General features: G+C 60.9%; 55 protein-coding genes (2 of these 55 running past the window's edge). 32 read left to right on the top strand and 23 right to left on the bottom strand.

Going from position 1 to position 55,714, the window contains the following annotated elements:
• Positions 1 to 87, bottom strand: partial view of an HAD family phosphatase gene (locus ACIP6G_RS03325; protein ID WP_105656956.1) — the 5' portion only. It extends 720 nt beyond the left edge of the window; the window shows 87 of its 807 coding nt (coding positions 1–87); the start codon lies at positions 85 to 87; its stop codon lies off the left edge, out of view.
• Between the two features lie 62 nt (positions 88 to 149).
• On the opposite strand from ACIP6G_RS03325, the gene ACIP6G_RS03320 reads away from it, so the two are divergent.
• Together ACIP6G_RS03320 and ACIP6G_RS03315 are read left to right on the top strand one after the other, a co-directional pair.
• Positions 150 to 395 carry a glutaredoxin family protein gene (locus ACIP6G_RS03320; protein WP_332485935.1) on the top strand — a complete coding sequence of 82 codons (246 nt, stop codon included), beginning with the start codon at positions 150 to 152 and terminating at the stop codon, positions 393 to 395.
• A 27-nt stretch (positions 396 to 422) separates the two neighbouring features.
• Positions 423 to 1,097, top strand: a complete 675-nt coding sequence (locus ACIP6G_RS03315) for a redox-sensing transcriptional repressor Rex (RefSeq protein ID WP_332502783.1) — start codon at positions 423 to 425, stop codon at positions 1,095 to 1,097.
• A gap of 106 nt (positions 1,098 to 1,203) precedes the next feature.
• On the opposite strand, the gene ACIP6G_RS03310 is transcribed toward ACIP6G_RS03315, so the two are convergent.
• Positions 1,204 to 1,980, bottom strand: a complete 777-nt coding sequence (locus ACIP6G_RS03310) for a hypothetical protein (protein WP_400288625.1) — start codon at positions 1,978 to 1,980, stop codon at positions 1,204 to 1,206.
• A 174-nt stretch (positions 1,981 to 2,154) separates the two neighbouring features.
• Here ACIP6G_RS03310 and ACIP6G_RS03305 point away from each other — a divergent pair, with 174 nt between their 5' ends.
• The 5 genes from ACIP6G_RS03305 to ccsB are packed head-to-tail and all read left to right on the top strand — an operon-like array spanning position 2,155 to position 6,896.
• Positions 2,155 to 2,817: a histidine phosphatase family protein gene (locus tag ACIP6G_RS03305; RefSeq protein WP_332485936.1), complete on the top strand. Its 663-nt coding sequence runs from the start codon at positions 2,155 to 2,157 to the stop codon at positions 2,815 to 2,817.
• A gap of 6 nt (positions 2,818 to 2,823) precedes the next feature.
• Positions 2,824 to 3,447, top strand: coding sequence for a TlpA disulfide reductase family protein (locus ACIP6G_RS03300; RefSeq protein WP_105656952.1), 624 nt, complete (start codon positions 2,824 to 2,826; stop codon positions 3,445 to 3,447).
• 8 nt (positions 3,448 to 3,455) lie between these two features.
• Positions 3,456 to 4,211, top strand: coding sequence for a cytochrome c biogenesis CcdA family protein (locus tag ACIP6G_RS03295; RefSeq protein WP_332485938.1), 756 nt, complete (start codon positions 3,456 to 3,458; stop codon positions 4,209 to 4,211).
• On the top strand, positions 4,211 to 5,839 hold the full coding sequence (locus ACIP6G_RS03290; RefSeq protein WP_400288623.1) for a cytochrome c biogenesis protein ResB: 1,629 nt from the start codon (positions 4,211 to 4,213) through the stop codon (positions 5,837 to 5,839). The genes ACIP6G_RS03295 and ACIP6G_RS03290 overlap by 1 nt, the downstream gene beginning before the upstream one ends.
• Positions 5,832 to 6,896 carry a c-type cytochrome biogenesis protein CcsB gene (gene ccsB / locus ACIP6G_RS03285; RefSeq protein ID WP_105656949.1) on the top strand — a complete coding sequence of 355 codons (1,065 nt, stop codon included), beginning with the start codon at positions 5,832 to 5,834 and terminating at the stop codon, positions 6,894 to 6,896. Before ACIP6G_RS03290 ends, ccsB begins: the two co-directional genes overlap by 8 nt.
• 266 nt (positions 6,897 to 7,162) lie before the next feature.
• Here ccsB and ACIP6G_RS03280 read toward each other — a convergent pair whose 3' ends face one another.
• Positions 7,163 to 7,606, bottom strand: a complete 444-nt coding sequence (locus ACIP6G_RS03280) for a PLD nuclease N-terminal domain-containing protein (RefSeq protein WP_332502784.1) — start codon at positions 7,604 to 7,606, stop codon at positions 7,163 to 7,165.
• On the opposite strand from ACIP6G_RS03280, the gene ACIP6G_RS03275 reads away from it, so the two are divergent.
• Positions 7,507 to 7,950: a DUF4229 domain-containing protein gene (locus ACIP6G_RS03275; RefSeq protein ID WP_400288619.1), complete on the top strand. Its 444-nt coding sequence runs from the start codon at positions 7,507 to 7,509 to the stop codon at positions 7,948 to 7,950. The two genes, ACIP6G_RS03280 and ACIP6G_RS03275, sit on opposite strands and share 100 nt — an antisense overlap.
• A gap of 134 nt (positions 7,951 to 8,084) precedes the next feature.
• On the opposite strand, the gene ACIP6G_RS03270 is transcribed toward ACIP6G_RS03275, so the two are convergent.
• The 3 genes from ACIP6G_RS03270 to ACIP6G_RS03260 all read right to left on the bottom strand — a co-directional run bounded on the left by ACIP6G_RS03270 (position 8,085) and on the right by ACIP6G_RS03260 (position 11,162).
• Positions 8,085 to 8,969, bottom strand: a complete 885-nt coding sequence (locus ACIP6G_RS03270) for a 1,4-dihydroxy-2-naphthoate polyprenyltransferase (RefSeq protein ID WP_400288618.1) — start codon at positions 8,967 to 8,969, stop codon at positions 8,085 to 8,087.
• A 75-nt stretch (positions 8,970 to 9,044) separates the two neighbouring features.
• A complete protein-coding gene (locus ACIP6G_RS03265) occupies positions 9,045 to 10,172 on the bottom strand; it encodes an AMP-binding protein (protein WP_332728230.1) in 1,128 nt (375 codons plus the stop codon).
• Positions 10,173 to 10,199: 27 nt separating this feature from the next.
• Positions 10,200 to 11,162, bottom strand: coding sequence for a 1,4-dihydroxy-2-naphthoyl-CoA synthase (locus tag ACIP6G_RS03260; protein WP_400288615.1), 963 nt, complete (start codon positions 11,160 to 11,162; stop codon positions 10,200 to 10,202).
• Between the two features lie 185 nt (positions 11,163 to 11,347).
• Here ACIP6G_RS03260 and ACIP6G_RS03255 point away from each other — a divergent pair, with 185 nt between their 5' ends.
• The gene (locus ACIP6G_RS03255; RefSeq protein WP_400288613.1) at positions 11,348 to 12,787 is read left to right on the top strand and encodes an amino acid permease; all 1,440 of its coding nucleotides are present in this window, start codon (positions 11,348 to 11,350) and stop codon (positions 12,785 to 12,787) included.
• 72 nt (positions 12,788 to 12,859) lie between these two features.
• Here ACIP6G_RS03255 and ACIP6G_RS03250 read toward each other — a convergent pair whose 3' ends face one another.
• Positions 12,860 to 14,287, bottom strand: coding sequence for an MFS transporter (locus ACIP6G_RS03250; RefSeq protein ID WP_400288611.1), 1,428 nt, complete (start codon positions 14,285 to 14,287; stop codon positions 12,860 to 12,862).
• A 336-nt stretch (positions 14,288 to 14,623) separates the two neighbouring features.
• Here ACIP6G_RS03250 and ACIP6G_RS03245 point away from each other — a divergent pair, with 336 nt between their 5' ends.
• The 3 genes from ACIP6G_RS03245 to ACIP6G_RS03235 are packed head-to-tail and all read left to right on the top strand — an operon-like array spanning position 14,624 to position 17,519.
• On the top strand, positions 14,624 to 15,847 hold the full coding sequence (locus ACIP6G_RS03245; protein ID WP_105656942.1) for an acetyl-CoA C-acyltransferase: 1,224 nt from the start codon (positions 14,624 to 14,626) through the stop codon (positions 15,845 to 15,847).
• Between the two features lie 2 nt (positions 15,848 to 15,849).
• Positions 15,850 to 16,644: an enoyl-CoA hydratase/isomerase family protein gene (locus ACIP6G_RS03240; RefSeq protein WP_400288609.1), complete on the top strand. Its 795-nt coding sequence runs from the start codon at positions 15,850 to 15,852 to the stop codon at positions 16,642 to 16,644.
• Between the two features lie 2 nt (positions 16,645 to 16,646).
• Complete coding sequence (locus tag ACIP6G_RS03235) at positions 16,647 to 17,519, top strand: 3-hydroxyacyl-CoA dehydrogenase family protein (protein WP_400288607.1); 873 nt, start codon at positions 16,647 to 16,649, stop codon at positions 17,517 to 17,519.
• A gap of 54 nt (positions 17,520 to 17,573) precedes the next feature.
• Here the strand turns inward: ACIP6G_RS03235 and ACIP6G_RS03230 are convergent, their stop codons facing one another.
• Complete coding sequence (locus tag ACIP6G_RS03230; protein WP_400288605.1) at positions 17,574 to 18,431, bottom strand: LuxR C-terminal-related transcriptional regulator; 858 nt, start codon at positions 18,429 to 18,431, stop codon at positions 17,574 to 17,576.
• 122 nt (positions 18,432 to 18,553) lie between these two features.
• On the opposite strand from ACIP6G_RS03230, the gene ACIP6G_RS03225 reads away from it, so the two are divergent.
• Positions 18,554 to 19,168, top strand: coding sequence for an acetate uptake transporter (locus tag ACIP6G_RS03225; protein WP_400288603.1), 615 nt, complete (start codon positions 18,554 to 18,556; stop codon positions 19,166 to 19,168).
• Positions 19,169 to 19,211: 43 nt separating this feature from the next.
• On the opposite strand, the gene ACIP6G_RS03220 is transcribed toward ACIP6G_RS03225, so the two are convergent.
• On the bottom strand, positions 19,212 to 20,114 hold the full coding sequence (locus ACIP6G_RS03220) for a serine protein kinase RIO (RefSeq protein WP_400288601.1): 903 nt from the start codon (positions 20,112 to 20,114) through the stop codon (positions 19,212 to 19,214).
• Positions 20,115 to 20,254: 140 nt separating this feature from the next.
• Here ACIP6G_RS03220 and ACIP6G_RS03215 point away from each other — a divergent pair, with 140 nt between their 5' ends.
• Positions 20,255 to 20,971 carry a tyrosine-protein phosphatase gene (locus tag ACIP6G_RS03215; RefSeq protein WP_332594622.1) on the top strand — a complete coding sequence of 239 codons (717 nt, stop codon included), beginning with the start codon at positions 20,255 to 20,257 and terminating at the stop codon, positions 20,969 to 20,971.
• Positions 20,972 to 21,080: 109 nt separating this feature from the next.
• Positions 21,081 to 23,204: a phenylacetic acid degradation bifunctional protein PaaZ gene (gene paaZ, locus ACIP6G_RS03210; RefSeq protein ID WP_332485950.1), complete on the top strand. Its 2,124-nt coding sequence runs from the start codon at positions 21,081 to 21,083 to the stop codon at positions 23,202 to 23,204.
• Positions 23,205 to 23,287: 83 nt separating this feature from the next.
• Here the strand turns inward: paaZ and ACIP6G_RS03205 are convergent, their stop codons facing one another.
• The 6 genes from ACIP6G_RS03205 to ACIP6G_RS03180 all read right to left on the bottom strand — a co-directional run bounded on the left by ACIP6G_RS03205 (position 23,288) and on the right by ACIP6G_RS03180 (position 29,984).
• Entirely contained in the window at positions 23,288 to 24,016 is a 729-nt protein-coding gene (locus ACIP6G_RS03205) for a nicotinamide mononucleotide transporter (protein WP_400288599.1), read from the bottom strand.
• A 215-nt stretch (positions 24,017 to 24,231) separates the two neighbouring features.
• The gene (locus tag ACIP6G_RS03200) at positions 24,232 to 24,849 is read right to left on the bottom strand and encodes a TetR/AcrR family transcriptional regulator (RefSeq protein WP_400288598.1); all 618 of its coding nucleotides are present in this window, start codon (positions 24,847 to 24,849) and stop codon (positions 24,232 to 24,234) included.
• A 32-nt stretch (positions 24,850 to 24,881) separates the two neighbouring features.
• A complete protein-coding gene (locus tag ACIP6G_RS03195) occupies positions 24,882 to 26,201 on the bottom strand; it encodes a phenylacetate--CoA ligase family protein (protein ID WP_400288597.1) in 1,320 nt (439 codons plus the stop codon).
• Positions 26,202 to 26,233: 32 nt separating this feature from the next.
• Positions 26,234 to 26,680, bottom strand: a complete 447-nt coding sequence (paaI, locus tag ACIP6G_RS03190; RefSeq protein WP_332728237.1) for a hydroxyphenylacetyl-CoA thioesterase PaaI — start codon at positions 26,678 to 26,680, stop codon at positions 26,234 to 26,236.
• Between the two features lie 116 nt (positions 26,681 to 26,796).
• Positions 26,797 to 27,810 carry a GNAT family N-acetyltransferase gene (locus ACIP6G_RS03185; RefSeq protein ID WP_332489443.1) on the bottom strand — a complete coding sequence of 338 codons (1,014 nt, stop codon included), beginning with the start codon at positions 27,808 to 27,810 and terminating at the stop codon, positions 26,797 to 26,799.
• A gap of 20 nt (positions 27,811 to 27,830) precedes the next feature.
• A complete protein-coding gene (locus tag ACIP6G_RS03180; protein ID WP_400288595.1) occupies positions 27,831 to 29,984 on the bottom strand; it encodes a S9 family peptidase in 2,154 nt (717 codons plus the stop codon).
• A gap of 202 nt (positions 29,985 to 30,186) precedes the next feature.
• Here ACIP6G_RS03180 and ACIP6G_RS03175 point away from each other — a divergent pair, with 202 nt between their 5' ends.
• From ACIP6G_RS03175 to ACIP6G_RS03135, 9 genes are all read left to right on the top strand, one after another.
• Positions 30,187 to 31,653, top strand: coding sequence for an amino acid ABC transporter substrate-binding protein/permease (locus ACIP6G_RS03175; RefSeq protein ID WP_400288594.1), 1,467 nt, complete (start codon positions 30,187 to 30,189; stop codon positions 31,651 to 31,653).
• Positions 31,650 to 32,405 (top strand): amino acid ABC transporter ATP-binding protein, encoded by a 756-nt coding sequence (locus ACIP6G_RS03170; RefSeq protein ID WP_105656927.1) that lies wholly within the window; start codon positions 31,650 to 31,652, stop codon positions 32,403 to 32,405. Before ACIP6G_RS03175 ends, ACIP6G_RS03170 begins: the two co-directional genes overlap by 4 nt.
• 195 nt (positions 32,406 to 32,600) lie before the next feature.
• Positions 32,601 to 33,050 (top strand): DoxX family protein, encoded by a 450-nt coding sequence (locus ACIP6G_RS03165; protein WP_332489071.1) that lies wholly within the window; start codon positions 32,601 to 32,603, stop codon positions 33,048 to 33,050.
• Positions 33,051 to 33,191: 141 nt separating this feature from the next.
• On the top strand, positions 33,192 to 34,178 hold the full coding sequence (gene paaA, locus ACIP6G_RS03160) for a 1,2-phenylacetyl-CoA epoxidase subunit PaaA (protein WP_105656925.1): 987 nt from the start codon (positions 33,192 to 33,194) through the stop codon (positions 34,176 to 34,178).
• A 1-nt stretch (position 34,179) separates the two neighbouring features.
• Positions 34,180 to 34,470 carry a 1,2-phenylacetyl-CoA epoxidase subunit PaaB gene (gene paaB / locus ACIP6G_RS03155; RefSeq protein ID WP_105656924.1) on the top strand — a complete coding sequence of 97 codons (291 nt, stop codon included), beginning with the start codon at positions 34,180 to 34,182 and terminating at the stop codon, positions 34,468 to 34,470.
• A complete protein-coding gene (gene paaC / locus ACIP6G_RS03150) occupies positions 34,467 to 35,327 on the top strand; it encodes a 1,2-phenylacetyl-CoA epoxidase subunit PaaC (RefSeq protein WP_332489070.1) in 861 nt (286 codons plus the stop codon). Before paaB ends, paaC begins: the two co-directional genes overlap by 4 nt.
• Before the next feature lie 37 nt (positions 35,328 to 35,364).
• A complete protein-coding gene (gene paaD, locus ACIP6G_RS03145) occupies positions 35,365 to 35,862 on the top strand; it encodes a 1,2-phenylacetyl-CoA epoxidase subunit PaaD (RefSeq protein WP_332489069.1) in 498 nt (165 codons plus the stop codon).
• Positions 35,859 to 37,019, top strand: a complete 1,161-nt coding sequence (gene paaE / locus ACIP6G_RS03140; protein ID WP_332498867.1) for a 1,2-phenylacetyl-CoA epoxidase subunit PaaE — start codon at positions 35,859 to 35,861, stop codon at positions 37,017 to 37,019. Before paaD ends, paaE begins: the two co-directional genes overlap by 4 nt.
• An 18-nt stretch (positions 37,020 to 37,037) precedes the next feature.
• Positions 37,038 to 37,823 carry an enoyl-CoA hydratase/isomerase family protein gene (locus ACIP6G_RS03135; RefSeq protein WP_332728442.1) on the top strand — a complete coding sequence of 262 codons (786 nt, stop codon included), beginning with the start codon at positions 37,038 to 37,040 and terminating at the stop codon, positions 37,821 to 37,823.
• A gap of 76 nt (positions 37,824 to 37,899) precedes the next feature.
• On the opposite strand, the gene ACIP6G_RS03130 is transcribed toward ACIP6G_RS03135, so the two are convergent.
• Complete coding sequence (locus ACIP6G_RS03130; protein WP_013349765.1) at positions 37,900 to 38,352, bottom strand: Lrp/AsnC family transcriptional regulator; 453 nt, start codon at positions 38,350 to 38,352, stop codon at positions 37,900 to 37,902.
• Between the two features lie 226 nt (positions 38,353 to 38,578).
• Between ACIP6G_RS03130 and pdhA the strand changes: the two genes are divergently transcribed.
• The 4 genes from pdhA to ACIP6G_RS03110 all read left to right on the top strand — a co-directional run bounded on the left by pdhA (position 38,579) and on the right by ACIP6G_RS03110 (position 43,496).
• Complete coding sequence (gene pdhA, locus ACIP6G_RS03125; RefSeq protein ID WP_105656919.1) at positions 38,579 to 39,742, top strand: pyruvate dehydrogenase (acetyl-transferring) E1 component subunit alpha; 1,164 nt, start codon at positions 38,579 to 38,581, stop codon at positions 39,740 to 39,742.
• Position 39,743: 1 nt separating this feature from the next.
• The gene (locus ACIP6G_RS03120; RefSeq protein WP_105656918.1) at positions 39,744 to 40,826 is read left to right on the top strand and encodes an alpha-ketoacid dehydrogenase subunit beta; all 1,083 of its coding nucleotides are present in this window, start codon (positions 39,744 to 39,746) and stop codon (positions 40,824 to 40,826) included.
• Complete coding sequence (locus tag ACIP6G_RS03115; protein ID WP_400288590.1) at positions 40,827 to 42,236, top strand: dihydrolipoamide acetyltransferase family protein; 1,410 nt, start codon at positions 40,827 to 40,829, stop codon at positions 42,234 to 42,236.
• 234 nt (positions 42,237 to 42,470) lie between these two features.
• Complete coding sequence (locus ACIP6G_RS03110) at positions 42,471 to 43,496, top strand: hypothetical protein (protein WP_400288589.1); 1,026 nt, start codon at positions 42,471 to 42,473, stop codon at positions 43,494 to 43,496.
• 25 nt (positions 43,497 to 43,521) lie between these two features.
• Here ACIP6G_RS03110 and ACIP6G_RS03105 read toward each other — a convergent pair whose 3' ends face one another.
• Positions 43,522 to 44,385 (bottom strand): phosphatase PAP2 family protein, encoded by an 864-nt coding sequence (locus ACIP6G_RS03105; protein ID WP_400288587.1) that lies wholly within the window; start codon positions 44,383 to 44,385, stop codon positions 43,522 to 43,524.
• 80 nt (positions 44,386 to 44,465) lie between these two features.
• Here ACIP6G_RS03105 and ACIP6G_RS03100 point away from each other — a divergent pair, with 80 nt between their 5' ends.
• The 3 genes from ACIP6G_RS03100 (at position 44,466) to menD (ending at position 49,557) form a co-directional block, all read left to right on the top strand.
• The gene (locus ACIP6G_RS03100; RefSeq protein ID WP_400288586.1) at positions 44,466 to 45,461 is read left to right on the top strand and encodes an o-succinylbenzoate synthase; all 996 of its coding nucleotides are present in this window, start codon (positions 44,466 to 44,468) and stop codon (positions 45,459 to 45,461) included.
• A 125-nt stretch (positions 45,462 to 45,586) separates the two neighbouring features.
• Positions 45,587 to 47,710: a PhoX family protein gene (locus ACIP6G_RS03095; RefSeq protein WP_400288584.1), complete on the top strand. Its 2,124-nt coding sequence runs from the start codon at positions 45,587 to 45,589 to the stop codon at positions 47,708 to 47,710.
• 155 nt (positions 47,711 to 47,865) lie between these two features.
• On the top strand, positions 47,866 to 49,557 hold the full coding sequence (gene menD / locus ACIP6G_RS03090; RefSeq protein WP_400288763.1) for a 2-succinyl-5-enolpyruvyl-6-hydroxy-3-cyclohexene-1-carboxylic-acid synthase: 1,692 nt from the start codon (positions 47,866 to 47,868) through the stop codon (positions 49,555 to 49,557).
• Positions 49,558 to 49,628: 71 nt separating this feature from the next.
• Here menD and ACIP6G_RS03085 read toward each other — a convergent pair whose 3' ends face one another.
• The 4 genes from ACIP6G_RS03085 to ACIP6G_RS03070 form a co-directional block, all read right to left on the bottom strand.
• Entirely contained in the window at positions 49,629 to 50,411 is a 783-nt protein-coding gene (locus ACIP6G_RS03085) for an amino acid ABC transporter ATP-binding protein (RefSeq protein ID WP_105656911.1), read from the bottom strand.
• A gap of 13 nt (positions 50,412 to 50,424) precedes the next feature.
• Positions 50,425 to 51,216 carry an amino acid ABC transporter permease gene (locus ACIP6G_RS03080; protein ID WP_400288583.1) on the bottom strand — a complete coding sequence of 264 codons (792 nt, stop codon included), beginning with the start codon at positions 51,214 to 51,216 and terminating at the stop codon, positions 50,425 to 50,427.
• 98 nt (positions 51,217 to 51,314) lie between these two features.
• Positions 51,315 to 52,103 (bottom strand): transporter substrate-binding domain-containing protein, encoded by a 789-nt coding sequence (locus ACIP6G_RS03075; protein WP_400288581.1) that lies wholly within the window; start codon positions 52,101 to 52,103, stop codon positions 51,315 to 51,317.
• Positions 52,104 to 52,269: 166 nt separating this feature from the next.
• Positions 52,270 to 53,607: an isochorismate synthase gene (locus ACIP6G_RS03070; protein ID WP_332727361.1), complete on the bottom strand. Its 1,338-nt coding sequence runs from the start codon at positions 53,605 to 53,607 to the stop codon at positions 52,270 to 52,272.
• A 290-nt stretch (positions 53,608 to 53,897) separates the two neighbouring features.
• Between ACIP6G_RS03070 and ACIP6G_RS03065 the strand changes: the two genes are divergently transcribed.
• Positions 53,898 to 54,995, top strand: coding sequence for a polyprenyl synthetase family protein (locus ACIP6G_RS03065; RefSeq protein WP_332489060.1), 1,098 nt, complete (start codon positions 53,898 to 53,900; stop codon positions 54,993 to 54,995).
• Between the two features lie 83 nt (positions 54,996 to 55,078).
• Here ACIP6G_RS03065 and ACIP6G_RS03060 read toward each other — a convergent pair whose 3' ends face one another.
• Both ACIP6G_RS03060 and ACIP6G_RS03055 read right to left on the bottom strand, forming a co-directional pair.
• A complete protein-coding gene (locus ACIP6G_RS03060; RefSeq protein WP_332728445.1) occupies positions 55,079 to 55,249 on the bottom strand; it encodes a hypothetical protein in 171 nt (56 codons plus the stop codon).
• A gap of 183 nt (positions 55,250 to 55,432) precedes the next feature.
• A protein-coding gene (locus ACIP6G_RS03055; RefSeq protein WP_332730741.1) for an HIT family protein crosses the window boundary here: on the bottom strand, positions 55,433 to 55,714 show its 3' portion. Its footprint extends 231 nt past the window's final position; 282 of the gene's 513 nt are visible here — the last part of the coding sequence; its start codon lies beyond the right edge, outside the window; it ends in the stop codon at positions 55,433 to 55,435.

Raw genomic sequence — 55,714 nt, 5'->3', positions numbered from 1 at the left:
AAGGGTGTTATCTACATCGAAGAAAGCGGCGACCGTGTCCGGAGCCAGGGCGGAATTCGGGCTGGGGTGATGATCGATGGAAGACATTTGATCCAGTTTATTTCATTGCCAAGTTTAAGGGCGGTTACGGCTCGTGAGATTATAGGCAGGTGAGTACTTTGAATCAGATCCAGCTGTTGGTTCGAGAAGGCTGCCACCTGTGCCAGGCCGCACGCGCAACCGTGGCCGAGGTGACTGGCCGGTTGAATATGGAGTTTTCCGAACTGGATATTGACCAGCACCCTGAATTGCTGGCCAAGCACCACGAGGAAGTGCCGGTTCTGCTGATCAACGGAGAAGTCCGCGACTTCTGGCACATCGACGCACAGCGTCTGGAACGACTACTGAGCAGCTAGCCGCTGCCGAATAAATGAAAATGCGTTGTGCTCTTCAAGAGCACCGAAAAGTGCGGGAGAACGAAGATGTCAGAGCTTGAAGCCCGGGTCCTGCCTGAGGCCACGCTGGCTCGACTGACCCAGTACTTGCGCGCGCTGAACGCCTTGGAAGCCCAGGGCCTGGAACGCACCAGTTCCGGGGTGCTGGCCAAGGAAGCTGGAGTGAACCCCTCCATCCTGCGCAAAGACCTTTCCTGGTTGGGTTCTTACGGAACCCGCGGGGTGGGCTACGTGGTCCGCGAACTGGCAGAACATATCAGCCGCACCCTCGGCCTGAACCAGGACTGGCGTGTGGCCATCCTCGGCGCCGGTAACCTGGGGCGCGCGCTCAGCGGATATGCAGGCTTCAGGACTCGTGGCTTCAACGTCAAGGCGATCCTGGATATCGACCCCGCACTGGTCGGCAGGCCGGTCGGCGAGCTGCACGTGGAAGCGATCGCGGACTTGGCCGCAGTGGTTGAACGCGAAGAAATCAACATCGCTGTTCTGGCAATTCCGGGCGATGCTGCGCAGGACCTGGTCTACGAACTGGCCGCGCTTTCGGTCCGCTCGGTGCTCTCGTTCGCACCGATGCCGCTTCGCGTACCCGCGGGCATGAACCTGCGGCGCGTTGATCTTTCCACTGAATTGCAGATCCTGGCATACCTCGCCGTTCAAGGCTGAAGCCGCGCAGACGAGAAAAGGCGTAGCCGCGTTATCCTTTGGGTGGATGGAGCGGCTACGCCTTTATTGTCCCTGCAGGGCCTCGCGAAGAGGCTCGGCCATGCGTTTAGCGGAAGCCGGCCAGGCGAGCCTGGCGGCGCTGCGCAATGTATTGCGAAGAAGGGCGCAACCAGGCGAAGACCACGCCTGCAATGCCCAACAAGATGCCCACAACGTAGACAGCGTTGATAATTCCGGCTTGAGTGTCAGCGAACATGCTGATCATTGGAACGATAGTCACCAGATTCAGCAGTGAAAGCGCACCGAGGATCGTGGCGATAATTCGCATGGCGCCCACGCCGCGGCCAACGAAGAAGCCCACCAGGAAATACAGGGCCAAGGTGATGATCATGGAGATAATCACGAAGGTCGACATCATGGAATTGATCTGGGCCATGAAGGCCTCAGGGCTTGCCATCATCTGTTCAACCAGTGGATCCTGCTCCATGCCCGGGGTGCTTTGCATCTGGTTCTGGAACTCTTCTTGCACCAGCGACCACTGCTGGCCAATCATGTTGGCCATCATGTTGGAGTTGGTCATCAGCCAGCTGGCGAGGGCACTGAAGATGCCCGCGAGCATGATCAAGCCAAAGGCGATAGCCAAGGTCCGTGGCCGCTCGGTCGGCGGCTGCACGCCGGCGTAACCTCCCTGCTGGGCATACTGGTCGTAGCCCGGTGCCTGCGGTTGCCCGTAAGGATTCGGATTCTGACCGTACGGGTTCTGGCCGTACGGCGAGGGCTGCTGGCCGTAGGGGTTTTCGCCGTACGGGTTCTGCGATGAACCCTGGCCGGAAGGGCCCGGGTTGTTGGGCTGGCCCGGCTGGTTAGGATCGTTGTCGCTCATGATGCGTCCTTCTGGGTCGAACTGTCTTATTAACTAAGCGTAGTGGCAGTCGGTTGTGAGCAACCCCTCCGAAAGGATGGTTTTTCCATATGGGATTCCAATGCGTGTCCTGTGAATAGTTGACGGTGGCCACAATATGGCTAATTTGCACCGAATATTTGAGACACTGGAGGCATGCCTTTATCGACCGTCCATTTGTTGCGCCACGGGGAAGTTTTCAACCCTGACCGTATGCTCTACGGCAGGATCCCCGGCTTCGGGCTCTCGGAACTCGGATTCCAGATGGCCGATGGGGCAGGAGAATATTTTGCCAAGCGCCAAGCAGAAGGCGGCAACGTAGTGCGCCTGGTGGCCTCACCGCTCCTGCGAGCCCAGCAGACAGCCGCGCCGACCTCCAGTGCTCTGGATCTGCAGGTCCACACCGACGAGCGGGTTATCGAAGCCGGCAACAAGCTGGAAGGGCTGTCCAAGGTTGCGGAGCACCTGCGTCAGCCGAAGTACTGGCCGCTGCTGGTCAACCCGCTGAAGCCTTCATGGGGCGAACCATATGCCCAGCAGGTTGCTCGCATGCGCCTGGCCATGGATGAGCACCGCAAGGCCGCCCTCGCCGAGCACGGCGAAGGAGCGGAAGTCATTATCGTCAGCCACCAGCTGCCGATCTGGGTTACGCGCCGCGCCGCCGAGAAGAAGCCGCTGTGGCACGATCCGCGCCAGCGCGAGTGCACTCTGGCTTCCATCACCAGCTTTGATTTTGAGGGAGACGAATTGGTCTCCGTGCGTTACACCGAGCCGTGCCCCGAGCTGCTTGCCGGCGCGGCGAATATCCCTGGAGCCTAAAGCAAAATGACAGATCCTGTGCCTAATCCTCGCCACTTGAGCCGCCGCACCATGTTGCGTTCGCTCATGGTTGCCGCCGCCGTGGTGCCCTTGGCTGCCTGCAGCGGCAAGGAAGATGCGCTGACCGCGCAAGCAAACAGCGGCGACGGCAAGAACTACATCGCTGGCGACGGCGCCGTGGAAGAGTACGAAGTTTCCAAGCGCAGCGAACCGGTTGCCCTCAAGGCCACCACCTACCATGGCACCGATATCGACTTCACGCAGTGGCAGGGCAAGCCCGTAGTCATGAACTTCTGGTATGCCGCCTGCGCTCCGTGCCGCATCGAGGCACCGGATCTGAAGGAAATCGCTGAAGGCTTCGGCGAGAAAGTCGAATTCATTGGCGTCAACGTACGCGATGAAGCCGAAGCGGCGAAGGCCTTCGAGCGCACTTTCGAGATCCCCTATGAGTCGGTACAGGATACCTCCGGGGACATCCAGCTGGCGATGACCAAGTACGTCCCGTTGCAAGCGGTTCCATCCACCTTGGTGCTGGACCGCCAGGGCCGTGTCCGTGCCCGCGTGATCGGTGCCGTAGAGCCTGGCACCCTGAAGTCATTGATCGACTCCGCTCTGACCGAAGAGTTGTGAGCTGATCAGTGACCACTAATCCCTTTGCCGACATCGTCCTGGACGGGTCGTTGCTGCTGGCTGCCCCAGTAGCACTGCTGGCCGGGCTGGTCTCCTTCCTTTCGCCTTGCGTCCTGCCGCTGGTGCCGGGCTACCTCGGTTACGTCACCGGGTTGACTGGTGCGGATCTGAAGGAGCACCGGCGCGGCCGCGTGGTCTCCGGCGTACTGCTCTTTGTCCTGGGATTCTCCGTGGTCTTCATCGCAGCGGGCGTGCTTTTCAGCCAGGCCTCCGCGTGGCTCAGGTTCAACGGCTCCTGGGTCACCCAGGCGTTGGGCCTGGTCGTGGTCTTCATGGGCATCGTGTTCATGGGCGGCTTCTCCTGGATGCAGCGTGACCGCAAGATCCACAGGAAACCGCCTGCAGGCCTGTGGGGTGCCCCGGTTCTGGGGCTGACCTTCGGCCTGGGGTGGGCACCGTGCATCGGCCCCACCTTGAGTGCGGTACTGATCATGTCCACCGGTGTGGACGCGAACGTAGGGCGTGGAACGCTGCTGACTGTGTTCTATTGCCTCGGATTGGGTTTGCCCTTCATCCTGATTGCGATGGGGTTGCAGCGCGGCATGCAGGCGCTGGCGTTCTTCCGCAAGCACCAGGTTTTCATCATGCGTTTGGGCGGGGGACTACTCATTGCCTTGGGACTGGTCATGGTGACCGGTCTGTGGGGAACATGGGTAGCAGAACTGCAAAACTGGTTTGCCAATGAAGTGAGGTTGCCAATTTAATGGCGAAACAACAACGGAATTCCAAGGGAACTGGCGACGCGCCTGCCCTGGGATTCATGGGTTCCATGCGTTGGATCTGGACCCAGCTGACATCGATGCCGACAGCTTTGTTCTTGCTGTTGCTGCTCGCCGTTGCTGCGGTACCGGGATCGATCTTCCCGCAGCGCGACGCCAACCCCGAATCTGTAGCCCAGTACCTGGAACAGCACACCACCGCTGGTCCATGGCTGGATCGCTTCCAGATGTTCGAAGTGTATTCATCGGTGTGGTTCTCCGCGATCTACATCTTGCTGTTCGTCTCGCTGATTGGCTGCATCATCCCGCGTGTGAAGAAGCACGCCAAAGCCTTGCGCACCCCGCCGCCGAGGACCCCGGTGCGCCTGGAACGACTTCCCCAGTACAGCTCGCATGAAATTCTGGAAGGCGAGACGGATACGCCCGATGACCAGCAGGTCATCGAGGATTCGTTCAGGATCCTGAAGAAGCGCGGCTACCGTGTCGAACGCCGCGAGGATGCCACCGGGGCCTCGGTTGCCGCAGAGCGCGGGTATACCCGCGAAATCGGCAACCTGCTCTTCCACATCTCGCTGATGGGCGTACTGGCTTCGGCCGCGATCGGCGGAGCCCTGGGCTACACCGGGCAGCGCGTGGTTGTCGAGGGGGAGACCTTCGTGAATTCGCTGGTGGCCTACGACTCCTTCACCCCGGGCACCGGCTTCAATGCCGATAATTTGCCGCCCTTTGCTGTGACTCTGGACAAATTCGACATCATCTTCGACCGCGAATCCGAATCGCATTTCGGACAGCCGCTGGACTTCACCGCCCACGTCAAGGTGCGCGAATCGGCAGATGCCGAGCCAGTGAAGCAGGAACTGAAGGTCAACCATCCGCTGCGGATCAGCGGCGGTGACGTGTACCTGGTCGGCAATGGCTACGCCCCGGTGATCACCGTCAAGGATGGCAACGGCAACGTCTCCTATTCCGGCCCGGCGGTTTCCATTCCGCAGGATTCGGTCTACACCTCGATGTTCGTGCTGAAGGTTCCGGACGCCGAGCCATCGCAGCTCGGCTTCCAGGGCTTCTTGCTGCCAACCGCACTAGTGGATGAGAACGGCTTCGGCATCTCGGGCGACCCCAACGCCATCAACCCCCAGCTGCACCTGAACTCGTACTCCGGGAATCTGGGCCTTGACGACGGCAACCCGCAAAACGTGTTCGTGCTGGACACGGAGAAGATGGAACCGCTGAACAGCCGTGATTTGGATGCCGGCGGCATCATCCTCGAAGCGGGGCAGACCTACGAACTGCCCGACGGCAAGGGCTCGATTACCTTTGAAGACCTCAAGCGCTTCGTCGCATTGGACATCAATCATGACCCGGGCAAGCTGCCAATCGGCATTTTCTCAGGTCTGGCGCTAATCGGCCTTGCGGTCTCGCTGTTCACCCCGCGACGCCGCGTCTGGGTGAAGCTGAAACAAGAAAACGGCAAGCGTAGTATCGAGTACGCACTGCTGGCACGTGGCGAGGATCCGCGTCTGGAACGCGAAGCTGCAGAACTACAGAAGATCTTTGACAAGGCTTGGCCATTGGCAAGCCAGGAGCAGAACCAAGGAGCAGTAAATGGATAACGCTGGGGCATTAGCGCCAATCAATGAAACGCTGGGTGAATACAGCCAGTTGTTCATGCTGCTGGCCGCCATGGTCTACGGAGTGGTCTTCATCATTTTCGCCTTGGACCTGGCAAAGACCAACAAGTCCATCAGCGAAATGGATTCCGAAGCGCTCAAGCGCGACGAGGAACTGCTGGTTAGCGCCGGCGGCGCCGTGGGCACCAAGCCCCGTTCGCGCCGGGGTGCCGCTGTGCGTGCCGACAACGTCGGCGAGCATATCGTGACCGACAAGATGGAGTACACGCAGTTGTCGGCCAAGCGCCCCACGGCTCGCATTGCCGTGGTGCTGATGTGGCTGGCCGCTGCCCTGCACGGCGGTGCCGTGGTTTCCCGTGCGATAGCCGCGCACCGAGTGCCCTGGGGCAACATGTACGAGTTCCTGTCCACCGGTGCATTCCTGGTGGCTCTGGTCTTCTTGCTGGTGCTGATCTTCAAGGACCTGCGCTTCATGGGATCCTTCATCTCCGGCCTGGTCACCTTGATGCTGTGCGGTGCCACCATCGGCTTCCCGACACCGGTTGGCCACCTCGTTCCTGCCCTGCAGTCGCCATGGATCGTCATTCACGTCTCCATCGCCGTCCTGGCGTCGGCACTGTTCGCCATCAGCTTCGCCATGAATGTGCTGCAGCTGGTACAGCATGCTCGCATGAACCGGCTGGCCGCTGGCCAGGACGACAAGCTGCCCTTCATGCGCGTGGTGCCAGGTGCCGGCGCATTGGAGAACTTCGCCTACCGCATCAACACCATCGGCTTCGTGATGTGGACCTTCACTGTCATCGCTGGTGCGATCTGGGCTGAGGCCGCTTGGAGCCGCTACTGGGGCTGGGATCCAAAGGAAGTCTGGTCCTTTGTGATCTGGGTTGTCTACGCAGGCTACCTGCACGCCCGTGCCACCGGTGGCTGGACGGGCCCACGCTCGGCCTGGTTGTCGATCATCGGCTTCCTGTGCGTGGTCTTCAACTTCACCATCGTGAATATCTTCTTCGACGGTCTGCACTCCTACGCCGGAGTCTAGTTCCTAAGAATCCAGCACTGCGAGCGGTTTCCCTTTAGCGGGGAGGCCGCTCGCAGTACTTTAAGCGTTCGTTGCAGGCCCTGGTACTTAAGTGCGGGGCACTGACGGGCGCCTGCCCCCGTCCGTCCCTCCAGCGCCCGTAGAGGAAGCCCCGCGCCCCGGGCCGCCTGCAAGAATGCCCGACGCTCCCACGAGGCATGAAAAAAGCCCAGCGGCGCTGGCACGCGTGCTGGGCTGGTTGCCGGAATCCCGGCAGAACTAGGTGGTTATTCGGTTTCAGACGAAGAGCTGTCGGTGCCTTCTGGCTTGTTCTTGCGTTCTGCACCTGGCTTCGGTTCCTTGGCCTCAGGCTTGGCTGGTTTCTCGCCATCGGCCTTCTGCACGTCTTCACGTTTAGTGAGGTCTTGCTCACGCGCCTTCGAGTCGGCTTCACGCTGCTGCTGGCGGCGCCAGACCTCCAGCTGGCGCAGGAAATCCTCATCGTCGTCCGGAGCCATGGACTTCTGCGCAGGGGCTCCATTTGACGCAACAGGGCGACCTAGGAGGAACCACAAACCGGCTCCGATTAGCGGAAGGAGGATGACGACCGCAATCCACGCAGGCTTAGGCAATGAACGAATGCTGCGGCGCTCTGCACGAGCGCATTCGATCAGGGTATAAATCGTCAAAGCAACCGAAACCACTGCGGCGAAAATCAATAAGCGGACCATGCTTCCATTCTAGTGATAATCCTGTTCACAGGTTCACCGGTAGAATTGAGACTATGCAGTTTGTGAAATATAGCGTTATCCGCCTAGGCATATTCCTAGCCGTTTTCTTGGGCCTCTGGTTAGGTATGAAGTGGCCAATCTTCGTTTCCGGAATTATTGGCCTGGTCGTGGCCTTCGCGGTGGCCTACCTTTTCTTCAATAAACTTCGGCTAAAGGCGAACGAAGATATCCGCAACGCTTTCAGCAAGACCTCGGCAAACAAGACCAGGATGCAGCTAGCTGATGAAGCCGTTGAGGATGAATTCGACGAATCACAGCGCAAGCAGACCCCTGGCGCCGAGTAAATTTCCCCACGCAGGTTCACCTCGAACTGCATAGCCCAGCCATTAGCGCATGGCCGGCATGACAATTAACGAGATGGGCTGGCCGGATCAATTGATCCGGCCAGCCCATCTCGTTTTTCCTTCTGCAGCGGTGGCTAGGCCAAAACCTCGATGGCGATAGCCAAGGAGAAGAGCACCGCATATACGACATTGACCATGCCGGTCTGCTTAAGCACCAGCACCAGCTTTGGCAGCTGCTGCTCGCGAAGCATCAGCAGCGATGGAGCCACTGCAGGAACGAAGGTGAGCAGGACCAGCCACATCCATGGGAAGGCGCTGGTGGCCAGCAAAGGGAGGAGGATGGCTACCGCCAGCATCAGCACGTAGCTCAAGCGGGCATTGTGTTCGCCAAGGCGCACCGCCAAGGTAACCTTTCCCACCTCTTTATCGGTAGGAATGTCTCGCACATTATTGGCCATCAGCAGAGCGCAGCCAATCAGGCCGGTGCCGATGGCACCCCACAGCGAAGCCATGGTCAGCTGGTTGATCTGGGTGAAGGTGGTACCCAAGGTGGCGACCAAGCCGAAGAAGATGAAAACGTAAATATCGCCCAAGCCGCGGTAGCCGTAGGGGTTCTTGCCGCCGGTGTAGCCCCAAGCGGCGAAGATCGCGGCGACGCCTACCAGCAGCAGCGGCCACGAGGAAGAAATGATGACCAGCACGAGGCCGAAGATGGCGGCTAGCCCGAAGCAGCCGAAAGCGGCATTGCGCACGTTCTTCGGCTCGGTGAGCTTGGAACCGGTCAGGCGCAGCGGGCCGACGCGTTCGTCATCGGTGCCTCGGATGCCGTCCGAGTAGTCGTTGGAGTAGTTCACTCCGACCTGGAGCAGCAGGCCCACCAGCAGAGCCAAGACGAAACGGAACCAATGAACGGTTCCAGTTTCGCCCAGCGCGGCTGCGGTACCGATGACAACCGGGGCAATGACGATAGGCAAGGTGCGCAAACGCGCCCCAGAAACCCACTGGGAAAGTGTGGCCACTTTCTGTCCTTTCAGGGCAAGCGGAAACTCGTACCCTCTAGTTTCCCGCGATTAGGCGTGCAAGGCGAATCGAGACTAGTCGCGAACGCCTAGTTCTTCGATGACCAGCTGTCGATTGAACTTGCCATTAGGCAGCTGCGGCAAGCCAAGAGGGTAGTGGCGCACGTGCTTGGGCACCGCTTCCTTGCCCAAGGTCCGGCGCACCGCTTCGAAGGCATCGGCGGTATTGGTCGGGCCCGCATAGGCCAGGCCAACGCTGTGGCCCCATTGCGGATCGGGCACCGGGACCACGATTGCCTGCGTGAAGAATTCTTCCAGCAGCCCTTCAATCTTCGATGCCGAAAGCTTGATGCCCCCGGTATTGATCACATCATCGATGCGTCCAATGATCTTCAACCGCTGTTTTTCAACGGTGCCCAGGTCATCGGTGACGTACCAGCGGACACCATCGCGTTCAATGAAGTGCTCGGCGGTGGCTTCGGGGGAGTTGGCGTATCCGTCGGCGAGCATGGGGCCGGCGACCCAGATGCGCCCCTCATGCGCTGCCAGCTGCACGCCGGGAAGGGCCGTGCCGTTGTAGACCAGGCCGCCGGAAGTTTCCGAGGACCCATAGGTCTGGAAAATCTTCAGCCCATGATGGCGGGCGCTGACCAGCAGGTCCTTGCTGGCTCGCGCGCCGCCCAAGAGGATGGCGTCGAAACGCTTCAGCGCCTGCAAGGTTTCCGGCGCCGGGTTATCCAGCAGCCGGGCAAGCTGGGTTGGAACCAGCGAGGTGATCCGGCGGGAGTCGATCATTTGATTGGCGGCTTCGGTGAATGCCGTGGCCGAGAAACTGCCCTCGGTGTCCATCACCACGGGCTTGGTGCCGGCGAACAATGAACGCGTCAGCACGCTCAGTCCCGCGACATAGTGCACCGGCAAGGCCAGCAGCCATTGGCCTTCGAAGCCGAGGAACTCGGCCGTGGCCTGCGCACTGGATGCCAACGCCGAAACGCTGAGCACCGTGCGCTTGGCCCGGCCGGTGGAACCGGAAGTCCGCACCACTGCCATGGGCTGCTCGAAACCTGGCAGGTCCTGTGGCGCCAAGTACTCGATGCGCCAGCCGTTGGGGTTGGCCTCATCGAGCAATACCTCAACGGCCGGCCCCCCGTCGTTGGCCGCCGTGGCCAACGCTGCGAGCAGTTCAGAGAGTTGTTCGTGCATATCCGGTCCTCGTTCCGTCGCGGAAGATTAGAAGTAGTAAGGGTAGTTGGACCAATCCGGGTCGCGCTTGCCCAGGAACGCGTCGCGTCCTTCTACTGCCTCATCAGTCATGTACGCCATGCGGGTGGCTTCGCCAGCGAAGACCTGCTGGCCGGCCAAGCCGTCATCGGCCAAGTTGAAAGCGAACTTCAGCATGCGGATGGCCTGCGGGGACTGGCGGGCGATGTCGGCTGCGTACTCCAGGGCCACCTCTTCGAGGCGTTCGTGCTCTACCGACTCGTTGACGGCGCCCATGCGGACCATGTCATCGGCCGAGTACTCGCGGGCAAGGAAGAAGATTTCGCGGGCGGTCTTCTGCCCGACCTGGCGGGCGAGCAATGCCGAACCGTATCCGGCATCGAAGGAACCGACGGTAGCGTCGGTCTGCTTGAACTTGCCTTTCTGCTTCGAGGCAATGGTCAGATCCGAGACCACGTGCAGCGAATGGCCGCCACCGGCAGCCCAGCCGTTGACGACGCAGAGGACAACCTTGGGCATGGTGCGCATCAGGCGCTGGACTTCCAGGATGTGCAGGCGCCCGGCACGCGCCGGGTCGATGGATTCGCGGGTCTCGCCTTCGGCATAGCGGTAGCCGTCACGGCCGCGGATGCGCTGGTCGCCGCCGGAGCAGAATGCGTGTCCGCCGTCCTTTTCGGAGGGGCCATTGCCGGTCAGCAGGACGGTGGCTACGTCGCTGGTCATGCGGGCATGGTCCATGGCGCGGAACAGCTCGTCCACGGTGTGCGGGCGGAAGGCGTTGCGCACCTCGGGGCGGTCGAAAGCGATGCGCACGGTCGGAAGGTCGCGCACGATGCTTCCATCCGCCGCTCGCTGGACTTGGCGATGGTAAGTGATGTCGGTGAAGTCGAATCCCTCGACCACGCGCCAGCGCGTTGGGTCGAAGACATCGGAGACCTTCTCGGGCAATGCGGAATTATTCAGGCTACTCACCCTATGAATGCTAGTCGGTTTCGTCCGGAACTCTAAGAAAGGAGTAGTAGACTTTTCACGGCCCGACTCGCGGTTGCGCGTGGAATCCCCGCCCGTACGACTTGGACCATCCAGTGAATCACCGGATTCATTTCACGATTTTTGCACGGATCCATTGAACGCGTCCGTAGGTCAGGAGTTCATCTATGCCATCTGGTCAGCATCGCCCGGCAACCCCGGAAATCAGTGCCGAGGGCTACAAGAAATCCCTGAGCCGCCGCCACGTCCAGATGATCGCGATCGGCGGAGCCATCGGTGTGGGCCTGTTCATGGGCTCCGGCGGGCGCCTGGCCTCGACCGGTCCGGCGCTGGTGCTGTCCTATCTGGTAGCTGGCGCCTTGGCTTACCTGCTGATGCGGGCACTGGGCGAACTGATCATGTACCGCCAGACTTCCGGTTCCTTCGTCTCGTACGCGGCTGAGCTCTTCGGTCCCAAGGGCGCCTTCATCTCCGGATGGATGTACGTGCTGAATTGGATCATGACCGGCATTGCCGAGCTGATCGCCATCGGCCTGTACTTCCAGTATTTCTTCCCGAATGTTCCGGTAACCGTTTCCGCGTTCTGCGCGTTGCTGCTGCTGGTGGCCATCAACCTCTTCAGCGCCAAGGCTTTCGCAGAATTCGAGTTCTGGGCAGCTTGCATCAAGGTGGCCGCGATCGTCCTGTTCCTGGCCGTGGGTACATACATGGTGGTGACCAACGCACAGGTGGGAGACCACACCGCGTCGGTGGCCAACCTCTTCATCGGCGATGAGAACGGCGAGGGCGGTATGTTCCCCCGTGGTTTCTTCGTCAGCATCCTGGTCCTGAACTCGGTGATCTTCGCCTATAACGCCATTGAACTGGTGGGCATTGCCGCCGGCGAGATGGAGAACCCGGAAAAGGAAGTTCCATCGGCAATCCGTGCGGTGGTCGTTCGCATCCTGGTCTTCTACGTAGGCAGCGTCTCCCTGCTGGCCATGGTGCTGCCATGGAACGAATACGAATCCGGGGTCAGCCCGTTTGTCACGGTCTTCGAGAAGATGGGCCTGGGCTGGGTTGGCAGCGCGATGAACCTGGTGGTGATTACCGCTGCGCTGTCCTCGTGCAACTCGGGCCTGTATTCCATCGGCCGCATCCTGCGCACCATGAGCGGCAATGGGCATGCTCCGCAGTGGCTCGCGAAGATGAACAAGCATTTTGTTCCCTCCACCGGCATTATCACCGTGGGCGTGGTCTATCTTGCCGGCGTTATCCTGAACATCTGGCTCGGTGATTCCTTCGCCTTCGACCTTGCCTTGAATACCGCATCCATCGGCGTGCTGTTCACCTGGGCCTCGATTTTCGGATGCCAGCTCATGCTGCGCAAGAAAAAGGGCTCTGTTTCCTCGCTGCCCATGCCCGGGTCGCCCATTACCGGTTGGGTCGGATTGATTTCCTTGCTGGTTATCACCGTCCTGATTTCTTTCGATACCTTGACCGGGGAAAATGGCGAGGTCTTCCCGGTGGGGCTGTACACGATCGCCACAATTCCGGTGTTCGCCATGCTGTTGTGGGGCGGATGGCATTTTGCTCGCAAGCACGCTCGGGTGGGCATCGATTTCTAGGCCGCCAGCGATTATGCGCCAGCCGCCAAAGGGAGCAGTGCAACTGATGCGCCCCCTTGGCGGCTGGATGGCTCAGGACGTTGGGTTTTCATCCCGCTGCACCGTGGCGAGGATGCCGGTGTCCAAGGCATCGGGAATCGCGGTGCCGCGCAGCGACGCGCCGGCGGTCTCCGGCATGAACTTGATGGCGATCGCACCAATCACGCACGCTGCCATCATGTAGATGGCCGGGAAGAGCAGGAAACCGGTGGCATTGATGGCCGCTTCATTGACCATCGCGGCGGTGCCGCCGAAGACCGCCGTAGCGATGTTGTAGGTAATCGCGAATCCTGCGAAGCGCACCTGCGAAGGGAACATCGCCGGGAACGTCGCGGTAATCGTGGCCAACTGCGGAATGTAGAGCAGACCCAGCACGGCGAAGCCGACAATGGCCCAGGCGAAGGACTTGCCCATCAGCCAGAACATCGGTATTGCCAAGACGAACAGGCCAATGACTGAGGCGTACCACATTGGCTTGCGTCCGACCTTGTCCGAAAGCGAGCCCGCAAATGGAATTACGGCCATCATGGCCACTTCGCCGATCAGGATGGTGGCCAGCGAAGCGTTGGGGTCCAGCCCCAACTGGGTTTCCAGGTACGTCGGCATGTAGCTGAGCAACGTGTAGTTCACGACGTTCAGCGCAATGACCAGTCCGGTCATGGTCAGCATGGGGCGCCAGTAGGTGAACACCAGTTCCTTGAGCGACCCGCCCTGCTGGGCTTCGCCGGATTCTTCCATCTCCTGGAAGACTGGTGTATCCTCCAATCTGCTACGCAGGTACAGGCCGATCAGGCCCATGGGCAAAGCGAGGAAGAATGGGATGCGCCAGCCGTAAGCCATCATGGCCTCCTCGCTGAGCACCACCTGCAGGCCCAGCATCACGGCGGTGCCGAGGGCGAAACCGCCCAAAGTGCCGAATTCCAAGAAGGAACCGAAGAAGCCGCGTTTGCGATCCGGCGCATACTCGGCCATGAAGGTTGCCGCGCCGCCGTACTCGCCACCGGTGGAGAAGCCCTGGATCATGCGCAGCAGCACCAGCAGGATTGGCGCGGCGACGCCAATGGCTTCGAAGGTTGGCAGGATGCCGATGAGGAAGGTGGCCAGCGACATCATGATGATGGTCAAGGCCAGGATCTTCTTGCGGCCCAGCTTGTCGCCCAGCGGGCCCCAGACCAGGCCGCCAATCGGGCGGACCAGGAAGGAGAGGGCGAAGGTGGCCAAGGCCATGAAGGTGCCGCCCTCGGTGGGGAAGAAGTGGGCGGTGATGTAGGTGACGGCCACGGCATAGACACCGTAGTCGAACCACTCGGTCATGTTGCCCATGGCCGATGCCGCAGTGGCCTTGCGAACTTCTTGCCGGCCTTCTTGCGTGTTCATGTCCGGCCCGATGTCATGGTCCAGGTCGGGAGTGAAATTATGTGCATTCGAGTTGTCGTTTGGCTGGCTATGTTCCGGTTGCATTGCTGCTCCGTTGTTTTCAGCTTTCCGTCGACCGATCGCCCTAAGGCCAGATAGGAATTCATCGCCTTGGCCGCGGTCCACGATCCGGGAGTTCCCCGGAGTCGGTTAAATACCAGAGGCTATTCGAATCAATTTCTAAAATCAACCACTGACATGGAATTGATTGCCCGCAATTGCGGACAGAACGGGGGTTGGCCCGTGGCCCGGCCATGTGGTCTCGGCGGCCTTGAAATGCTCAATTGTGAAAATCCGGCGACCCGCGACTTTATTATTGAACGAATGGTCGGTAAGTTTAGGTGTTGAGGGTCACTAACCATTTTGGCATAAGGAGCACAGATGACCGAGGCATTTCTCGTAGGTGGAGCACGCACGCCGGTAGGCCGTTATGGAGGTGCGCTCAGTGCCGTGCGCCCCGATGACCTGGCAGCGCTGACTATTCGCCGAGTCATTGAAGACGCGGGGATCGATCCGGCCGACGTTGATGAAGTCATCTACGGAAACGCCAACGGCGCGGGCGAAGAGAACCGCAATGTTGCCCGCATGGCTGCGCTGCTGGCCGGCCTGCCCGTGACCGTTCCGGGCATCACGGTCAACCGCCTCTGCGCCTCGGGCATGAGCGCCATCACGATGGCCAGCCACATGATTAAGGCCGGCGCCGCGGACATCGTTATCGCCGGCGGCACCGAATCCATGTCGCGGGCACCTTGGGTCATGGAAAAGCCTTCCAAGGCCTTCGCCAAGCCGGGAGCAACCTTCGACACCTCCATCGGCTGGCGCTTCACCAACCCGCAATTCCTCTCCGGCCAGTACTCGCGCGATGGCAAAGCCACCTTCTCGATGCCGGAAACTGCCGAGGAAGTCGCCCGCGTCTACAACATCTCGCGTGAGGATTGCGACCAGTTCGCCGTCGAATCCCATGCCAAGGCCATTGCCGCCATCGAGGCCGGGCATTTCCGCGATGAAATCGTTCCGGTTACTGTCAAGGGACGCAAGGCAGAGAGCATCGTGGACACCGATGAGGGGCCACGGCCAGGGACCACCATGGATGTGCTTTCCGCCCTGCGCCCAGTAGTCAAGGGAGGAAGCGTCGTCACTGCTGGCAATGCGTCGACGCTGAACGACGGAGCGTCGGCAATCCTCGTGGTCTCCGAACGGGCCATCAAGAAGTACGGACTGGCGCCGCGCGCCCGAATCGTCGACGGGCAGGCCGCGGGCCTGGAACCAGAAATCATGGGCATGGGACCGGTCCCGGCGACCCGCAAGGTACTTGAACGCGCGGGACTGGGCATTGACCAGATCGGTGCCATGGAAATCAATGAAGCCTTCGCCAGCCAGTCCCTGGCCAGCATGCGCGAGCTGGGGGTCGATGCAGGAATCGTCAACCGCGACGGCGGCGCCATCTCGCTGGGCCATCCGCTGGGTTCCAGCGGTTCCCGCATTGTCATCACCCTGCTGGGCCGCATGGAACGGGAGCTGGCTTCCGAGCAGCGCAAGCTGGGCATTGCCACCATGTGCGTTGGCGTGGGCCAAGGCACCGCGATCTTGCTGGAAGGCGTCTAGAAGTGGGCGATTTGAACAGCGGGTTCACCACCCTCAAGCTGACGGAAACCGATGACCGCCTCTGGGTGCGCCTGCACCGCCCAGCGGTCCGCAATGCCATTGACCAGGCCATGGTCGACGAGCTGCACACCATCTGCGATTATCTGGAGAAGAATCCCAAGATCCTGGTTATGGCTGGCACCCCCGCAGAGGCAGCGAGCGAAGCGAATCCCAAGGGGCGCAAGGGCATCTTCGCTTCCGGAGCCGATATTTCCCAGTTGCGCGAACGCCGCCGGGATGACGCGCTCGCCGGGATCAACTCGGGCATCTTCGACAGGATCGCCAAGTTGCCGATGCCGGTGGTTGCGGCATTGGACGGCTTCGCCCTGGGCGGGGGCGCCGAACTGGCCTACGCCGCGGACTTCCGCATCGGCACCCCCGAGCTGCGCATGGGCAACCCGGAAACGAATCTGGGCATCATGGCCGCCGCAGGCGCCACCTGGCGGCTGAAGGAACTGGTCGGCGAGCCGCTGGCCAAGGAAATCCTGCTGGCTGGCAAGGTGCTCACCGGCGAGCAATGCCTGGCCGCCAACCTGGTGACCGAACTGCATCCGGCTGCCGAGCTGGATGCCGCCGCCGATGCCTTGGCAGATCGCATAGCAGCCCAGGATCCGCTGGCGGTGCGCATCACCAAGTCCGTCTTCCATGCTCCGCGCGAAGTCCATCCGGTGATCGATACCTTGGCCCAGGGCATGCTTTTCGAGTCCCAAGCCAAGTTCGACCGCATGCAAGCATTCCTAGATCGAAAGAAGAAGTAACCATGAATGCACAAACCAGCTTCACCACCGGTGCGTTGCCGCAGCAGATGGGCGTGCTCGGCGGCGGACGCATGGGTGCAGGCATCGCCCACGCCTTCTTGACCAGCGGCAGCGCCGTTCTCGTTGTTGAACGCGACGACGAGGCGGCGCAGGCGGCCTATGAGCGCGTGGCCGGATCCGTGGACAAGTCCATTGCCCGTGGCCAGATCAGCGAAAGCCGCGAAGAGCTGCTGGCCCGCTTCTCCACCAGCACCGACTACGAGCAGTTCGCCAGCGCGCAGCTGGTGGTTGAAGCCGTTCCGGAAATCTGGGATCTGAAGGTTTCTTCCCTTCAGGCCGTGGAGCAGGCGCTGAACGCCGAGGCGGTGCTCGCTTCGAACACCTCGTCGCTGTCGGTCAGCGGCTTGGCCAAGGAATTGCAGCGTCCCGCGAACTTCCTGGGCTTGCACTTCTTCAACCCGGTTCCCGCCTCCACCCTGATCGAGGTCGTGATCGGCAAGCAGACCGATAAGACCCTGGTGGACGCATCGCGCGGATGGGTTCAAGCACTGGGCAAGACCGCAGTGGTGGTCAATGACGCTCCCGGGTTCGCTTCTTCCCGCTTGGGCGTGGCTATCGCCTTGGAAGCCATGCGCATGGTCGAGGACGGCGTAGCCAGTGCCGAAGACATCGATAACGCGATGGTCCTGGGATACAAGCACCCTACCGGCCCGCTGAAGACCACCGACATTGTCGGTTTGGATGTGCGACTGGGCATTGCAGAATACCTGCACGAGACGCTGGGGGAGCGCTTCGCGCCGCCGCAGATCCTCAAGGACCTGGTGGCCCAGGGCAAGCTCGGACGAAAGACCGGACAAGGCTTCTACACCTGGTAGGACAAAACTGAAAAGGGCTGCGCAAGCAGCCCTTTTCGCGTACTGGCCGGTGCGTCAGGGGATCAGGCCCTGGCTGCGGGCGCGCAACACCACATCAAAGCGATTCGTGGCACCCAGCTTTCGCACGGCCGAGGCCAGATAGCTTTTGACGGTGCTTTCGGCTAATCCCAGATGCGTCGCAATCAAGGCGTTGCGCTTGTCCAGTGCCAGATGGGAAATCACATCCAGCTCACGCGGCGAAAGGATCGAGGGGCCGTCGATTGCCTGCGGCGCCGGCCCCTGCCCTGGGCGCAGCATTGTGCTGGCCGTGCTGAGCCGTGCGGCGAGTTCCGGATCCTGCACCATCCGCGCAATATCGCGCAGCTCGGTGTAGAGCGCATTGAGACCTTCTTGGCTCAATGCCATCTCCGAGGGGTGCGCGGCTTGCGGTTCGGAGGCACTGAGCACCGCCATGCGCCTCTGGGTCTCTTCATGGACCGATAGTTCCCAGGCGAGCCGGCGTGCCTCTGCTGCGGCCGCGGCCAGCATTCCATCGGTCAGCTGCCGGCGGTTTCGCAGTCCGGCATAGATCAGCGCACGCACCTGGTCGTCAACCACGACCGGTACTGCCAGCAAGGCCAGTATTCCCTCGCCGCCAATTTCCCGGTCATAGCTGTGAATGATTTCCGGGGTCTCGTGGTACGAATCCGTGGCTGCCAATTGACGCCGCGATACCGCCAAGCCGCCTAGGCCCTCACCGGGCTTGACCACCAGGCCTCGCAGCGAACCGGTACGGGTTCCTGCGAAACAAGTCAGCTTCGTACCCGTGGACCGGGCGAAACCGCCAAAGGCAACTGGCGGGCCGGTGCGTGCCGCCAAAGTATTGAGCCTGTGGTCCAAAAGGGCTATTTCGTGCGAAGAATCAGTGGTCACTGGCTACCTCCTTTAGATGGTAGTGATCCGACTCACCAGCAATTTAGGATACCTGCTAAAGGCAAGTGATCGGCATCACTTGCCTGGATTGAACTGACCGCTGACACGATGGAGTATCCGCCATGACGGCACTGCTGACCCGAGAAGACCCTGTTGGAATCGCCTCCCCAGCCGCACCGGCCGAGCCGGGCCTGACTGACCCCGCGGCACTGGGATTGGGCGCCTTTGCGCTGACGACCTTTGCGCTGAGCCTGTCCAACGCCGGGATCATTCCAGAAGCTGGCGCCGCCGTCCTGGCGATTGCCCTATTCTACGGTGGCGTGGTCCAGCTGATCGCTGGCGTCATCGAATTCGCGAAGGGCAATGTCTTCGGCGCCACCGCGTTCACTTCCTATGGCGCATTCTGGATGGCCTTCTGGTGGCTGGAAACCAACCCGGAGGTAGCGCAGGCGGCGGGCCCGGCGGGCCTCGGTGCCTTCCTTCTGGGGTGGACCATTTTCACCGCCTACATGACGGTCGCCGCCCTGCGTACCAATGGCGTGCTGGTTGCCGTGTTCACCATGCTGACCGCGGCCTTCATCTGCCTGACTATCGGTGCCTTCACCGGCAGCACGCTGATACATGAACTCGGAGGCTGGTTGGGCCTGTTTACCGCATTCCTGGCCTGGTACGGCTCCTTTGCCATTGTCACGAACGCCACCTGGGGACGCCAGGTCCTGCCTACCTGGGCGAAGTAGGCGGCGGAAAGCTGGTCGCAGGCGCGCGCAGTTCTGGCTGTCCTCAGAAGAGGTAGCTCATCAGCGAGGAGAACAATTCATCGGGGTCATTGGGCAAGCCCTTGGAAGTGAACCAATCGCAAAGATTCACGCAATCACGGTGCAGGAAGTCCAAGCCGTTCGGGTTGCCGGCAAGATCTACGCACTGCGGAACATCGATTACTACCAGCCTTTCGCCGGAGACAAGAATGTTGTACGCGGAGAGGTCCCCGTGGGCGATGCCGAGCCCGGCAAATTTCTCCAGTGCGCCGGTGAGCTGTTCCCATAGTGATGGAAGGCGCGGGTCAAAGCGGGAGAGTTGCTGCAGGCGAGGCGCTGCCGCATGCTGATCGTCTGGATTGGCAATGAACTCCATGAGGATTTCGGTGCCATCGATTTGCACCGGGTAGGGAACAGGTATGCCCGCCTCGTAGCAACGGAGCAAATAGCTCCATTCGGCGTTGGCCCACTGCAGGGCAGCGATCTGCTTGCCGTACGCGGAGCTGTTGCGGATAGCGCGGTTATCACGCGAACGCCGTGCGGAGCGCCCGTCGCTATAGGACTGCGAGCGGCTGAACTGCATTTGCTCGCGCGAACGATAGCGTTTTGCTGCCAGAAGGCTGCTGCGATCTTCGGTGGCACGTTCCAGCAGGAAGACATCGCCTTCCTTGCCCGTTTTCAAGATGCCCAGCTCGGTGTCGATGGCTGCGGCCTCTTCGATGAGCCAGTGCGGATACGGTTTGGGTCCGCGCAAGCCCTTCTCGATAAATGGCCATGTCGAATAACGTTGGCCGTTGGCCGGATCACCGGTCTCGGAGTCGTTCCAGACCGGTTTGTGCTTGCTGAATTTCAGTTGTTGATCGGCATCCGTGGAGGCAGCGGCGATCAGTGGCGAATTTGCGGCCTCGAGGCCAGCGGGAAAATGCATTGGAAGTAGTCCTCGGGAGAAGGGGGAAATGGCTTGTTCAGGCGGTAAGCAATCATCGTTACCCCTCCTTCAATAGACTGATTGACGTTTGCCAATGACTAGAACAATACAACAGCAGGGCAATGTGTTGCAATAGGCTTATGAGCCACAGCCTTACCTACCGCAAGCAAGCCGGGGACCTGGACTGGAGCGGAGCCGTTAATGCGCGCCACATCTGCGGAGCCTTCTACCGCATGGGCAGGCATGAGTGGCTAACGGCTGAGGGCTGGCAGCAAATGCACGCTGCTGGCGTCAGTAGGGTCATCGACCTGCGCAACCCGGATGAAATCCGCCGTCGCGAGCATGACCCAGCGGTGCCCGCGGCAAGCCTCGCAGGGATCGAGCTGGTGAACCTGCCGCTGGAATCGCCAGGCAATGAACGTTTCGAGTCGGTGGCGGTGCCGTACATGAATCACACCGGGATGTACCAGCTGGTCTGCGAGGAATTCGGCGACCACCTGCGGGCGGTGTTCGAGAGCCTCGCGACCGCGGAACAGGGCACGGTGGTCCACTGCTCGGCTGGACGCGACCGATCGGGATTGATAGCCACAATGCTGCTTCAGCTGGCTGGCTTGGATGGCCAGATCCTGCTCCATGATGAACTCGCGGTCAGGGGGATCAATGAGTGGCATCGCATTTCCCCTCGCAAGCACCCGTACGAGAGCTACCGCAGTGAAGGGCAACTGCGGGAAATCATTCATGGCCGAGCTGGCGAACTGGAGAATTTCCTCAGGTGGCTCGGGTCCACGCGGAGGTATTTGCTGGACCAGGGAATGAGCGAGAACGCCGTGGAGCGCCTGCGCCAGCTGGCACGCTAAGAGCCAGGGAGCGCTGGCGAAGCAGCGAGGCACACAAGTGTCTTCGGTCACCCCTTCCTGCTATGGTTAACGGTAATACTGACCGACCGTTCAGGAAGGAATTGCGTCAATGACGACAGAACAGATCACCGTAGTACCCAGCTACATCGCGGGGAACTGGCACAGCCCAGCGGCACAAGGCGGAACCGAGGTCCGCGACGCCAATACCGGCGAAGTGCTGGTCACCGTCACCAAGGACAACTTGGATGTTGCTGGCGCCGTGGCATACGGCCGACAGACCGGCCAGCGCGAACTAGCCAAGCTCTCCTTGCATGAGCGGGCGCTCAAGCTCAAGGAACTAGCGCTGTACCTCAATGAGCGGCGCAAGGACCTGTACGAGGTTTCCTTCAAGACCGGTGCCACCAAAATCGACTCGATGGTGGACATCGACGGTGGCATTGGCGTGCTGTTCACCTTCTCTTCCAAGGGCCGGCGCGAACTGCCCAATTCCAACGTGATCCTCGATGGCCCCACCGAGCCGCTGAGTAAGGACGGTTCCTTCATTGGCACCCACATCTACACCGCGATGGCCGGCGTAGTCGTCCAGGTCAATGCCTTCAACTTCCCTGTCTGGGGGATGCTCGAGAAGTTCGCACCAGCCTTCATCGCCGGTGTGCCTACAATCGTCAAGCCGGCAACCCCCACCGGGTACCTCACCGAAGCGGCTGTGCGCATGATGCTGGACTCGGGCATCCTTCCAGAGGGTTCCCTGCAGCTGCTTTCCGGCTCTGCTCGCGACATCATGGACCATCTGGATTACCGCGACATGTTCGCCTTCACCGGTTCGGCATCCACCGCCAGCAAGCTCAAGGCGCACCGCAACGTTATCGACGGAGGCGTGCGCTTCGCGGCTGAAACCGATTCCCTGAATGCAGCCATCCTCGGCCCCGACGCTGTGGAAGGCACCCCGGAATTCGACGCGTTCGTCAAGGTTGTTGTCAATGAAATGACGTCGAAGGCCGGCCAGAAGTGCACCGCCATCCGCCGCAACATCGTGCCGGCCGCCCAGGTTGACGCAGTGATCGCGGCCATTGGCAAGCGCATCGATGAACGGGTGGTCATCGGCGATCCTCGAGTTGAGGGCGTCACCATGGGTGCCCTGGCTTCGCTGGAACAGCTGGCCGATGTGCGCGGAGCAGTCCAGGACATGCTCGCCGCCGGCGGCGAGCTGGCCTACGGCCGGCTGGATGCCCCAGCGGTACGCGTCGCTGCGGAAACCGATGCCGTCGCAGAAGCCGGCGCCTTCATGTCGCCAGTGGTCTTGCGCTGGAATGACGCGCGCAACCCGATCGTGCACTCGCGCGAAGCTTTCGGCCCAGTCAGCTCCGTTATCGGCTACAGCAGCGTGGAAGAGGCAGTGGAACTTGCCGCCATGGGTGCTGGCTCGCTGGTCGCGACCGTATGCACCAATGACGCCGAAGCCATGCGTGCCCTGTCCCTGGGCATTGCAGCCCACCACGGGCGCGTGCACATCCTGAACCGCGAAACCGCACGCTCCACCACCGGCCACGGCTCCCCGGTACCGCACCTGGTCCACGGCGGCCCAGGCCGCGCAGGCGGCGGTGAAGAGCTCGGCGGCATCCGCTCGGTCAAGCACCACATGCAGCGCACCGCGGTCCAGGGCTCGCCCAACATGATCACCGCGCTCAGCGGCGTCTGGCATACCGGGGCCCAGCAGTCGCTGGCCGGCAGCCCGAAGTTCGGCGGCAAGCCGGAGAACGTCCACCCGTTCCGCAAGTCGCTGGCCGAGCTGAAGATTGGTGATGGTTTCGTATCTGACCTGCGTGAAGTCAGCTTGGAGAAGATCACCGAATTCGCCAACGAAACCGGCGATACCTTCTACGCGCACACCGACCAGTCCGCCGCGGAAGCCAACCCCTTCTTCCCTGGCATCGTGGCCCACGGCTACCTGCTGGTTTCCTGGGCTGCGGGCCTGTTCGTGGAGCCTGCTCCGGGACCGGTCCTGGCCAACTACGGTCTGGAATCGCTGCGATTCATCACCCCGGTAGCTGCCGGCGACTCGATTCGCGTCACCTTGACGGCCAAGAAGATCACCCCGCGTGTCACCGATGAATACGGCGAGGTGGCTTGGGATGCGGTACTGCACAACCAGAACGACGAACTGGTTGCCACCTATGACGTGCTGACGCTGGTGGAGAAGACCGACGCGACCTACGCGAACTGGAATAGCTAGATCAGTCTGCTCCCTTCGAGGGAAAGAAAAAATGGAGTTGGGCCACGATGAAAATTGTGTCCCAACTCCATTTTTGGTGAAGCCTAGGAGTTGCCGTTGATCTCCTGCTGCTTGTTCAGCTTCGCCAAGGTCGCTTCCTTGGCGGCGTCCAGCGCCTGCTCGGCCTCAGACGGCTCTCCAAGGCCATGGCCGGTCTGCCCTGCGGCTGGCAGGTTGCGCCAGAGGAAGAAGCCGTACAGTGCCGCCAAGGCGATGAAGACGAACAGGCCCAGCATGCCCAGCATTGGGGAGATCAGGAAGTAGACGACCAGATCGGCAACGGCGGCCACGGCCAGCACCAGCCAGCCAGCTCGCACACCGCGGGCAACCATGACGAACGATGCGAAGATGGCCGCATCAGCGAAGTACAGCACCCAGATTTCCGGGGTTGCACTCATGAAGCCGCCATTGAAGAGGAACGGGCCGAAGCGCAAGGCAACCAGCAGGATCAGGCCCACGAGCAGGCCGAGCGCGGACCACGGCGTCACCGCGGTGCTCGTGACCATGCGGGTGAACTTTCCCTTGAGCTCGTAGCGGGAGAACCGCCACAATCCAAAGACGGCGATCAGCAGCAGCGGAACGGCGTAGAGCAGCCCCAGCAGATCGAACTGCATCGAGGTAATCACCGGGCCAACGAAGACGCCCAGAATCAGGGTCCACCAACCCAGGTCATTGCGGTGCGCCAGCAGCGCTCCGGAGACGAAGACGAGCAGCATGCTCGCGGCGGAAAGCAGGATCTGGACGTAGGAACTACTGCTGTCGGCGGTAGCCATGAAAAGGGTTTCTAAGATGGAATCCACAGCGCTCTTCACTTGGTTGATCGAGAATGTCTGGTGCTGGAAGCACCCCTTCGATGCTAGCTGTGAATTCTGTGAGGACAGCAAGATTGACAGGTCGGATACGCCACATCCAGGCTCTTCGGCACCGAGTTAACGACGTTGGCTCCCACCTGGTCAGTGGGAGCCAACGCGTTGACTTGCCTTTGGAATTAGGCGTTTGCGGTATGCAAGCCATTGAAGAGCAGCGAGACTGCTTGGTCTTCGAGCTCGGTTCCGTTGATCGGTCCGTCGGCGCGGTACCAGTCAACCACCGAGTTGATCAAGCCGAAAAGCAGTCTGGCGGTTGCCCGAGGTTCCAAATCTGCACGGATCTTGCCATCCGACTGCGCATCGGTCACCAGTTCCGCCAGCTGGCGGTCCATGGCACGGCGGCGCTGCAGTGCTTGGCGCTCCAATTCCGTGTTGCCGCGCAAGCGCAGCAGCAGGGTCACGTAGGAACGCTTATCCAGCAGGATCCGGAAGGTTGCGCGCAGGAAGAATTCCAGGCGCTCATCCGCGGTGCCCTCATGGGAGCGGACCTCGGCGATCACTGCTTCCAAGGGAATCAGCGCCTCGTCCAAGGCCAGGCGCAGCAGGTCCTCTTTCGACGGGACATGGTGGTAGATCGCGGATTTGCTGATACCCAGTCGGTCGGCGAGCTTGCCCATGGAGGTCGCGTCGTAGCCGTATTCGTTGAATGCCTCGACAGCAATGCGCAAAACGGTTTCTTGATCGTAACCGGGGCGGCCACGCTTGGCCGGACGGTTGGCAGTATCGGTAAGTTCCATGATTAGTTGATTATCCCATGTCCCGGCGGAGGCTAGTTAGCGCGCATGTCGTAGATGCGCTTGAGCTTGCCCATGGAGCGTTCCAGGGATTCCGGTTCGACAACGTCGATGGCGCAGGAAGAACCGACATGGATCTTGATCAGCTTGGCCAGTTCCTTGGCGCCGTTGGTGGCATCTTCGATGGACGCCTCGCCGCGGCGCTCCACCTTGACTGCCAGCTGGTCCATGCGATCCGGACGGGTCAGGATCAGCTGGAAGTGCGGCGACAGGGTCGGCACCTTCAGGATCAATTCCTCGATCTGGCTTGGGAACAGGTTCACGCCGCGCAGGATGATCATGTCATCGCTGCGTCCGGTGATGCGGCCCATGCGGCGGTGGCCCGGTCGGCTGGTGCCAGGCATCAGCCGGGTCAGGTCGTGGGTGCGGTAGCGGATGATCGGCAGGGCCTGCTTGGTCAGCGAGGTGAAGACCAATTCACCGTGCTCGCCATCGGGCAGCACCTTGGTTTCGTCGAAGGCATCAATGATTTCCGGGCGGAAGTGGTCTTCCCAGATGTGGCTGCCATCCTTGCGTTCTCCGGATTCGCCAGCCACACCAGGACCCATGACCTCGGAGAGGCCGTAGATGTCGCAGGCGGTGATGTTGAACATCTCTTCCAGCTCGTGGCGCATCTCTTCGGTCCATGGTTCGGCACCGAGCACGGCTACCTTCAGCGAGGTGGATCGCGGATCAAGGCCCTTGCGCTGCATGGCATCGCCAATGGTCAGCAGGTAGGTCGGAGTGCAGAGGATCGCGTCAGGCTCGAAGTCCTGGATCAGCGAGATCTGCTTGTCGGTCTGGCCTCCGGACATGGGGATGACCGTCGCTCCGAGGTGTTCGGCGGCGGCATGCGCACCCAGGCCGCCGGTGAACAGGCCGTAGCCGTAGGCGTTGTGGACCTTCCAGCCTGGCTTGACCCCGGCCAGGCGCAGGCAGCGGGCGCCGAGCTTGGCCCAGTCGTCCAGATCCTTCTTGGTGTAGCCAACCACGGTGGGCTGGCCAGTGGTGCCCGAGGAGGCATGGATACGGGAGACCTCTTGCTGCGGGACGGCAAACATGCCGAAAGGATAGTTCTTGCGCAGATCTTCCTTGTCGGTAAAAGGGAACTTGGCGAGGTCGCTCAATTCCTTCAGGTCATCAGGGTGCACGCCAGCGGCATCATACTTTGCCTTGTAGTACGGCACGTTGTTGTAGGCATGGTGCAGAGTTTCCTTCAAGCGGGTCAGCTGGATCGCTTCGATCTGCTCACGGCTCATGGTTTCTTCTGGATCAAGCGGATTCGGAAGGCTGTCGCGGTCGGTGTTCTGAGACATGCTGAAACTTTCGTGTCGAGTGGGATGGGTGCTTAGCGGTTCTTGGGTTTCGGGACGGTGCGCGAACGTCCGCGGAACTCTGCGACGGTTTCAATTGAGCCGTCGGCCGCTGGCTGGGTCACCTTGATGTCGTAGATCCCGCTGCGGCCTTGCTGCGAGACACGGTTGCCGGTGGCAGTCAGCACTCGTCCGGGAATGGCTGGCTTGAGGAAGTTGACGTCAGCGCCGGAGGCTACCGTGATGGTCTCATCCGAGCCTGCCTGCGGATTGCAGCTCAGTGCGAACGCAGTGTCGGCCAGAGCGAAGATCATTCCACCGTGGCCAATACCGAAGCCGTTGAGCATTTCCTGCCGGAGCGTCATGGTGATGACAGCGTGGCCCTCGGAAACCTCGACTACTTCGATTCCCATCCATTGCGTGGCGTAGTCGTTGTGAAGAATGGCGTGCGGGACCGAATTCTCTAGCTGTGTTTCGCTCATCATCTTCCTTCGCCGAATTATTTACCGAACGATCATTAGGTAATAACATTATGTGAGCTAAGTCAAGTTGGAAGAGTGTTTTAGCGGCACTGTTTCAGCGAAGGCGAACAGCGGATCTAGCGGGTGAAAATTCGTTGGTGCACGTCGAGAATGAACGGCTCCTTGATCCGGTTGTAGTCCATGACCAGTCCACTCTCGCCGTCGCTCGCGGCCAGCATGCGGGCGGCTTCCCGCTTGACCGCGGCGTAGGCCAGGCGGTCGGTTTCATTGTGTTTCAGATGCTCGCGAAAAATCAGGTGCCGCAGATACTCGGGGCTTCCTGCGCTGAAGACATGGATGTTGGTGTCGGGAAGCCGTGAAGCGGCAGCCGGCTTGAGCATGCGGTGGCCGTACCATCCAGGTTCGCGGTGCCAGAGAATGATGCCGGTGGATTCCAGCGCGGGAACATAGGAGGCTTCCTGGTTCGCATCGGGGACCAGCAAGATGATGTCGATGATCGGCTTGGCGGGGAGGCCCGGAACAGAGGTGGAACCGGTGTGCTCGATGGCCAGCGCGGTGGACCCCAGGGAACCGGCGATCTGATCGCGCAAGCGCCGAAAATCCGTGGCCCACTGCTCGGTAGGCTCGGCAATCGAGATCAGGCCGCGCATCAGTTCGCCGCCGACAGCCTCGTATTCCGGATCTTCTTCCGGCTGGCTGGTCAGCATCGGGTAGCAGGGCAAGGTGCACAGGTACCGCTGGGCATCCGGCCAGCGCGGATCTGCAGCGGACTGCGAGACGAGGCAACCGAGCGCACGGTAGAAGCCCACCGCATCATCATCGGTGGTAGCCCAGACATTCTTCTGGTGGGCGTCGCGCAATTCAGCCAGCAAGGCAGAGCCCAAGCCCTGGCCTTGCGCGGCGGAATCCACTGCAAGATATTCGACGCAGATCGCGTAGTTATCGCTGTGCCGGTAGGCAGCCAGCGCCACGATATCGCCCGTGGCAGTCGTGCTGGCAAGGACCTCAAGTCCTTCGCAGTCATCGAGCAGCGCTTCCAGCGCCTGCTCATTGGCAGGTTCGGCGGCCAGCACCAGCAAGCGGCGTACCGCCGGGTCATTGCGGTAGTCGCTGATCTTGATGTGGTGCATGGCCGCCGTTCCTCAGGTTGTTAGATTTCTTCGGTGCATCCCAGGGCGTCCAAGGCGAAGGAATAGTCCCACGCACGGGACTTCCACGACTCGTAGCGCCCCGACGCGCCGCCGTGCCCGCCATCCATTTCGGTCTTCAGCACAATTGGTTCCTGTCCGGTGCCGATTTCGCGCAGCTTGGCCACCCATTTGGCTGGTTCAACGTACAGTACACGGGTGTCGTTGAGCGAGGTGACCGCAGCGATCTTCGGGTAGTCCTGGGCCGTGACATTTTCGTAAGGGCTGTAGGACTTCATGTAGTCGTAGACCTCCTTGCTTTCGATCGGGTTGCCCCATTCTTCCCATTCCAGTGCCGAGAGCGGCAGCTCGGGATCCAGGATGGAGGTCAAGGCATCGACGAAAGGCACCTGGGCGATGATCGCCGTGTACAGCTGCGGAGCCATATTCGCGATGGCACCCATCAGCAATCCTCCGGCTGAGCCGCCCAGGGCAGCGATGCGCTGCGGATCGGCCCAACCGGAATCGATCAGGTACTGGGTGGAGGCGATGAAGTCGGTGAAGGTGTTCTTCTTGTGCAGCTTCTTGCCCTGCAGGTACCAGTTGCGGCCCAGCTCCCCGCCGCCGCGCACGTGGGCGATGACAAAGACCACGCCGCGATCCAGCACGCTCAAACGGGGGATGCCGAAACCGGGATCCATGGAAGCTTCGTAGGAACCGTAGCCGTAGATCAGCACCGGCTGGGGGACCGAGGCATCCAGGTCGGCCCGGCGCATGATGGTCAGGGGGATCTTGGCGCCATCGGCCGCGGTGGCCCACTCGCGCGTGGACAGGTACTTGGACGGGTCGAAGTTATTCACCGGAGTCTGCTTGCGCAGCACCAGCGAATGGTCTTCCAGCCACAGGTCATAGACGCGGGCCGGGGTGAAGTCTGCGGTGTAGCCGATGCGGATCAGCGGCGCCTCCAGCTCCGCGAAGGTTGCCGAGGCGGTGAACAGCTCATCCTCGAAATCCGGTTCAATGGCTGGTTGCTGGGCGTCGGTGCCCAGGCCGTCCAAGGACAGCAGCTGGACGCGCTCGCAGGTATCGCGGCGAACCGAGAGCACCACGTGCGAACCGGTCACTGCCGTGCCTTCGATCTTGACCGTGTCCTCATGGGCCACCAGGGTGCGCCACTGCGCGGGATCGGTGCTTGCACCCAGCTGCTTCACGGACGCCAGCGACACCATATTGTTCGGTGCTTTGTGGTCGTGGGTGATGAGCGCCTGGCTGGCCCCTGGCAGCAGATCGATTCCGTGCAGCAGGCGCAAGCTGCGCGGCACCAGCAGGGTCACTGCAGCTGAAGGGTCGAGCAGGTCCAGCATGCTGGTTTCGGCGTATTCGGAGTTGCCGCTGGAGATCATCAGGCTCTTGCGGTCCGGGCTCAGATCGAAGCCGAGCCACATGCCTGGATCATTCTCCTCGAAAATGATCTTGTCCTGTGCCGGATCGGTGCCCAGTCGGTGGGCGCGGACCTGGTGCGGCCGCCAGGTTTCGTCTACCACCGTGTAGAAGATCGTTGAAGAATCGGGGGAGAAGGCCAGCCCGTAGAACACCCCTTCAATGGTGTCGCCCAGCAGCTCACCGGTTTCCAGATCCTTGATGAAGAGGGTGAATCGTTCATCGCCGGCATTGTCGACACAGTAGGCGAGCAGGTTGCCATCTTCGTTCAAGGCCATGCCGCCGAGCGAGAAGAATGGCTGGCCTTCGGCCAACGCGTTGCCGTCGAGCAGCACCTCTTCGGCAGGCAACGCAGTTTCCGGGTCGATGACCGGGGGAGTCCAGTCGGCAACAAGGTCCCCGGTGTCCGATGCCTTGACGCGGCACTGGATGGTGTAGGGCTTGCCTTCGGCCGAACGGGTGAAGTACCACCAGCCGCGGCGGCGCACTGGAACCGACAAGTCGGTTTCAACGGTGCGTGCCTTGATCTCGCTGAACAAGGCATCGCGCAGCGGCTGCTGGCTAGCGGTGATGGTGTCGGTGTACTCGTTTTCTGCGGTCAGATGCGCGATGACATCCGGGTTGGCTTTCTCCCGCAGCCACTCGTAGTTGTCGATGAAGTCATCGCCGTGGAAGCTGCGGGTGGTGGGCAGCTTTGCGGCACGCGGTGCATTGGCGGTCAACGATTCTGGAGTCATACCCCTATTCAATCCCACTACCGTGCTATGCGGGTGCAGCTATGCTCAGCGCGGACAGAACAGCGGTTTCAAACCGATAACGATGCAAGTGCAGGCGAGTCGCGGGGTACCGGCTAGGCTTTATAAGTCCTAGGCTTGCAGGCAGAACGTATCATCTGCACCTTGGGCCATTCGCCCTTCAGTACGAGAAAGCGATACATCAGTGGAAAAGAAAAGAACAGCTGCCCCCACAGGGCGCCTGGCCCGATGGATAGCCGCGGCTGCCATCGGTTTGATGGCCCTGGTCGTCGGGGCACCCTCGGCCGTGGCCCAAGGCAGTGAAAGCGTCGAGGGCCAGACCTACGTCATCGGCACGGATACGACTTTCGCGCCCTTCGAGTTCCGCCAGAACGGCGAACTGACCGGTATCGACATGGATCTTCTGCGCGCCATTGCCGAAGACCAGGGTTTTGAAGTCGAGGTCAGGTCCCTGGGCTTCAATGCGGCTTTGGCCGCCCTTTCCTCCAACCAGGTGGATGGCGTGATCGCCGGCATGTCGATTACCGACGAGCGCAAGGAGATCTACGACTTCTCCGAGCCGTACTTCGAGTCCGGCGTGCAGATGGCTGTCGCTGCCGGCAATGACGAGATCACCGGTTACGAGGACTTGGAAGGCAAGACCGTTGTCGCCAAGACCGGCGCCGAGGGCGAAAGCTATGCAAAGTCCATCGCCGAGGAACACGGCTTCGAGGTCAAGTCCTTGGACCAGTCGGCCACCATGTACGAATCGGTCAAGGCCGGTTCTGCAGTTGCCGTCTTCGACGACTACCCGGTGCTGGCCTACGGCATTGCCCAGGGCAATGGCCTGAAGACCGTCACCGACAAGGTCCCGGGCGGTTCCTATGGCTTCGCCGTGAACAAGGGCGAGAACACCGCGCTGCTGGCAGCGTTCAACGACGGCTTGGCCGAGCTGAAGGCCAACGGCGAGTACCAGCAGATCCTGGACTCCTACCTTGCCGACCCGACCGCAGCGGCGCCAAGCAACTTCTTCGACCTGCTGGTCAAGTCCATTCCCGCATTGATGACCGGTCTGTGGCACACCCTGCTGGTGACCGCGATTTCCTTCGCCATTGCCATGGCATTGGGCCTGGTCTTCGGCTTCATGAAGATCTCCGGGAACATCGTGCTGCGCGGCATCGCCACGACATTCGTGAACATCTTCCGCGGCACCCCGTTGCTGCTCTGGGCCTTCATGTTCTACTTCGGCCTGCCGCAGCTGACCGGCTGGGAGATCAGCGTCTGGACCGCAGGCGTGCTGACGCTGTCGCTGAACGCCGGTGCCTATGTCGCCGAAATCGTTCGCGGCGGTATCCAGTCGGTGGATCCAGGGCAGCTTGAAGCATCCCGTTCGCTGGGCCTGGGCTATGGCAAGTCGATGCAGAAGGTCGTGATCCCGCAGGCTTTCAAGATGATGACCCCGTCACTGATCAACCAGTTGATCATCAGCCTGAAGGACTCCTCGTTGCTGCTGGCTATCGGCTTCACCGAGCTGCTCTACCAGGGCCAGCAGATCTACGCGGCGAACTTCCGTGTCACTGAGACGCTGCTGATCGTGGGCATTATCTACTTCATTGCCATTATGGCGCTGACCAAATTGGCAAATTATGCCGATCGGAGGTTCAACAAGTGAGCACCGTAACCGAGCAAAGCTCCAACGTGAAGATCCAGGTCAAGGACTTGCACAAGTCCTTTGGCTCCAACAATGTCCTCAAGGGCATCGACATGGATGTCCGCGAAGGCGAAGTGGTGTGCGTGATCGGCCCTTCCGGGTCCGGCAAGTCCACCTTGCTGCGTTGCCTGAACAAGCTTGAGGACATTACCTCGGGCAAGGTGGTTGTCGATGGCTTTGATGTCACCGACCCCAAGGTGGACATCAATGAGGTGCGCCGCCATGTAGGCATGGTGTTCCAGCACTTCAACCTGTTCCCGCATATGAGCGTGGCAGAGAACATCATGCTGGCGCCGGTCGAGCTCAAGAAGATGAGCAAGGCGGAAGGCCGGGAGCGCGCACTTGAGCTGCTGGAACGCGTGGGCTTGCGCGAGAAGGCCAACGCCCGTCCCGCCTCGCTCTCTGGCGGCCAGAAGCAGCGTGTGGCCATCGCCCGCGCGCTTGCCATGGCCCCGGGCATCATGCTCTTCGACGAGGCTACCAGCGCTCTTGACCCGGAGATGGTCGGCGAGGTGCTGCAGGTTATCAAGGAGCTGGCCGACACCGGCATGACCATGGTTCTGGTGACCCACGAGATGGGCTTTGCGCGCGAAGTCGCTGACCGCGTGGTCTTCATGGCTGATGGTGTTGTCTGCGAGCAGGGTGCGCCCGAACAGCTGTTCGGCAACCCGCAGCAGGCGCGTACCCAGGACTTCTTGTCCAAGGTTCTCTGAGCCGTACCGCCAAGCCAGCGGAAAACCGTGCTGTCCACGACCAGATGAAACTGGTTGCGGGCAGCACGGTTTTTTCGTGACGAAGCTTACGGGACAAAAACCTTCATATGCTTGAAGGTTCAACTTATCCCCTTGTAGGGTTGGAGCAGTAGCCACACGGGATCTTCCCGTGCCCCAATCCCTAGGAGTTAAAATATGTCCGCTCTGGAAAACAACCCGGGTCTGCAGACCGCTGCGCGCACCCTGCTTCGCTTGGCCTTCGGCTTCCTCTTCCTGGCTCATGGCTGGCAGAAGTACTTCCAGTTCACCATCGAGGGCACCACTGCGGCCTTTGGCCAGATGGGCGTTCCTGCTGCCGGTTTGATTGCTCCAGTGGCGGCAACCCTGGAGATCGCCGGCGGCGCCGCGATCATCCTTGGCCTGCTGACCCGCGTCTTCGCTGGCCTGCTGGGCCTGCAGATGATTGCCGCCCTGTTCATGGTTCATGCCTCAGGTGGCGTGTTCGTGGAAAATGGCGGCTTCGAGCTTGTCCTGGCACTGGCTGCCGGCGCGCTGGCACTGCTCTTGACGGGCCCAGGCCGCATCTCGCTTGATGCGCTGATATTCAAGGGCAAGAACTCGGAAAAGGCTCTGGCTAACGCCTAATCCCCAGCTTCAAGGAAACCCCGGGAATTCTATCCCGGGGTTTTGTTGTGCCTGGAGGGGGTTGGTGTTGACGTGATCGAACGCACTCTGACATACTGAACGAACGGTCAGTATGTAATTTGTTTTCGATGAGGTGAACCCATGGCCCCGACCACACCGCAGGAGCCGGGACTGAGTGCCGTCCCGAGCTACGAAGAAGAGCAGTCCCAAGCGCGTTTCGACGCCTTGATCGATCAGGACTCCCGCGTCGAACCACGCGACTGGATGCCTGAGAAGTACCGCAAGACCCTCAGCCGCCAGATCTCCCAGCACGCGCACTCCGAAATCATCGGCATGCAGCCTGAGGCCAACTGGATCACCCGCGCTCCCTCGCTGAAGCGCAAGTCCATTCTGATGGCCAAGGTGCAGGATGAAGCCGGGCACGGGCTCTACCTCTACTCGGCTGCCGAGACCCTGGGCACCACCCGCGACGAGTACAACGAGCAGCTGCTCTCCGGCAAGGCCAAGTACTCCTCGATCTTCAACTACCCTGCACGCACCTGGGCGGATATGGGTGCTATCGGCTGGCTGGTCGATGGTGCGGCCATCGCCAACCAGGTTCCGCTGTGCCGCGCCTCCTACGGCCCCTACGGCCGTGCAATGGTGCGCGTGTGCAAGGAAGAATCCTTCCACCAGCGCCAGGGCTTCGAAATCCTGCTCTCGCTCTCCCGCGGCACCGAGGCGCAGAAGAAGATGGCCCAGGACGCCATCAACCGCTTCTACGAACCCTCGCTGATGATGTTCGGTCCGCCAGATGACCAGTCGCCGAACTCCCAGCAGTCCATGGCCTGGAAGATCAAGCGTTTCTCCAATGACGAACTGCGCCAGCGCTTCGTTGGCATGATTGCCGAGCAGGTCAAGGTCCTTGGCCTGACCCTGCCGGATCCCCAGCTGCACTTCGATGAAGAAAAGAAGCAGTGGATCCACAAGGATTTGAACTGGGATGAATTCATGGCAGTGATCAAGGGCAACGGTCCGGCCAACGCGCAGCGGCTGGAACGCCGCCGTGAAGCGCACCGCGAAGGTGCCTGGGTCCGAGAAGCAGCCGCAGCATACGCAGCAAAACAAGCACGAAGTGAGGTCGCCTAGCATGAGCCAACAGAGCAATTGGCCCCTGTGGGAAGTATTCGTCCGTTCGTCCCGAGGACTCTCGCACGTCCACGCCGGATCCCTGCATGCACCGGATCAGCAGATGGCACTGCGCAACGCCCGCGATCTGTACACCCGCCGCAATGAAGGCGTCTCGCTATGGGTCGTAAAGTCCTCGGACATCATCAGCTCCGACCCCGGTGAAAAGGATTCCTTCTTCGAATCCCCGCAGGGCAAGGACTACCGCCACGCGACCTATTACAAGGCCAGCGAGGGAGTGAAGCACCTGTGAAGCACGAAGAACTCGACGAAGCGCTCGATAGCTTCGGCGACGCGCTGGCCTCGGCCACCCGCGTCACCCCGGGCAATGCCCTGCGTCCGGAGGACATCGCCGTAGACGGCGTCAAGCCAAGCGAAGAGGTCGCGCGCTACGCGCTGACCCTGGGCGACGATGCCCTGATCCTGGCGCAGCGCATGTCGCACTGGATTTCCCGCGCTCCGGAACTGGAAGAAGATGTTGCCCTGGGCAATATCGCCCTGGATATCCTGGGCCACGCCCGCTCGTTCCTGACCTACGCCGGACTGGCCTGGGGCAAGACCGAAGACGAATTGGCCTACTGGCGCGAGGAAGAAGAATTCACTTCGCTGTGGATTGTCGAACAGCCTAACGGCCACTTCGGCGTGACCATCATCCGCCAGCTGATCGTTTCGATCTTCCAGAACCTGCTCTACAAGCAGCTGGCGCAGTCCAAGGACGAAACCCTGGCCGCCATCTCGGCCAAGGCAGTCAAAGAAGTCGACTACCACCGCGACCACGCCATCCAGTGGACCATCCGCCTGGGCATGGGGACCGAGGAATCAGCGTCCAAGATGCGCCATGCCCTGGAAATCCTCTGGCCGTACGTCGATGAGATGTTCCGCGATGAGGAAGTCCACCAGGACCTTGCGGGCATCGCCGTGCTGCCCTCCACCCTGCGCGGTGCATGGGATGAAGAAATCACTGCGGTACTGGCCGACGCCGGACTGGAGATTCCTGCAACCGGACAGGCCATGGCCTACGGACGCCGCGGCGAGCATTCGGAGCACCTGGGCTACCTGCTGGCAGAGATGCAAGTTCTCGCCCGCAAGCATCCCGGTGCCAGCTGGTAACTACGCAACATTTTTGCCCGAAAAGGGGGAAGCAGTCTTGAGCAAGACGATCGCTGGCGCCAAGGACCTGTTCGCTATCGCCTCCCAGGTGACCGACCCGGAAATTCCGGTGCTATCCATCGCGGACCTGGGAATCCTGCGCGAGGTGGACATGGCCGAGGACGGAACCGTGCAGGTAGTCATCACCCCGACCTATTCAGGTTGCCCGGCGATGGATGCCATCAATGGCGACCTGTACACCGCTTTCGCAGACGCCGGATATGAAAAGGTGGACGTCAAGCTGGTGCTGAGCCCGGCGTGGTCAACGGACTGGATGACCGCGGAAGGCAAGGCCAAGCTCGAAGAGTACGGGATTGCCCCACCGACCGGCCAGGGCCACGCAGGCCGCGTCACCCTGGGCATGAGCGTGAAATGCCCGCGGTGCCACTCGCTGAACACCCGGGAGTTGGCCCGCTTCGCCTCGACTTCCTGCAAGGCGCTCTACACCTGCAAAGACTGCTTGGAACCCTTCGACTACTTCAAGGTGCTCTCATGACCGAACAAACCACTCCCACCCGACGCCGGGCATCCTTCCATCGGCTCACCGTCTCGAATGTGCGCCGGTTGACCAAGGACTCAATTGAAGTCAGCTTCGCCATCCCTGGCGACTTGAGCGAGGAATACGACTACGTCGCAGGCCAGTACGTGGCGTTGCGCAAGGAAATCCCCAACGCCGAAGGCGAGCTGGTCGAATTGCGCCGTTCGTACTCGATCTGCGCCGCCCCGACGGGCGACGAGATCAAGGTGGCGATCAAGCGCGACCTGGGCGGCCTGTTCTCCACCTGGGCCAACGAGTCCCTGGCCGCAGGGGACCAGATTGATGTGATGAGCCCTGCCGGCGCTTTCATTTCCAAGCACAAGCTCACCCAGATCAATAACCCGTCGACCATCGACACTAAAGCGCAGGACCGTTTCGTGGCCGTCGCCGCCGGCTCGGGCATTACCCCGGTGCTGGCCATTGCCCGCACGATCCTCGAAGCCAATGACCACACCCGCTTCGACTTGATCTACGCGAACAAGGCCGCCATGGACGTCATGTTCCTGGAGGAACTGGCCGACCTGAAGGACCGCTACACATCCCGGCTGGCACTGCACCACGTGCTCAGCCGCGAACAGCGCATTTCCCCGTTGCTTTCGGGCCGCATCGACGCCGAGAAGCTCACCACGCTGCTGACCAGCGTGGTCCAGGCACCGAATGTTGACGAGTGGTTCCTCTGCGGCCCATTCGAGCTCGTCCAGTTGGTCCGCGACCAGCTGGCCAGCTTGGAAGTTCCCGCCGAGAAGGTCCGTTTCGAGCTATTCACCACCGGCGAGCCGACGAAGCCGCAAGGGCATATCGGCCGTCCCGTGGTGGCGGACGAGAATGAGGAAAGCTACGAGATCAGCTTCAACCTCGACGGCCTGAAGGGCGAGGTCAAGTCGCCGGTGCGTGCCAACGAAACCGTGCTGAACGCTGCCTTGCGCGTGCGTCCGGATGTGCCGTTCGCTTGCGCTGGCGGCGTGTGCGGCACCTGCCGTGCCAAGGTCACCTGCGGTACGGTCACCATGGCCGAGAACTACGCGCTGGAACCCGACGAAGTCGAAGCCGGCTACGTACTGACCTGCCAGTCGCACCCAACCAGCGAAAAGCTGAGCGTCGACTTCGACGCCTAGAAAGGCCAGGACGAATCCATGATCGAACTGACGATTGAAGATTCCATCGCGCGGGTGGTGCTCAACGCTCCGCAGAAAATGAACTCGCTGGATGAAGCGGCCTTGGCGCAGCTCTCGGAAGCCTATGACAAAGCGGCCGCCGCAGTGGCTGCGGGCACCGTGCGCGCGCTGGTACTGACCGGCGAGGGACGCGGATTCTGCGCAGGTCGCGACATCTCCGGGGTAGATCCCGCGGACGATGACGTGATCGGCTATCTTGGCGGCAAGGTCCAGCCGCTGCTGGAGAAGATGTCCAGCTTCCCTGCGCCAACCTTCGCGCTGGTGCAGGGTGCCTGCTTGGGCGTGGGTTTGGGGCTGGCGATCGCTACCGACGTAGTCTACGTCGCGGAAAACGCCAAGATTGGTTCCCCGTTTGCGAACCTTGGCGCGACCCTCGACTCCGGCGGGCACTGGCTGTTCACCGAGCGTCTCGGGGCACACCGCACGCTGGATCTGATTTACACCGCCGAACTGATCTCCGGTGCTGAAGCGGTGCGTTCGGGGCTTTTCTCCCGGGCATTCCCAGCAGAGGAACTGGCAGAGCGCAGCGAAGAAATCATTGCCAAGGTAGCCCAGGGTGCAACTCAGGCATTCGTCGCTTCCAAGCAGCTGGTCAAGGAAATCCGTGACCAGCGTGCGGGACTGTGGGAATCGATGCGTACCGAGAACCGGGCGCAGGCAGCCCTGTGCGACACCGCTGACTACGCCGAAGGTTTCAAGTCCTTCCAGGAGAAGCGCAAGCCGGTGTTCACCGGCCAGAAGTAGTTTCGCAGCAGACACGAGAAGAGCACCTGGAAATGGTATCCAGGTGCTCTTCTCGTGTCTTTTGGTGAACTGCTGCCTATCGGGTGTCGGTGTCTTCGAAGATCAGCAGGGTCTGCGTATCCAGGACCGTTGGCAAAGACTGCAATTGCTCGAAGACCACGCGGCGCAGATCCAGATTGTCCTTGGCTCGCACCAGCAGGATCACATCGAAATTGCCTCCGACCAGGCCCACATGATGCACCTCGGGAATGGACGCCAAGTGATCGCGCAGTTCGCGCCAGGAATGCTGGCGGAGTTTCAAGGTCACGTAGGCGCTGGCCTTGAGTCCTGCCTTCACCGGATCAATCACCGCCGTATAACGAGTGATCACCCCGGCATCTTGGAGCTTTGCGATACGGGAATAAGCGTGGGCACGCGATACATGCACCTTTTGTGCCACGGTGGTGACCGACTGGCGCCCGTCGCTGGTTAGCTCAGCGAGGATCGCATGGTCGACATCATCGAGTTTTAACTCCGCTTCCGCGGCCATTGGTACTCCTTGTTGACGTGTCGGACGTCTCTGTTCCAAACACAATCTATCGAAACTTTTCGTCTACGAGTATAAGGATACCAATCGCAACTTTCCACGATTCCACGCCGGACTGGATACAGAATGCCACGCATACCCATAATTGATTGCAAATGATGTTTAGGTGAAGTGAGTCACAAGCGGTTGTGCTCATGGACCGAGCCAGAACCACGAAAGGTGGGAGAACATGAGCACTGAAGCGCATGCAGATCGCATCTCTGATGTCAGCAAGAAATTCGGGATTACCCCCGAAGACTACATGCTGCCAGCACGCCACATGATCAACCTGTTGAACCCGGACGGAACCCTGCGCCCAGAGGACCAGCAGGGCACTGAACCTGGCCACGAGTACCCGCTGCCAAGCCCGGCCCGGCTGCTGGAAGCCTATGCGGCGCTGGTCACCGGCCGCCGCGTCAACGACCAGAACTCCGCACTGGTCCGCCAGGGCCGCATGGCTGTCTACCCCTCCAGCCACGGGCAGGAAGCCTGCCAAATCGCAGCAGCCCTGTGCCTGGGCGAGAACGACTGGCTTTTCCCAACCTACCGCGACACCGTAGCGGTGCTGACCAAGGGCGTAGCCCCGATGGAAGTCATGACCAGCTTCCGCGGCGAATGGCACTGCGGCTACGACCCGAAGGCGTATAACTGCGCACCGATGTCCACCCCGCTCACGACCCAGCTGCTGCACGCAGTGGGTGTCGCCCACGCTGCCAAGCTGCGTGGCGAAGACACCGTAGTGGTGGCCATGTGCGGCGACGGCGCCACCAGTGAGGGCGACTTCCACGAAGCGCTGAACTTCGCCGCGGTATTCAACCTTCCGGTGATCTTCTTCGTGCAGAACAACAAGTACGCCATCTCGGTTCCGCTCTCGCAGCAAAGTGCCGCCCCGTCCCTGGCCCACAAGGCTGTTGGCTACGGCATGGCCGGCGAGCGCGTGGATGGCAACGACCTGATGGCCTTGATGGCAATCATGACCCGAGCGGTGCGCATGGCCCGCGAAGGCAACGGCCCGCTGCTGATCGAGGCCCACACTTACCGCATGCAGGCGCACACCAACGCAGATGACGACAAGCGCTACCGCGAGGACTCCGAAGTCCAGGAATGGATCGCCAAGGATCCGGTGACCCGCATGAAGGCGTACCTGGACGATGCCGGGCTCTTGACCGATAGCACCGTCGCCAAGATCACCGCAGACGCCGAGTCGGTCGCCAAGACCTTGCGTGATGGCATGAACCAGGAAGCCAACACCGATCCACGTGAGCTGTTCGAGCACGTGTACTCGGCCAAGACCCCGCAGCTGGCTGAACAGCAAGCCATGCTCGTCGACGAACTAGACCGTGAGGAGGCCTAGGATGACTGCCACTACTTCGCGCTTGAACCCGAACGTCAGCGCTGCCACCGCACGAGCCGCAGCCAAGGCCGCCAATGAGCACCAGCCGGTGACCTTCGGCAAGGCGCTGAATACCGCCCTGGCTGATTCGCTGGTTGCCGACAACTCGGTAGTGATTTTCGGCGAGGATGTGGGAACCCTTGGCGGCGTTTTCCGCATCACCGACGGGCTGACCGCACGCTTTGGTTCCGAACGCTGCTTTGACACCCCGCTGGCCGAATCCGGCATTGTCGGCATGGCCGTGGGCATGGCCATCAACGGCATGCGCCCGGTTATCGAGATGCAGTTCGATGCATTCGCCTACCCGGCGTTCGAGCAGATCGCTTCGCATGTCGCCAAGATGCGCAACCGAACCCAGGGCAAGCTGAACCTGCCGATGGTCATCCGCATACCGTACGCCGGCGGCGTGGGCGGCGTGGAGCACCACTGCGATTCCTCGGAAGCCTACTACGCCCACACTCCAGGGCTGAAGGTCTTCACGCCTTCGTGCGTAGAGGATGCCTACCTGATGCTGCGCGAAGCCATCGATTCGGATGATCCGGTGGTCTTCTTCGAGCCGAAGAAGCTGTACTGGTCCAAGGAGCAGGTGGACTTAGCGCAGCTGGCCGAGCAGTACGAGGCCAAGAAGAGCGCTAGGACCGAGGGCCAGGCGCGCATCGCCCGTCCGGGCAGCGATGCCACGCTGATTACCTATGGTCCAAGCGTTTCCACCGCATTGGAAGCTGCCAAGTTGGCAGCCGAGGAAGGTATCAGCCTGGAAGTTCTCGACATCCGGAGCATTGTGCCCTTCGATGACGAGACCGTCTGCGCATCGGTGCGCAAGACCGGACGCGCTATCGTGGTTGCCGAAGCCCAGGGCTTCGCCTCGGTAGCCAGTGAAATCGTGGCCCGGGTGCAGGAGCGCTGCTTCCACTCGTTGGCCGCTCCAGTGCTTCGCGTGACCGGATTCGACATTCCATACCCGGCCCCAACGCTGGAAAAGTTCCATCTTCCAAGCGCCGAACGCATTCTCGACGCGGTTGACCAGCTTCAGTGGGAGGCGTAAATGAGCATCAAGACTTTTCTCTTGCCAGACCTTGGCGAAGGCCTGACCGAAGCCGAGCTGGTGCGCTGGATGGTTGCCGCCGGTGACGTTGTCGCAGTTGACCAGCCCATAGCGGAGGTGGAAACCGCGAAGTCGCTGGTGGAGATCCCTTGCCCGTTTGAAGGCGTAGTGTCGACCCTGCATGGGGACGCTGGCCAGATGATGCTGGTGGATGAGCCTTTCATCTCCGTGAACACCGGTGGCGAAGAAGCTGAAGCGCTTGAAGCCGAACGTGCGCAGTCCTACCGCGAGGAAGAGCGTGCTGGCACCCAGGCTCCTGCCGAAGAATCAGCAGAAGCCGATGAGGGTAGCGGCAATGTGCTCATTGGCTACGGCACTTCCTCTGCCCAGCGCAAGACCAGCCGTCGGCGCAAGCCGCGCGGCGGGGTAGCCGCGCCAGCGGCACAGGCACCGGCCGAAGCGGCCCGCGTGATCAACCCGCTGGTACGCAAACTGGCGCGGGATAACGCCTTGGATATCAGAACGGTTCGAGGCTCTGGTCCAGAAGGGCTGATTCTGCGCACCGACGTGGAAGCTGCCTTGTCGGCTGATGCGGGGCTGCCTGCAGCTGCGGCGGCCGCTGCCCCGGCAGCACCGGCCCCGGCTTCCGCAGCCGCGGTGCCCGCTGCACCAGCCCAGGCTGGCGGGGCGGATTCGAAGACCGGCCTGCCGGTCGCATCTTCCCAGGTGCTCTCGGGCGTGCGCAAGACCATCGCCACCGCGATGAGCACTTCGCGCCGCGAGATCCCCGAGGCTACCGTGTGGGTGGATGTCGATGTCACCAAGCTGCTGAAGCTGCGATCGAAGATCAAGGAAGCCGAAGGCCAAGCTCCAAGCGTCATGGCACTGATCTCCCGTTTCGCGGTGGCCGGCTTGCGGCGCTTCCCTGAACTGAACAGCCGCATTGAGGCTGAAGCTGATGGGGGCTTGCGCCATACCCTCTTCGAGGGCGTGAACCTCGGGTTCGCAGCCCAGACCGATCGCGGCCTGGTTGTGCCAAATGTGCGCAACGCCCACAAGCTGAACGCCAAGGAACTGTCAGCCGAGTTCGCTCGACTGGCTACGGTGGCCCGCGAGGGCAAGGCCGGTGTCGCCGACCTGTCCGGCAGCACCTTCACCATCAACAACTACGGCGTGTTCGATGTTGATGGCTCCGCGGCCATCATCAACTATCCGGAAGCGGCCATTCTGGGGCTGGGGCGCATCATCGAGAAGCCGTGGGTGGTCAATGGCAAGATCAAGGTCCGTTCCATCTGCGAGATGACACTGAGCTTTGACCACCGGGTCTGCGATGGCGGAACCGCTGCCGGCTTCATGCGCTATGTTGCCGACGCGATGACGGATCCAAAGACTGCGCTGGCTTCGCTCTAGCGCCTACTGTGCGCAGTGCTCGCTCTCAAGAGTGATCTTGATGCCCGTCGAACCTCACGAGGATTGACGGGCATCACCCTTTTTGCTGATATTTCATCTATGTTCGATCATTTATCAGCATGTCAAATATAGGTTGCTAGAATCGAACCAATTATTATTTCTATGCTGGAAATATGTTGGGTTGCTTTCCAGCCGCTTATGACGCGGGCTAGGCAGCAGGAACAGGGGATTGAGATGTCAACAGCGGGGACCGGAATCAAGAACCGGCCATTCATCTACCTGCTGCTCCTGCTACCGACGGCCATTGTGCTGGGCGCCTACGCCCTGCTCGCCGGCAAACTGCCGGAAATGACCGCCACTCACTGGAGTTCGACCTATCCGGACGGGTTTACCCGCACCGCGGTGTTTGTTCCCGTCTGCATCGGGCTATGCATTCTTGGTGCCATCACCGCAGTGATTTCCTTGGCGCTGCGCAGCAAACCGGCACTGTTCATGGTGCTGCTCTTCGCCGGCGGGTTGCTCTCCTGGAGTGCAGCTGGCGTATTCGTCGGCTCGGCGGTGCCTACAGCGCTCGCCGAGACACCTGAAACCGCAGTGCTGGGCGGCATGATGGTTGTGCTGATTGCCTGCTCGCTGCTGGGCATTGCGCCACTGTGGGTCAGCGGCATCTACCAGCAATACACCAGGCAATCCGTTGAGGCCCGCCAGGCACGAAGTGATGCAGCGCAGGGCATCCAGCGGCCTGTTGCGGCGGGGACACCAGTCATGGCACGGCAAGAATTCAATCAAACGATGGCAGCACCGTGGTGGATGCGGCTGCTATGCCTGGTGGTGTTCGAGGCGCTTTTCATTGCTGTTGCGTTGCCGCTGCTGACCGGTGACAGCCAAGATGGCGACTGGGTGGGCTTCATCGTTGCCATGACCCTGTCGGCCGTGGCGTGCGTATCGATTCTGGGTTTGATCTGGATTCGGGTATCGATCAGCGGTGATCGCTTCCGGGTATCATCAGCGGTCTTGGGGTTCCCGATGCGAACCATCAAAATCGACGAAATTGAATCTGCGACCAGCGAAAAGATCGTTCCCATGATGTGGGGAGGCTGGGGCTGGCGAATCATTCCAGGCGGTTCGGCCATCGTGATGAAAGAACACGAAGGCCTCGTTTTCGAACTCAAGAACAAGAAGCGTTTCGCCGTGACCATCCCGGAATCGCAGCAAGCCGCAGACCTGCTCAATGCCCGCATGGCCTGCGGTAAACAGTAGCGAACAACGTTTCTGGGCCTGCGCCCTACTTATTGAAGGTGCGCATGGGCCCGATAACCACCGAGCGCAGCACCAAGCCGGATACCAGCGAAGCGGCCACGACATGGATGATCCCCAATGCCGCGTAGACCAATTGCAGGAACTCCGGGATCTTCTGGATATGCGGGTGCGGCAGGAGGAACGAGAGCCCGATTACCGCAGCCCAGACAACCAGGCTGCCGGCCCCAACTTTCCTCGACCAGGTGCCCTTTGGCAGTTCATGGCTCAGCGGCTGGATGCGCTGGAGCACTACCGAGGCCAAGACCATCCAGAATCCGGCCACCACGAAACCAGCTGCAATGTCACTTGGACGGTGCCAACCGCAGATCAAAGTGGCCACCCCGGTCACCGTCGCGAACAACCACGCGATCGGCTGGACTGCCGGACGCAGTTTCGGTGGTGAAACCAGGTACATCAGTCCCATTGCGGCGGCAGCGGCGGTGGTGTGTCCTGAGGGAAAAGAATTTCCTGTGGTGCCGAAGTTGAAATCCGGGCGAGACAAGATCTCGTGCTTGAGCAATTGCGTGCTGCCCGCTGCGGCTGCGGCCGCGATGACCGCCACGATGGCCCGCAGGAAGCGCCGGTCTCGAATCACGCGATACAGCAGGAAAACTGCCGCAATGATGCCGCAGATTGCCGGCAAGAGATTCAGGAATTCACGGATCGGATTAATCAGGTCCGTCCGGGGCCACCATTGCGACCACGCTATGAATCCAGCCTGATCGGCCCATTGCCCCACACGCTGCTGGACGAAAAATACGTATTCGAGGCAGAACAGCGAAATCAGCAACAGCAGAGCCCACCACCACCTGATATGGTGCGGGCGCGCGGATGCTGGATTGCGAGGCATATCTCTAGGGTGTCATATCCGGCACGGGGAACGGCATAGTTAAGGCATGTAACTATGCCCACCCTCGATAGGCTTAGAGCATGAGTGTTGAACTTCCGCCCCTTGAAGATCTGCTGGCAAATTCCCATGTTGTCCGGTTGCCGATGCGTGTGAAATTCCGTGGTGTCACCCAGCGTGAAGCGCTGCTGATCAACGGGCCGGAAGGTTGGGGCGAGTTCTCCGCATTTACCGAGTACGGACCGGCCGAAGCCTCACGGTGGCTAGCCGCCGGAATCGAGGCCGCTTACCAGCCGTTCCCGGAACCGTTGCGCACCAGCATTCCGGTCAACGCCACCTTGCCTGCAGTTGCGGTAAAAGATGTCGGAGCGGTTCTCGAACGCTATGACGCGCCGCACACCATCAAGATCAAAGTGGCAGAAAAAGGCCAGGGGATTGAGCAGGACCTGGCGCGTGTAGCTGAGGCCCGTCGGCTCTACCCGCAAGCAGCGCTGCGCGTGGACGCGAATATGGGATGGGATATTGCCCAGGCGGTCCCGGCCTTGAAGGCCCTGAGCGAGTACGACCTGCAATACGCGGAGCAACCAGTGCCTGGCATTACCGGGCTGGCAGAAGTCCGCGAGCAACTGCGCAACGCCGGCAACCCCTTGAAGATCGCCGCTGATGAAGCGGTGCGGAAGCACACCGACCCCTTGGAAGTCTCGCGGTTGGGCGCAGCAGATCTGATGGTCATCAAGGCCCAACCGCTGGGCGGCATCGGTGCGGTGCTGCAAATTGCCAAGCAAGCCGAACTGGATGTTGTCGTGTCCAGCGCCCTGGATACTTCGGTAGGGCTGGCCCAAGCCGCCGCCTTAGCCAGCGCGCTGCCAGAACTGCCCTATGCCTGCGGCCTTGCGACGGGCACCTTGTTCGCCGAAGACGTATGTGCCGAGCCGTTGCTGGCCACCGCTGGGTACTTGCCGGTGCGTCGCATTGAGCCGGATCACCAGAAATTGGATGGCTTGCGTCCGCAAGAGGTGCGCGTGCGCTGGTGGCTGCAACGCCTGGAGTCCTGTTATGCCGAGCTGACTAGGGGATAACCCCAGGCAAGAATCTATTTCCCCGGCGTTAACCTTTGCGTTGCATTTAGAACACTTCCAAGTGAAAACCTCAGTTCGAGTCATTCCCCTGACAATGAGCCACATACTGAGGAAGTGAGCGGATCATGAATCCAACCCGTACCCTTTTGCCAATGCTGGGCCACACCCGCGGCGGTCGTTCTGCAGCTACTTGCCACTTCAAGTGCGCCGACGCCTGCACCAAGCCAGATTGCAACACTTCGTCCAACGGCTACTTCAAGGACATTGCCGACAAATCGCTCTCCCGCCGCAGCATGCTGGGCCTGGGAGCCGTCGGTGCTTCAGCGCTGGTCATCGGCCCGCAGCTTTTCGGTGCAGCCGACGCTACCGCGGCACCACTGGTGCCAATGAAGCCGGGTAAGGGCGGGCACCTTTCATTCGATGCCATTGAGCCGGTGTCGCGTTCGGTGGATACTGTTTCCGTTCCCGAGGGCTACGACTGGAATGCCATCATCCGCTGGGGCGACCCGCTCTTCAAGAACACCGCGGAATTCGATGCTTCCAAGCAGTCCGCCCGCAAGCAGGCTGAGCAGTTCGGCTACAACTGCGACTACCTGGACATCATTGTCGACAAGTACTCGGGACGCACCGGCGTGCTGGTTGCCAACCACGAATACACCAATGAAGACATGATGTTCGACTCGGCTTGGTTCGAAGCGAACCAGGAAGAAGCCCGCAAGATCGCGATGAACGCGCATGGCTTCTCCGTGGTCGAGGTCAAGCGCAAGAAGAATGACAAGAAGTGGAGCTACGTGCAGGGCGGCGAACGCAACCGCCGCATCACCGCCAGTACTGAATTCCGGGTCGATGGCCCAGCCGCAGGCAGCGACCTGCTCAAGACCGCCGCAGATCCAACCGGTACCAAGGTTCTTGGCACCTTGAACAACTGCGCCGGAGGCACCACCCCATGGGGCACCGTACTCTCCGGTGAAGAAAACTTCGACCAGTACTTCCGCGGCAAGGGCACCGCCGAGGAATCCCGCTACGGCATTGGCGCCGCCGCGACCGGCCGTGGCTGGGAAGAAAGCGACCCGCGCTTCGGCCTGCACAACGAAGGCTTCGAAAACGAAGCCAACCGTTTCGGCTGGGTAGTCGAAATCGATCCGCAGGACCCTTCGTCCACCCCGGTCAAGCACACCAACCTGGGCCGTTTCAAGCACGAGGGCGCCAACGTTCGCATTGCCAAGAACGGCAAGGTTGTTGCCTACTCCGGCGATGACTCGCGCTTCGAGTACCTGTACAAGTTCGTCTCGAAAAACACTTTCTCCAAGCACGATCGCAAGCACAATATGGGCTTGCTCTCCGAAGGCGACCTGTACGTTGCCAAGTTCGCCGGCAACTCTCCAGCAAGCGAGATCGACGGCAGCGGCGCAGTTCCGTCTGATGGTGCTTTCGACGGCATGGGAACCTGGCTGCCACTGGTGAAGAACGGCGAATCCAAGGTGGAGGGCATGGGCATCGACGAGGTGCTGGTCTACACCCGCCAAGCAGCTGACAAGGTCGGCGCCACCAAGCTGGACCGTCCCGAAGATGTTGAGCCAAGCCCGGTATCCGGCAAGGTCTATGTGGCACTGACCAACAACACCGACCGCGGCAAGGACGGCAAGGAAGGCGCAACCGAGGTCAGCCCACGGGTACGCAACCGCGACGGCCACGTCTTGGAAATCACCGAAGCCGGCAACGACGCCACCGCCGCGAAGTTCACCTGGAACATCTTGCTGGTTGCCGGCGATCCAAATGTGAACGGATCGACCTACTTCTCCGGCTACCCAACGGACAAGGTCTCGCCAATTTCCTGCCCGGATAACCTGGCATTCGATTCCAAGGGCAACCTGTGGATCTCCACCGACGGCGCCCCTGGCACCATCGGCTACTCTGATGCACTGCACAAGGTCACCCTGACCGGCAAGGATCGCGGCCGCGTCGAGCAGTTCCTGGCCGTGCCAACCGGCGCAGAGACCTGCGGCCCGCTGATCCATGACAAGGACAACTCGGTCTTCGTCGCGGTACAGCACCCGGGTGAAGGCGGCAGTTTCGCCAGCCCTACCTCGCTGTTCCCGGACTTCGTGAAGATCGCAGGAGGAGCCGGCAAGGGCGAGTTCTACGGCCCGCGCCCATCGGTCGTCCAGGTCTTCAAGCAAGATGCGAAGCCGGGCAAGGGCAACGGCAAGGGCAAGGGACACGACAAGGGCAAGGGTCACGACAAATAAGTCGGACTAGCCTGCAGTGCAAGGGCGTCGGCAGGATCCTCTCCGGGATCCGGCAGGCGCCCTTTGCCGTTCCAAGTCGGTTGACCGGCAGGTCAAGGCATAGACTTGGATCATTGCCTTCAGCTTTGGAATCTAAGGAGTCACGCGGCGTGGGAATGCAGCAACCTGGCGAGCAACGCGCCATCACTACAGCTCGCCATGTGCTCTCCGCCCTGATCAGTGCCGGGATCAGGGATCTGGTGATTTCTCCCGGTTCGCGCAGCGCACCCTTGGCCTATGCTGCAGCCGAGGCAGAAGCCGCGGGGATCCTGGATATCCATGTGCGCATCGACGAACGCTCCGCGGCCTTCATGGCACTGGGCCTCGCCCAAAGCACCATGCGGCCGGTCGCCCTCGCCGCCACCAGCGGCTCGGCCATCGGGCAAATGCTGCCGGCAGTAATGGAAGCCAACCACACCGCGACACCACTTCTGGTCCTTTCTGCCGACCGTCCCGATGAACTGCACGGCACCGGAGCCAGCCAGAGCACGCGCCAGAAAACCCTCTTTGGCGAGCACGTTCGCCTGGCCGCCAATGTCCCCGCTGGGACCGATCCGCAACACGAGGTCCAACGCGCATTACTGGCCTTGGCCGGTGACCAGCACACTGCCGCAGGTCCGGTCCAATTGAATCTGCAGTTCCGGGATCCGCTCACCCCCGCACAGGACGAGAGGATCGAGAGCCAAAGCTGGACGGCAGTTGAGCCGGGGCAGTGGCAGGCACACGACCAGCTGGACAGGGCGAGCTTGCCGGTCCAGCAGCTGGAGCCACGCCGGAGCGTTGTCATCGCCGGGCATGGCGCCGGAGAAGAGGCGCAACGTTTCGCCCAGGCTTTGGGGCTGCCATTATTTGCCGAACCATCTTCTAACGCACGCTTCTCGGCCAATGCCATCGGCCACTATCGTCCGCTGATAGCGGTGGGCCTGGACCGCATTGAACGCGTGGTGCTCTTTGGCCGTCCGACGTTGAGCCGCCCGGTGGGCCAGCTCCTGGCCAACCCGGCGATCGAATCGGTGATTTGGCAGCCTACGCCAGTGGCCTGGTATCAAGCGGGACGGCGACGCGAAACACCGGTCAGCTCGTGGAGCGAATTGCAGGAGTTCGCCGGAACCGGTGCAAAGGGGTGGCTGGAAGCGTGGCAGCAGCTTGATGCCCAAGCTTTGGAAGTACGGCAACGCCTGAGCCGCGAATCGCTGATTAACGGGGTAGATGTTGCCGAAGCTATTTGGGATCACGCGCCGGAAGTCCTGCTGCTGGGCTCATCCAATATCGTTCGCGACTTCGACCTGGCGGCCCGACCGGCACCCGAACCAACTATGACCGTGCATGCCAACCGCGGTCTTGCCGGAATCGATGGGACCATTGCCACCGCCCTGGGCCTGGCCCGGGGAAGCAAAAAGCGGACGCTTGCGGTGATGGGAGATATTACCTTCGCCCATGACGCCAGCTCGCTGTCCTGGACCCCCGGCGAAGAGCAGCCAATGGTGGATATCGTGGTCTACAACGACGGGGGAGGAGCAATCTTCTCCACCCTGGAGCATGGTGCCGTGGATGCCTCAGGCCGGTACGCCAATGCGGTGGAACGGCTCTTTGCCACACCGCAGCAGCTGAGCCTGCCTGCGCTCGCCGAAGCCTATGGCTGGCAGTACGCCAGGGCCGCAAGCAAGGAAGAGCTCAGCGCCGTCTTGACTTCAACGCAGCCGGCGAACCTGCGCCTGATTGAAGTGCCTGCATCGCGGAGCAGCCTGCGCGCCGAGAACCTTGAATTAAATCAACAGGTCGGGCAGCTAGCCTGGCCAGAGCTGTAGGGAAAAAAGAAATTCCCCTGCGTCGACCATCGGCAACGATGGGCAACGCAGGGGAATTTTTGCAGTTGAACTCAGATATCCACGTGCGTGGGATCGAGCACGCGACGCAGGAAGTCCTGGGTACGTGGCTGCTGCGGATTGCCAATGACATCCACGGCCTTGCCTTCTTCCACCACGACGCCACCGTCCATGAAGAACACGCGGTCAGCAACTTCCTTGGCGAATGCCATCTCGTGGGTAACCACCAGCATGGTCATGCCCGCTTGGGCCAGATTCTTCATAATGGACAGGACCTCGCCCACGGTCTCCGGATCCAATGCACTGGTTGGCTCATCGAAGAGCATCAGCGTTGGTTCCATGGATAGCGCACGGGCAATGGCCACGCGCTGCTGCTGGCCACCGGAAAGCTGGTCAGGGTAGCGATCGCCGAAGTCGCCCAGGCCTACACGCTCCAGATTGCGCAACGCGACCTTCTGAGCTTCGGCCTTCTTGCGCTTGAGCACCTTGATGGGGGATATCGTGCAGTTCTCCAGCACGGTCAGGTGCGGGAACAGGTTGAACTGCTGGAAGACCATGCCTACCTGTTGGCGCATCTTGTCCAGGTTCACATCGGGATCGGTGACATTGAAGCCACCGACCATAATGGTTCCTCCGTTTGGCTGCTCCAGCAAATTCACGCAACGCAGCAGGGTGGACTTGCCTGAACCGGAGGGGCCGATCAGGCAGACAACCTCGCCCGGAGCAACATTCAGGTCAATGCCCTTGAGCACTTCGTTGCTTCCGTAGGACTTGCGCAGTCCGGTGATTTCCACGCCCGAAGCATGGACTGAAAGTTCATTGGTGTCAGTCGACATTTTCAAGTCCTATCTATCGCTTGGTCTTGGCGGCGCGGGATTCAAACTTGCGGGCCACCAAGCTCAGCGGGATGGTGATCACCAAGTAGAACAGGCCGGCGACGACCAGCGGGGTGATGCCGGCATCGATTTGCGAGATGCCGTCACGGCCAAACTTGGTCATTTCGTACTGGGCCATCGACGCACCGAGGATGAATGCCAACGAGGTGTCCTTGGTCAGCAAGATGATTTCGTTGGTCATGGGCGGCAATACGATCTTGAACGCCTGCGGAATCACGATGGTGAGCATGGCACGCCACGCTGGCATGCCCAACGAACGTGCAGCTTCGGTCTGTCCCTTTGGCACCGCCTGCAGGCCTGCACGCAGGGTCTCAGCGATGTAGGCGGCCGAGACCAGGCCCAAGGCGCACATGACATTGACCGGCTGCGGCCACTGGGTTCCGAACGCCTGAGGCAAGCCGAAGCCGAAGGCCAATAGGACCAGGATGGCTGGAATACCGCGGAAGAATTCGATAAATGCGGTGGCGAACCAGCGATAGGGCGCGAAGGACGCCATTTTCATCAGGGCCAGAAGCAGACCCAGGATGAGGCCGAAGGCGAAGGAGATGATCGTGTAGAAGATCGTGTTCTTCAGACCGACCAAGATCATGCCAGGGAACATCGGTCCCAATTTGTCGAAGGAGAAGAAGGCATAAATGGCCTTGTTCCAATCAACGGCCAAGACCAGTGCGATGATCGCGATGATGAAGATGGCGATTTGAATGGTCTTGCTCATGCGGGCGCGCTGACGTGTAGTCATTGCCATGCTTGATTACCTCTCATAAAGGAAGCGGAAGCTGGACTGCCAACCTGTGGGTGCAGTCCATGCCCCCGCTTGCCTTGGAATCAGTTGATGCTCGAGAATTACTTCTCGCCGAACCACTTCACAGTCAGTTCTTCCATGGTTCCTGCATCGGACAGCCGCTTGAGGGTGCCATTGACCAATTCCAAGGTCTTTGGCTGCTCCTGTGGAACCGCAATGCCCAGCTGCTCGCCGGTCTTGAAGTCAGCCACGACGCTGAAGCCGTCCTTATCCTTGATCGCGTAGCCCAACACCGACTGGTTGCCCAGCAATGCATCCACTTGGCCAGCCAGAAGTGCCTGGGTTTGCAAACCGGCATCCTCGAAGCCAACGATGTTGCTCAAGCCCTGTTCCTTGGCGTACTTCTCGCCGGTGGTGGCCTGCTGGACGCCGACCTTCTTGTCCTTGGCGGATTCAAGATCCTTGATTTCAGAACCGTCAGCCGAAATCAGCACCAGATCGTCATCCATATAAGGGGTGGAGAAGTCCATCTTGGCCGAACGCTCTTCGGTGATCGATACCGAGGAGATCGCGATATCGCACTGGGTGCTGAACAGGCCGGATTCAATGGAGTCGAAGCTGGCGTCGATGACGTTCAGATCCAGTTCTGCATCCTTGGCAATCTCGGCAGCGATATCCATATCGAAGCCGACGTTCTTGCCGTCCTTGACGAATTCGAATGGTTCGTAAGGAATGTCTGAGCAAATGGTGAGTTTGCCTTCGTTGAGCGGGAAGGAACCAGCTTCGGCTTCACCTTCGGAACTGGAGCCGGAACCGCAGGCGGTGAGAGCCAGCAGTGCAACGGACGTGACGGCAACAGCGGAGGCGAACTTCTTCTTGAGACTACGCATAGGATCAGAACCTACTTTCGGGTTATGCGAGTGGATCAGTGCGTAGCCACAATCATAACCGGGGCAACACTAGGCTGAGATTCACCTCACACATGTCGCGCCGAGACTAAGGATTATTTATGCTCAGTGCGATCCTAGCGGGCTTGATCCGCTGCGCAGCCTGCGCCTACTCGGCTCCGAGGGCTTGGCGCATGGGGCGCATCTTCGCCCATGATTCGGCTAGTTCATCCTCGGGCACCGAGCCCGGAACAATGCCGCAACCCGCGTACAGGCGCATCAGCTTTTCGTCTTCCAGGATTCCGCCTCGCAGCGCGATGCCGAATTCGCCATCGCCACGGCTGTCAACCCAGCCCACGGGGCCGGCATACGGTCCGCGGTCCATGCCTTCCAGCTCGCGCAAGAGCACGCCAGCCTTCTTGGTCGGCGTGCCGCACACGGCAGCGGTCGGATGGAAAATCTCGGCAACATCCAGTGCGGTAGGCAGAACGCCGGCGGCATCGGCGCGCAACTGGGCGCGTACGTCGCTGGCCAAATGCCAAACATTGGGAAGCTGCAGAATAAAAGGTTCTTCCGGCGCGCTCATGCCGTGCGAAATGGGATTCAAGGAAGCCGTGAGCGAATCTATGGCCAGCTGGTGCTCGTTGCGCTGCTTCGGATCTTCAAAGAGGTTGCGGTGCGCGAAACCGGGGTCCTCAGCGCCAGCGGCCGCGCGGTCCAGCGTGCCAGCTAATACGCGGGCCTCGGCCAAGCCGTCGGTAACGCGCACCAGCATCTCCGGGGTAGCGCCTACCAGGCCGTCCACTGAATAGGTCCAGCAATTGCCATAGTGCTCGGTCAGCGCATCGACCACGCGGGCAAGATTAATCGGGGTGGAACTATGTGCCAACACATCGCGGGCCAGCACCAGCTTGGAAATTCCGCGTTCCTCGAAACGGCCCAGCGCCTGATCCACGGCATCAAGATAGGAACCGGCGGTCAGCTGCCCGCTGGTCAGTTCAATGCTGCCCGGTTCGCTCGCAGGCAACGACGCATCGGCCATCGCGGCTTCGGCGCGGGCCAAGGCCTGCTGGTAGGTCAGCCCGTCGAGTTCCTCTGCGCTGCCGGTGATGGTAATCCAGGACTTTTCCTCATCGCGTCCGATCACCAGCTGCGGGATCACCATGCGCGATTCGAAGACGCTGGTGAAGGAGAACGCAAAAGAACCGAAGGAAACCAGGCCGCTGCCGGGGCGGGCGATCGGGTCAATGATCTGTGCCTGTTCGATGACCTGTGCAAGCCAGGCGCGGGCACGTGCAAAGCGCTCTTCGCCGTGGGTGTGCAAGCGGGCCGCGGTGCCAAAGCCAACCAGACCGTGGCCGTTGCGGGTCCAGACCATGCTTCGGTGACGCAATGAGTCGGCAACTAGTGTTTCGGGGGCATCAAGGTATTCAAAGGTGATGCTGGTGAGAACAGGAGCCGACGGCTGATGAGCACTGGCGCTAAGAACGGGCGAATCTGCAGACATGATAAGGCTAAGCCTACCGCGCAATGCCGGGGGAAAAGGCTTGCGGGTGTCCGTGGTCACCCCTGTGAGATCGGCCGGGTCTGGTGAGAAGTGCCGGGGGAACCCGGTAAACTCTAAATCGACCTCATAGGTCGCTGGTACCAGACCGGTATGCCCTGTCTGGCCATGCCAGCAATGTGCAGTGGAAAGCATCGGCTAGAGTGAAGAGATGTTTGCGTGCATCTTGCAGGCAGATTGCCTTCGCATACCGCGATGGCCAACCCGATGAAAGATAAGTAAGCCGTAGAACAGTGACTGATTCGAAGAGCAACTGGACCGCAGCCGGACACGACGTGTCCGACTCGATTGAGCTGAATCCTGAAACCGCTGCATTAGCTGCGGCCATCAATCTTCCCTCGGGCTTCGCTTTGCTGGCCGAGGACCCGGACTTCGGTCCGGCTATTTCCATCGGCATGGCAAAGGTGGAGAAGCTGCTGCGCGACGCGCTGGCCAACTCCGACCCCTTGATCGACGCATCCAGCCGCCACCTCGTTGAGGCCGGAGGCAAGCGAGTGCGTCCCCTGCTGGTGCTGCTGACTTCCCTGCTGGGCGACGGCGTGAATGACGATGTCATCAAGGCCGCTGCCGTAGTGGAACTCACCCACCTGGCAACCCTGTACCACGATGACGTCATGGACTCTGCTCCAATGCGCCGCGGTGCACCAACAGCTCACGAGGTGTGGGGCAACTCGGTGGCGATTCTCGCCGGCGACCTGATCTTCGCCCGTGCATCGGTCTTCGGATCCGAGCTGGGCCCAGAAGCAGTCATGTGGCAGTCGCGCACCTTCGAGCGCTTGTGCCTCGGACAGCTGCATGAATCCATCGGCCCGCGCGAGGGCGACGATGCCATCGAGCACCACATCCAGGTAATCAGCGACAAGACCGCGTCGCTGCTCTCCACCTCCGGAGCCTTCGGCGCCCGTTTCGGTGGCGCCCCGCAGTACATTGAGGTACTGCGCGAGTATGGCGAAAAGGTTGGCGTTGCCTTCCAGGTCGCCGATGACGTGATCGACTTGGCATCCACGGAAGCCGACTCAGGCAAGACTCCGGGCACCGATTTGCGTGAAGGCGTGCCGACCCTGCCAATTCTGCTGCTGCGCCAGGCAGCAGCCGAGGGCGACGCGCAAGCGCAGCAGGCTGTCGAACTGGTTGATGCGGACCTGGCCACCGATGAAGCACTGGCGGCCGCTGTGGAAGCTGTCACCTCGCACCAGGCAATCCATGATGCATGGAAGGCCGCACGCCAGTGGGCCGATGACGCGATTGCCGTCTTGGCTCCACTGCCCGAGGGCACCGTGAAGCAGGCGCTGATTTCCTTCGCGGATGCGGTTGTTACCCGCGAAGCCTAGGCAAGCTCGAACAAGCAAAACCCCGGAAGACTGCAAAGGTCTTCCGGGGTTCTGTTTTGCCCGCGGCTGCTGCCAGATCCCTGCTAGAGCTGGTCGTTGCAGTTCTGCCCGTCGTCGGTTGACGCTTTACTCCCAGGAGGATTCTTGCTGGCGGTAAAGAATCTGACGGCGAGAATGACCAGGCCAATGGCCACGAGGGCCGGGATGATGTAGAAAATAATCAGTTCGTAGGTATTCGGGACCAGGGGATTCATGTCTTCATCTTATGAAGGTCCTGACAGATGCAGTACCACCTCAGTGATGATATTCCTGTAAACCGGGAGCATAGCCCTAATGCTGAGCGGAAAATGCCTGAGGTCTCCCATAAGTGGCAAGCAGGCCCCGGCAACGAATTCTCGTTCCCGGGGCCCGCGCGCGCCAGCGTCATGCCCTCGTGCTTATCGGACGATGTTGTCCGGGACCAGCGGCTGCGGATGCTCGGGGGAAAAGAGCGCTTGGCGCAGCTGCTGCGCTTTGCCGGCCCGATCCTGGATCGATACCCGGTGGCGCAGCTGCCGATAGAGCTCGTCATCGGCGTAGCGCGGGAAAACGTGCTGATGGTAATGCCAAACATGCTGATTGCCCGCAGGCTCATTATGCTGCCGAGTGCTCGTGCCTTCGGGATTCCAGGCGAGCTTCATCGCCAAGGCAACGCGCTTGGTCTCCCGCATGATCGCGGC

It is taken from the genome of Glutamicibacter sp. NPDC088483 (assembly GCF_044753145.1).
In the GTDB taxonomy this organism is placed as follows: domain Bacteria; phylum Actinomycetota; class Actinomycetes; order Actinomycetales; family Micrococcaceae; genus Glutamicibacter.
The sequence above is the reverse complement of the archived record's forward strand: the minus strand, read 5'-3'. Positions and strand labels throughout refer to the sequence as shown.

Excerpts from the sequence above, each read along its gene's own strand:
- ACIP6G_RS03310 (WP_400288625.1), bottom strand. The coding sequence starts at position 1,980 with ATGAGCGACAACGATCCTAACCAGCCGGGCCAGCCCAACAACCCGGGC.
- ACIP6G_RS03305 (WP_332485936.1), top strand. The coding sequence starts at position 2,155 with ATGCCTTTATCGACCGTCCATTTGTTGCGCCACGGGGAAGTTTTCAAC.
- ACIP6G_RS03300 (WP_105656952.1), top strand. The coding sequence starts at position 2,824 with ATGACAGATCCTGTGCCTAATCCTCGCCACTTGAGCCGCCGCACCATG.
- ACIP6G_RS03290 (WP_400288623.1), top strand. The coding sequence starts at position 4,211 with ATGGCGAAACAACAACGGAATTCCAAGGGAACTGGCGACGCGCCTGCC.
- ccsB (WP_105656949.1), top strand. The coding sequence starts at position 5,832 with ATGGATAACGCTGGGGCATTAGCGCCAATCAATGAAACGCTGGGTGAA.
- ACIP6G_RS03275 (WP_400288619.1), top strand. The coding sequence starts at position 7,507 with ATGAACGAATGCTGCGGCGCTCTGCACGAGCGCATTCGATCAGGGTAT.
- ACIP6G_RS03280 (WP_332502784.1), bottom strand. The coding sequence starts at position 7,606 with ATGGTCCGCTTATTGATTTTCGCCGCAGTGGTTTCGGTTGCTTTGACG.
- ACIP6G_RS03265 (WP_332728230.1), bottom strand. The coding sequence starts at position 10,172 with ATGCACGAACAACTCTCTGAACTGCTCGCAGCGTTGGCCACGGCGGCC.
- ACIP6G_RS03255 (WP_400288613.1), top strand. The coding sequence starts at position 11,348 with ATGCCATCTGGTCAGCATCGCCCGGCAACCCCGGAAATCAGTGCCGAG.
- ACIP6G_RS03250 (WP_400288611.1), bottom strand. The coding sequence starts at position 14,287 with ATGCAACCGGAACATAGCCAGCCAAACGACAACTCGAATGCACATAAT.
- ACIP6G_RS03245 (WP_105656942.1), top strand. The coding sequence starts at position 14,624 with ATGACCGAGGCATTTCTCGTAGGTGGAGCACGCACGCCGGTAGGCCGT.
- ACIP6G_RS03235 (WP_400288607.1), top strand. The coding sequence starts at position 16,647 with ATGAATGCACAAACCAGCTTCACCACCGGTGCGTTGCCGCAGCAGATG.
- ACIP6G_RS03225 (WP_400288603.1), top strand. The coding sequence starts at position 18,554 with ATGACGGCACTGCTGACCCGAGAAGACCCTGTTGGAATCGCCTCCCCA.
- ACIP6G_RS03220 (WP_400288601.1), bottom strand. The coding sequence starts at position 20,114 with ATGCATTTTCCCGCTGGCCTCGAGGCCGCAAATTCGCCACTGATCGCC.
- ACIP6G_RS03215 (WP_332594622.1), top strand. The coding sequence starts at position 20,255 with ATGAGCCACAGCCTTACCTACCGCAAGCAAGCCGGGGACCTGGACTGG.
- paaZ (WP_332485950.1), top strand. The coding sequence starts at position 21,081 with ATGACGACAGAACAGATCACCGTAGTACCCAGCTACATCGCGGGGAAC.
- ACIP6G_RS03205 (WP_400288599.1), bottom strand. The coding sequence starts at position 24,016 with ATGGCTACCGCCGACAGCAGTAGTTCCTACGTCCAGATCCTGCTTTCC.
- ACIP6G_RS03200 (WP_400288598.1), bottom strand. The coding sequence starts at position 24,849 with ATGGAACTTACCGATACTGCCAACCGTCCGGCCAAGCGTGGCCGCCCC.
- ACIP6G_RS03195 (WP_400288597.1), bottom strand. The coding sequence starts at position 26,201 with ATGTCTCAGAACACCGACCGCGACAGCCTTCCGAATCCGCTTGATCCA.
- paaI (WP_332728237.1), bottom strand. The coding sequence starts at position 26,680 with ATGAGCGAAACACAGCTAGAGAATTCGGTCCCGCACGCCATTCTTCAC.
- ACIP6G_RS03185 (WP_332489443.1), bottom strand. The coding sequence starts at position 27,810 with ATGCACCACATCAAGATCAGCGACTACCGCAATGACCCGGCGGTACGC.
- ACIP6G_RS03180 (WP_400288595.1), bottom strand. The coding sequence starts at position 29,984 with ATGACTCCAGAATCGTTGACCGCCAATGCACCGCGTGCCGCAAAGCTG.
- ACIP6G_RS03165 (WP_332489071.1), top strand. The coding sequence starts at position 32,601 with ATGTCCGCTCTGGAAAACAACCCGGGTCTGCAGACCGCTGCGCGCACC.
- paaA (WP_105656925.1), top strand. The coding sequence starts at position 33,192 with ATGGCCCCGACCACACCGCAGGAGCCGGGACTGAGTGCCGTCCCGAGC.
- paaB (WP_105656924.1), top strand. The coding sequence starts at position 34,180 with ATGAGCCAACAGAGCAATTGGCCCCTGTGGGAAGTATTCGTCCGTTCG.
- paaE (WP_332498867.1), top strand. The coding sequence starts at position 35,859 with ATGACCGAACAAACCACTCCCACCCGACGCCGGGCATCCTTCCATCGG.
- ACIP6G_RS03135 (WP_332728442.1), top strand. The coding sequence starts at position 37,038 with ATGATCGAACTGACGATTGAAGATTCCATCGCGCGGGTGGTGCTCAAC.
- ACIP6G_RS03130 (WP_013349765.1), bottom strand. The coding sequence starts at position 38,352 with ATGGCCGCGGAAGCGGAGTTAAAACTCGATGATGTCGACCATGCGATC.
- pdhA (WP_105656919.1), top strand. The coding sequence starts at position 38,579 with ATGAGCACTGAAGCGCATGCAGATCGCATCTCTGATGTCAGCAAGAAA.
- ACIP6G_RS03120 (WP_105656918.1), top strand. The coding sequence starts at position 39,744 with ATGACTGCCACTACTTCGCGCTTGAACCCGAACGTCAGCGCTGCCACC.
- ACIP6G_RS03115 (WP_400288590.1), top strand. The coding sequence starts at position 40,827 with ATGAGCATCAAGACTTTTCTCTTGCCAGACCTTGGCGAAGGCCTGACC.
- ACIP6G_RS03110 (WP_400288589.1), top strand. The coding sequence starts at position 42,471 with ATGTCAACAGCGGGGACCGGAATCAAGAACCGGCCATTCATCTACCTG.
- ACIP6G_RS03105 (WP_400288587.1), bottom strand. The coding sequence starts at position 44,385 with ATGCCTCGCAATCCAGCATCCGCGCGCCCGCACCATATCAGGTGGTGG.
- ACIP6G_RS03100 (WP_400288586.1), top strand. The coding sequence starts at position 44,466 with ATGAGTGTTGAACTTCCGCCCCTTGAAGATCTGCTGGCAAATTCCCAT.
- ACIP6G_RS03095 (WP_400288584.1), top strand. The coding sequence starts at position 45,587 with ATGAATCCAACCCGTACCCTTTTGCCAATGCTGGGCCACACCCGCGGC.
- menD (WP_400288763.1), top strand. The coding sequence starts at position 47,866 with ATGCAGCAACCTGGCGAGCAACGCGCCATCACTACAGCTCGCCATGTG.
- ACIP6G_RS03085 (WP_105656911.1), bottom strand. The coding sequence starts at position 50,411 with ATGTCGACTGACACCAATGAACTTTCAGTCCATGCTTCGGGCGTGGAA.
- ACIP6G_RS03080 (WP_400288583.1), bottom strand. The coding sequence starts at position 51,216 with ATGGCAATGACTACACGTCAGCGCGCCCGCATGAGCAAGACCATTCAA.
- ACIP6G_RS03075 (WP_400288581.1), bottom strand. The coding sequence starts at position 52,103 with ATGCGTAGTCTCAAGAAGAAGTTCGCCTCCGCTGTTGCCGTCACGTCC.
- ACIP6G_RS03070 (WP_332727361.1), bottom strand. The coding sequence starts at position 53,607 with ATGTCTGCAGATTCGCCCGTTCTTAGCGCCAGTGCTCATCAGCCGTCG.
- ACIP6G_RS03060 (WP_332728445.1), bottom strand. The coding sequence starts at position 55,249 with ATGAATCCCCTGGTCCCGAATACCTACGAACTGATTATTTTCTACATC.